The organism is Devosia sp., assembly GCF_017307495.1.
Classification (GTDB): Bacteria; Pseudomonadota; Alphaproteobacteria; order Rhizobiales; family Devosiaceae; genus Devosia_A.
The window spans coordinates 115,344-156,040 of the sequence record NZ_JAFKHE010000024.1; the positions used below are offsets into that span (position 1 = coordinate 115,344).

At 66.4% G+C, this 40,697-nt stretch carries 36 protein-coding genes (1 of these 36 only partly in view); 17 read left to right on the plus strand and 19 right to left on the minus strand.

All coding sequences use genetic code 11. The features are described 5' to 3' along the window. Positions 1-26, plus strand: partial view of a histidinol-phosphatase gene (gene hisN, locus J0I99_RS15660; protein ID WP_291398559.1) — the end only. 781 nt of this gene lie to the left of the window's left edge; the window shows 26 of its 807 coding nt (coding positions 782-807); its start codon lies off the left edge, out of view; its stop codon occupies positions 24-26. 155 nt (positions 27-181) lie between these two features. Here the strand turns inward: hisN and J0I99_RS15665 are convergent, their stop codons facing one another. Next, complete coding sequence (locus J0I99_RS15665; RefSeq protein WP_291398560.1) at positions 182-1,156, minus strand: alpha/beta fold hydrolase; 975 nt, start codon at positions 1,154-1,156, stop codon at positions 182-184. Between the two features lie 533 nt (positions 1,157-1,689). Here J0I99_RS15665 and J0I99_RS15670 point away from each other — a divergent pair. Together J0I99_RS15670 and dps are read left to right on the plus strand one after the other, a co-directional pair. Continuing rightward, the gene (locus tag J0I99_RS15670) at positions 1,690-2,145 is read left to right on the plus strand and encodes an Hsp20 family protein (RefSeq protein WP_291398561.1); all 456 of its coding nucleotides are present in this window, start codon (positions 1,690-1,692) and stop codon (positions 2,143-2,145) included. A gap of 167 nt (positions 2,146-2,312) precedes the next feature. Then, on the plus strand, positions 2,313-2,786 hold the full coding sequence (gene dps, locus J0I99_RS15675; RefSeq protein WP_291392446.1) for a DNA starvation/stationary phase protection protein Dps: 474 nt from the start codon (positions 2,313-2,315) through the stop codon (positions 2,784-2,786). A 541-nt stretch (positions 2,787-3,327) separates the two neighbouring features. Here the strand turns inward: dps and J0I99_RS15680 are convergent. After that, complete coding sequence (locus tag J0I99_RS15680) at positions 3,328-3,834, minus strand: cupin domain-containing protein (protein ID WP_291391103.1); 507 nt, start codon at positions 3,832-3,834, stop codon at positions 3,328-3,330. A gap of 628 nt (positions 3,835-4,462) precedes the next feature. Between J0I99_RS15680 and gltB the strand changes: the two genes are divergently transcribed. Beyond that, entirely contained in the window at positions 4,463-9,130 is a 4,668-nt protein-coding gene (gltB, locus tag J0I99_RS15685; protein ID WP_291398562.1) for a glutamate synthase large subunit, read from the plus strand. Between the two features lie 5 nt (positions 9,131-9,135). Next, positions 9,136-10,554 carry a glutamate synthase subunit beta gene (locus J0I99_RS15690; protein WP_291398563.1) on the plus strand — a complete coding sequence of 473 codons (1,419 nt, stop codon included), beginning with the start codon at positions 9,136-9,138 and terminating at the stop codon, positions 10,552-10,554. 137 nt (positions 10,555-10,691) lie between these two features. Here the strand turns inward: J0I99_RS15690 and J0I99_RS15695 are convergent, their stop codons facing one another. From J0I99_RS15695 to J0I99_RS15715, 5 genes are all read right to left on the minus strand, one after another. Next, positions 10,692-11,921 (minus strand): DUF459 domain-containing protein, encoded by a 1,230-nt coding sequence (locus J0I99_RS15695; RefSeq protein ID WP_291398564.1) that lies wholly within the window; start codon positions 11,919-11,921, stop codon positions 10,692-10,694. Between the two features lie 249 nt (positions 11,922-12,170). Beyond that, positions 12,171-13,376 (minus strand): lytic murein transglycosylase, encoded by a 1,206-nt coding sequence (locus J0I99_RS15700; RefSeq protein ID WP_291398565.1) that lies wholly within the window; start codon positions 13,374-13,376, stop codon positions 12,171-12,173. A 146-nt stretch (positions 13,377-13,522) separates the two neighbouring features. Beyond that, entirely contained in the window at positions 13,523-14,509 is a 987-nt protein-coding gene (galE, locus tag J0I99_RS15705) for a UDP-glucose 4-epimerase GalE (RefSeq protein WP_291389701.1), read from the minus strand. Positions 14,510-14,593: 84 nt separating this feature from the next. Next, positions 14,594-15,040, minus strand: coding sequence for an NfeD family protein (locus J0I99_RS15710; RefSeq protein WP_291389699.1), 447 nt, complete (start codon positions 15,038-15,040; stop codon positions 14,594-14,596). Between the two features lie 21 nt (positions 15,041-15,061). Next, positions 15,062-16,045, minus strand: coding sequence for an SPFH domain-containing protein (locus J0I99_RS15715; RefSeq protein WP_291389698.1), 984 nt, complete (start codon positions 16,043-16,045; stop codon positions 15,062-15,064). 91 nt (positions 16,046-16,136) lie between these two features. Here J0I99_RS15715 and ligD point away from each other — a divergent pair, with 91 nt between their 5' ends. Then, a complete protein-coding gene (gene ligD / locus J0I99_RS15720) occupies positions 16,137-17,111 on the plus strand; it encodes a non-homologous end-joining DNA ligase (protein ID WP_291398566.1) in 975 nt (324 codons plus the stop codon). A 44-nt stretch (positions 17,112-17,155) separates the two neighbouring features. Here ligD and hemH read toward each other — a convergent pair whose 3' ends face one another. From hemH to J0I99_RS15735, 3 genes are all read right to left on the minus strand, one after another. Continuing rightward, a complete protein-coding gene (gene hemH, locus J0I99_RS15725; protein ID WP_291398567.1) occupies positions 17,156-18,175 on the minus strand; it encodes a ferrochelatase in 1,020 nt (339 codons plus the stop codon). Between the two features lie 86 nt (positions 18,176-18,261). Continuing rightward, positions 18,262-20,010, minus strand: a complete 1,749-nt coding sequence (locus J0I99_RS15730) for a DUF1007 family protein (RefSeq protein ID WP_291398568.1) — start codon at positions 20,008-20,010, stop codon at positions 18,262-18,264. Between the two features lie 19 nt (positions 20,011-20,029). Then, positions 20,030-20,929 carry a LysR family transcriptional regulator gene (locus J0I99_RS15735; RefSeq protein WP_291389693.1) on the minus strand — a complete coding sequence of 300 codons (900 nt, stop codon included), beginning with the start codon at positions 20,927-20,929 and terminating at the stop codon, positions 20,030-20,032. Between the two features lie 117 nt (positions 20,930-21,046). On the opposite strand from J0I99_RS15735, the gene J0I99_RS15740 reads away from it, so the two are divergent. Beyond that, positions 21,047-21,514: a hypothetical protein gene (locus tag J0I99_RS15740; protein ID WP_291389692.1), complete on the plus strand. Its 468-nt coding sequence runs from the start codon at positions 21,047-21,049 to the stop codon at positions 21,512-21,514. Between the two features lie 216 nt (positions 21,515-21,730). On the opposite strand, the gene modB is transcribed toward J0I99_RS15740, so the two are convergent. The 4 genes from modB to eda all read right to left on the minus strand — a co-directional run bounded on the left by modB (position 21,731) and on the right by eda (position 24,483). Then, on the minus strand, positions 21,731-22,420 hold the full coding sequence (modB, locus tag J0I99_RS15745; RefSeq protein ID WP_291389691.1) for a molybdate ABC transporter permease subunit: 690 nt from the start codon (positions 22,418-22,420) through the stop codon (positions 21,731-21,733). 3 nt (positions 22,421-22,423) lie between these two features. Continuing rightward, positions 22,424-23,167: a molybdate ABC transporter substrate-binding protein gene (modA, locus tag J0I99_RS15750; protein WP_291398569.1), complete on the minus strand. Its 744-nt coding sequence runs from the start codon at positions 23,165-23,167 to the stop codon at positions 22,424-22,426. Positions 23,168-23,237: 70 nt separating this feature from the next. Then, positions 23,238-23,618, minus strand: a complete 381-nt coding sequence (locus J0I99_RS15755; protein ID WP_291398570.1) for a LysR family transcriptional regulator — start codon at positions 23,616-23,618, stop codon at positions 23,238-23,240. 181 nt (positions 23,619-23,799) lie between these two features. Then, a complete protein-coding gene (gene eda, locus J0I99_RS15760) occupies positions 23,800-24,483 on the minus strand; it encodes a bifunctional 4-hydroxy-2-oxoglutarate aldolase/2-dehydro-3-deoxy-phosphogluconate aldolase (RefSeq protein WP_367115445.1) in 684 nt (227 codons plus the stop codon). A 97-nt stretch (positions 24,484-24,580) separates the two neighbouring features. On the opposite strand from eda, the gene nadA reads away from it, so the two are divergent. Beyond that, positions 24,581-25,636, plus strand: a complete 1,056-nt coding sequence (nadA, locus tag J0I99_RS15765) for a quinolinate synthase NadA (protein ID WP_291398582.1) — start codon at positions 24,581-24,583, stop codon at positions 25,634-25,636. Between the two features lie 43 nt (positions 25,637-25,679). Here the strand turns inward: nadA and J0I99_RS15770 are convergent, their stop codons facing one another. Further along, positions 25,680-26,624, minus strand: coding sequence for a hypothetical protein (locus J0I99_RS15770; protein ID WP_291398571.1), 945 nt, complete (start codon positions 26,622-26,624; stop codon positions 25,680-25,682). A gap of 38 nt (positions 26,625-26,662) precedes the next feature. Here J0I99_RS15770 and J0I99_RS15775 point away from each other — a divergent pair, with 38 nt between their 5' ends. Then, complete coding sequence (locus J0I99_RS15775) at positions 26,663-27,031, plus strand: DUF1508 domain-containing protein (protein WP_291389686.1); 369 nt, start codon at positions 26,663-26,665, stop codon at positions 27,029-27,031. A 27-nt stretch (positions 27,032-27,058) separates the two neighbouring features. Continuing rightward, positions 27,059-28,648, plus strand: coding sequence for an L-aspartate oxidase (locus J0I99_RS15780; RefSeq protein ID WP_291398572.1), 1,590 nt, complete (start codon positions 27,059-27,061; stop codon positions 28,646-28,648). A 2-nt stretch (positions 28,649-28,650) separates the two neighbouring features. Here the strand turns inward: J0I99_RS15780 and J0I99_RS15785 are convergent, their stop codons facing one another. Together J0I99_RS15785 and J0I99_RS15790 are read right to left on the minus strand one after the other, a co-directional pair. Beyond that, on the minus strand, positions 28,651-29,643 hold the full coding sequence (locus J0I99_RS15785; protein WP_291398573.1) for a PfkB family carbohydrate kinase: 993 nt from the start codon (positions 29,641-29,643) through the stop codon (positions 28,651-28,653). Between the two features lie 59 nt (positions 29,644-29,702). Further along, a complete protein-coding gene (locus J0I99_RS15790) occupies positions 29,703-30,617 on the minus strand; it encodes a helix-turn-helix domain-containing protein (RefSeq protein ID WP_291389683.1) in 915 nt (304 codons plus the stop codon). Positions 30,618-30,702: 85 nt separating this feature from the next. Between J0I99_RS15790 and J0I99_RS15795 the strand changes: the two genes are divergently transcribed. The 7 genes from J0I99_RS15795 to J0I99_RS15825 all read left to right on the plus strand — a co-directional run bounded on the left by J0I99_RS15795 (position 30,703) and on the right by J0I99_RS15825 (position 37,855). Next, positions 30,703-31,977: an extracellular solute-binding protein gene (locus J0I99_RS15795; RefSeq protein WP_291398574.1), complete on the plus strand. Its 1,275-nt coding sequence runs from the start codon at positions 30,703-30,705 to the stop codon at positions 31,975-31,977. Between the two features lie 157 nt (positions 31,978-32,134). Continuing rightward, a complete protein-coding gene (locus J0I99_RS15800) occupies positions 32,135-33,025 on the plus strand; it encodes a carbohydrate ABC transporter permease (protein WP_291398575.1) in 891 nt (296 codons plus the stop codon). Continuing rightward, positions 33,022-33,897 carry a carbohydrate ABC transporter permease gene (locus J0I99_RS15805; RefSeq protein WP_291398576.1) on the plus strand — a complete coding sequence of 292 codons (876 nt, stop codon included), beginning with the start codon at positions 33,022-33,024 and terminating at the stop codon, positions 33,895-33,897. The genes J0I99_RS15800 and J0I99_RS15805 overlap by 4 nt, the downstream gene beginning before the upstream one ends. 65 nt (positions 33,898-33,962) lie before the next feature. After that, entirely contained in the window at positions 33,963-35,972 is a 2,010-nt protein-coding gene (locus tag J0I99_RS15810; protein ID WP_291398577.1) for an aldo/keto reductase, read from the plus strand. Positions 35,973-36,143: 171 nt separating this feature from the next. Next, complete coding sequence (locus J0I99_RS15815; RefSeq protein WP_291389677.1) at positions 36,144-36,536, plus strand: hypothetical protein; 393 nt, start codon at positions 36,144-36,146, stop codon at positions 36,534-36,536. A 12-nt stretch (positions 36,537-36,548) separates the two neighbouring features. Next, entirely contained in the window at positions 36,549-37,058 is a 510-nt protein-coding gene (locus J0I99_RS15820; RefSeq protein WP_291389707.1) for a sigma-70 family RNA polymerase sigma factor, read from the plus strand. Beyond that, complete coding sequence (locus J0I99_RS15825; protein ID WP_291398578.1) at positions 37,055-37,855, plus strand: anti-sigma factor; 801 nt, start codon at positions 37,055-37,057, stop codon at positions 37,853-37,855. Before J0I99_RS15820 ends, J0I99_RS15825 begins: the two co-directional genes overlap by 4 nt. An 86-nt stretch (positions 37,856-37,941) precedes the next feature. On the opposite strand, the gene J0I99_RS15830 is transcribed toward J0I99_RS15825, so the two are convergent. After that, positions 37,942-39,105, minus strand: a complete 1,164-nt coding sequence (locus J0I99_RS15830; RefSeq protein WP_291389706.1) for an alpha-hydroxy acid oxidase — start codon at positions 39,103-39,105, stop codon at positions 37,942-37,944. Positions 39,106-39,158: 53 nt separating this feature from the next. Beyond that, a complete protein-coding gene (locus J0I99_RS15835) occupies positions 39,159-40,331 on the minus strand; it encodes an alpha-hydroxy acid oxidase (RefSeq protein ID WP_291389675.1) in 1,173 nt (390 codons plus the stop codon). Positions 40,332-40,697 lie beyond the last annotated feature (366 nt).

Consider the following 40,697-nt stretch of genomic DNA (forward strand, 5'->3'; position numbering starts at 1 on the left):
CGGCGATGGCAGCGCTCAGGGGGTGACGGATCGTCCCCTCATCCGTCTCGCTTCGCTCGCCACCTTCTCCCTCGAGGGGAGAAGGAAGAAGGCGCGCCGCCTCGCCGCTGGGGCACCGTGTCCCCTCTCCCCTTGAGGGAGAGGGTGGATCGCGCGAAGGCCGGGACGGGTGAGGGGACGCCTACGTGCTCTGCTCGGTCACGAACGCATCGAAGGCGGCGAAGACCTGCGCGCGGATGGCGTCGTTTTCCATGAACATCTCGTGCCGGGCGCCGGGCACGACGACGTGCCGGCCGGTGCGCATCCTGAGGCCAAGGGTCTCGATGGCGTTGGTCGACACGATCTGGTCCTGCGCCGCCGCCAGCATCAGCACCGGGATGCGCACCGCGCCGGGGAACTGGTCGGTGGCCGCACCGGCCATGGCGGCGAAGGCGGACGCGGCCCAGCGCACGGTCGGAGCCCCGATGGTGAGGTCCGGCCGGGCCTTCAGCACCTCGCTGCTGCGATTGAAGCGGACGGGATCGGAGGTCAGCGGATTGCCGGCAAAGCTCTGCTCGGTCTGCGGCTTGTCGCCCGGCCGGCCGATCGGAAGGCGTCCGAGCCCGAGACTGGCGAGCGTGCCGGCCAGCCGCGCCATGCCGGCCATGCCGAAGGGCTGCCCGTCGAGGCCGACCATCGGCGCGGAGAGGAAGATGCGCTCGAACATCATGCGGTCGCGGATGCCGGCGTACAGGCTGACCAGCCCGCCCATCGAGTGGCCGACGAGATAGTAGGGCGCCGGGCAATCGGGCAGCAGGATCGAGCCGTGGAAGGCCTTGAGGTCCTCCCAGTAGTCGTCGAAGCGCCGGACGTAGCCCAGTCGCGGGTTACCGATCAGCCGCTGGCTGCCGCCCTGCCCGCGCCAGTCGAAGGTGGCGACGGCAAAGCCGCGCGACTGGAAATCGGCGATCGTCTCGAAATACTTCTCGATGAACTCGCAGCGGCCCTGCACAAGGCAGATGGTGCCGCGCGGCGCGCCCTGCCCCTTGGGAAAGGTGGCATAGCGCAGCCGGATCTTGTCGGCGGCCTCGAAATAGCCGACGCGGGCCCCCTCGGGCACCGGGTTGGAGGGCACCACGGCAAGTGTTGGTCCGTTGGGATCGACGATGGCGTTCATGGCGATTCCTTAGCGGATTCCGGCGCTTCGCAATATGGTGTGCATGGCACGCGGCGGCCTTCTTCACCAGCCGTCATCCCAGCGAAAGCTGGGACCCAACCATCCACCTGCGCGGGCTGAGAAATGGGTCCCCGCTTTCTGAGGGATGACAGCCTGTAGGAGTGACGATGGTACCCATGGGCAGCCAATCGCCACGCCCCAAACAGAAAAGCCAGCGCCTCGGTTGAGGCACTGGCTTTCCAGTGACGGCCGCCTTGCGGGGGGCGGGTGAAGGCGGCGCATTCGGTGTGCCCTGCAGCAGACAGTAAGCACAGTCCCGCTTATAGGGAGGGCCGCCTGAACCGGTATTGATCGGGGCATTCATCTTCGGTTCATCGAGGTGAATTGCCCTCTTGAACGCCCGTTTCCGCTTCCTAAATCAATGCTGTCCGCCGGGTGACCCCGGGGACCGGGAACCCGGGAATGAAGGCTCGCCCGCTTGGGGAGCCAGCATGGGACACCCGTACATCCACGTTGCTCAAGGAGAATGTGAAATGGCTGCGTACGATTTTTCCCCCTTCTATCGTTCGACCGTCGGTTTCGACCGCGTGTTCAACCGCCTCGACGCGCTGGTGGGCCAGGAACAGAAGACCTACCCGCCCTACAACATCGAGAAGGTCGGTGCTGACGACTACCGCATCTCGATCGCCGTCGCGGGCTTCGCCGAAGGCGACATCGCCATCGAGAGCAAGGAGAACAACCTCGTCGTGAAGGGCGCCAAGGCCCAGGAGAGCGAGGACAAGGCCCGCGAGTTCCTGCACCGCGGCATTGCCGAGCGCGCCTTCGAGCTGCGCTTCCAGCTGGCCGACTATGTCGAGGTCGCCGGCGCCAGCCTCGAGAACGGCCTGCTGCACATCGAGCTCAAGCGCGAGATTCCCGAGTCCAAGAAGGCCCGCCAGATCCCGATCGCGGCCGGCACCAAGACGATCGAGGACAAATCGGTCAACTGATCCGGTCACGAACAGCCTGGCGAGCCAGGCGGTCTGATCGCCAGGGGAACGGAACGGGGCGTGGTCCGCAAGGGCCGCGCCCTTTTTCGTTGCCCGCGCCGGTAGGCAGGAACCTCGATGCCGCTCCGCCGTTGCCTGAACGGTTCAACGCGTCACCGGAGTGTGCCATGAAATCCCCCGAGATCGGGCTCAAGTCCAACACCAAGTCCGAGATGATCGACCTGCTGAACGCCCGCCTCGCCGACGCGATCGACCTGGCGCTCGTCACCAAGCAGGCCCACTGGAACCTCAAGGGCCCGACCTTCATCGCCGTGCATGAGCTGCTCGACCAGTTGCGGGACGATATCGACGAGCACGTGGACATCATCGCCGAGCGGGTCGCGCAGCTGGACGGCATCGCCATGGGCACGCTGCAGGCCGTGAGCAAGGCCAGCAAGCTCGCCCCCTACCCCACGGACATCCGCAAGGTGCCCGACCACGTCGGCGCCCTGGTCGAGCGCTACGCGGCGCTCAGCAAGTCCACGCGCGAGAGCATCGACACCGCTGACGAAGCCGGCGACGCCGACACGGCCGATATCTTCACGGCGTTCTCGCGCGCGCTCGACAAGGACCTCTGGTTCTTGAAGAGCCACCTCGAATAGCCGGACGGCAAGCAGCCGAACCCCGGCGAGCCTCCGCTCCCGGGTCTTGGCTCAGTCTCGCCGCTTCCGAGGATGCGGCATGGGCGGGACTTCGTCCCTATTATGCCGGTCTACCGGCTCAGTAGTCGGTGGGACTGTCGCCCCGCCCATTGCGAAGGGACTTATGGCGCACGGCACCGCGAAGCGATGCAGGAACCGCAGTCACCCCAGATGCAACGGCTCTACATTGGGGCGCGAGGTGGGGGGATAAGTTTTCTACGACCTCCGCAATTCGGTGCGTGGGGCGCCCCTCCCCACGAGGGGGAGGGAGACGCGGCGGCACGGTCCGTGCCTGCCACTGGCCCTGCACAATACTCGGTGTCATCCCCGCGGAAGCGGGGATCTCCGTTGGGCCGCGCGCACCACGAACAGAGGTTCCCGCTTTCGCGGGAATGACCCGGTGGGTGGGGAGGTCTTGCTACTTCCCCCATCATCGATGTCAGCTGGCGGATGTTGTGATGGAGCCCCCCACGGGGCACGGAGCCACCGTAGTGGGGGTCTGCTACTTCCGTGTCCCGGCCCGGGCGTTGCCGTCGTGCGGGCCGAGTTCGTTGCGGGGACCGTCGTCCCAGGCGCGGCCACGCCTGCGGAACAGGTCCATGCGTTCGGGGTTGAGCGGATAGTAGAGCTGGTTGCCCTCGACCTGGTGCTCCCCGACGATGAGCAGGTGCACGTCGGCGTCGGAATTGTTGAGAAAACTGTGCGCGATGCCGGTACCGGCGGGGAAGCCGACGCCATCGCCGGGTTCGAGCGGGTACAGCTCGCCGTCGACCCACACATCGGGCGTCCCCTGCAAGATGTAGACGAACTCCTCTTCCCTGCTTTCGGCATGCGGGTGCGACGAGCGGTTGCCAGGCGGCAGCACCTCGAGATTGATGCCGATCCGACTCAACCCAAAATGCTGCCCGAAGCGGGCACCGGCACCCTGCATGCCGACGGGCTCGCGCTCATAGGGTTTCAGGAGGTCGGAATAGTGGGCGATGAACGGCGGGCGCGGGCGGACGGACATGGCGGACTCCGGCAATTTCGTGTGGCGGAACATGAGCATCTGCCGGGCGCGATGTCGACTGCCGACGCGCGAGCAAGCGTACCGGCGGGTTCTCAGCCGTGCTATTTCCTATCCCGGGTGACCGCATGAATCGGCCGGTTTCCGGCTTTCTCAGGCGCCCTGCGCCCCTCAACTCCTACAGTTTGCCTATTCGGTCCCCGTCATTTCCTACGCGCGACTGTCACAGGACGGCAAAAAAGTGATCCGGGGCGCTTGCCCACGGTTCTGAATTGTGCGAATCTAGCCTCGATAGGACAGCATGTCTGTCCAATTTCGTGAGCGGCCGGTCTCCCCGGATGCGTTTCACACGCCGATCCGGCTGGCCCGCTTGTCGATAGCGGAAACGGAGGGCGGGGCCTTATCGAGCCCGAATGAGCGGCCATTTGGATGCAGAGCCGCTCCCCACTAAAGGATTGCGCCCTCGGATTCGAGCCGTACACTGAAGTACGACTGGAGCCTGATGGCGTGCCGAAAGGAATGAACCGGCGGGGCGCGACGCCCCGACCAGATGACGACTGCAAGACAGAGGACTTTGCACATGGCTGCTGAGCGGAACGGAAGACAATCACCCCCCGTCATGGACGCCGGCATGCGCAAAGACCTCCCAGCCGGCGTCATGCGGCCCGAGGCCGGGGGGCTCTACGATCCGACGCGTGAACACGATGCCTGCGGTGTCGGCTTCATCGTCAACCTCAAGAACATCCCGAGCCAGAAGACCGTCCAGAACGGCCTGAAGATCCTCGAGAACCTCGAGCATCGTGGTGCCGTGGGCGCCGACCCGCTGATGGGCGACGGCGCCGGCATCATGGTGCAGATCCCGCACAAGTTCTTCCTCAAGGAAAGCGCCCGGCTCGGTCTCCGCCTGCCCGAGAAGGGCCGGTATGCCGTCGGCTTCATCTTCATGCCGCAGGACGCCGAACTGCGCCTGAAGATGGAACGCGTCGTCAACAAGGTGATCGAGGACGAGGGCCAGTCGGTCATCGGCTGGCGCGACGTGCCGTCCGACAACGCCTCGCTGAGCAAGGATCCCGAGATCGTGGCCACCGAGCCGTTTCACCGCCAGGTGATCATCGGCAGGGGCGACGATGTCGCCGACGAGGAGACGTTCGAGCGCAAGCTCTACATCATCCGCAAGGTGATCTCGGCCAAGATCTTCTCGGCCTTCGAAGGCAAGCCGAACGACTTCTACATCGTGTCGATGAGCTGCCGCACGCTGGTCTACAAGGGCATGTTCCTCAGCTGGCAGCTGAGCGCTTACTACAAGGACCTGCACGACCCGGATTTCGAGTCGGCGCTCGCGCTCGTCCACCAGCGCTTCTCCACCAACACCTTCCCGTCCTGGCGGCTGGCGCACCCCTATCGCTTCGTCTGCCACAACGGCGAGATCAACACCGTCCGCGGCAACGTCAACTGGATGGCGGCGCGCCAGGCCTCGGTGTCCTCGCCGCTGTTCGGCGCCGACATCAACAAGCTCTGGCCGATTTCCTACCCCGGGCAGTCGGACACCGCTTGCTTCGACAACGCGCTCGAGTTCCTGCTGCGCGGCGGCTATTCGCTACCGCACGCGGCGATGATGCTCATCCCCGAGGCTTGGGCCGGCAACCCGCTCATGGATGAGGACCGCAAGGCCTTCTACGAGTACCACGCCGCGCTGATGGAGCCGTGGGACGGCCCGGCCGCCATGTGCTTTTCGGACGGCATCCATATCGGCGCGACGCTCGACCGCAATGGCCTCAGGCCCGCGCGCTACCTGGTCACCGAGGACGACGAGGTCGTCATGTCGTCGGAAGCCGGCGTGCTGCCGATCCCGGCCGAAAAGATCAAGAAGAAGTGGCGCCTGCAGCCCGGCAAGATGCTGCTGATCGACCTGAAGCAGGGCCGCATCGTCTCCGACGAGGAGATCAAGGCCGAGCTCGCCACCGCGCTTCCCTACAAGCAGTGGCTGGGCCGCACCCAGATCGTGCTCGAGGAACTGCCGCCCGTGCATTTCGAGCCCAAGACCTCGGACATCCCGCTGCTCGATCGCCAGCAGGCCTTCGGCTACACCCAGGAGGACCTGAAGTTCATCCTGCCGCCGATGGCCGCCACCGGCCAGGAAGCGGTCGGCTCGATGGGCACGGACACCCCGATCTCGGCGCTCTCCAACAAGAGCAAGCTGCTCTACTCCTACTTCAAGCAGAACTTCGCGCAGGTGACGAACCCGCCGATCGACTCGATCCGCGAAGAGCTGGTGATGAGCCTCGTCTCGTTCATCGGGCCGCGGCCGAACGTGCTCGACCTCAACGGCGGCAACAGCCGCCAGCGCCTCGAGGTGCGCCAGCCGATCCTGACCAACGAGGATCTCGAGAAGATCCGCGCCATCGGCGGCATGGAGGACAATCCGTTCCGTTCGAAGACGCTGGACATCACCTATCCGGTGTCGGAAGGCGCCGACGGGATGAAGGCCGCGCTCGACCAGCTGTTCTCGGACGCCGAGATGGCCGTCCACTCGGGCGACAACATCATCATCCTGTCGGACCGGGCGATGAGCCGCGACCGGGTGGCGATCCCGGCGCTCCTCGCAACCGCCGGTATCCATCATCACCTGATCCGCAAGGGCCTCAGGACCTCGGTGGGTCTCGTCGTCGAGACCGGCGAAGCGCGCGAAATCCACCATTTCTGCGCTCTGGCCGGCTATGGCGCAGAAGCGATCAACCCGTACCTGGCGTTCGAGACTCTCGCCGCCATGAAGGACGACCTGCCGGGCGAACTCGACGCGGACGAGATCATCTACCGCTACATCAAGGCGATCGGTAAGGGCATCCTGAAGGTCACCGCCAAGATGGGCATCTCGACCTATCAGTCCTATTGCGGCGCCCAGATCTTCGACGCCGTCGGCCTGAGCTCGGACTTCGTCAACACCTACTTCACCGGCACCGCGACCACCATCGAGGGAGCGGGCCTGAGGGAGATCGCCGAGGAGACCGTGCTGCGGCACAAGGATGCGTTCGGCAACTCGCCGGTGCTCGAGGACGTGCTCGACGTCGGCGGCGACTACGCCTTCCGCCAGCGCGGCGAGGCGCATGTCTGGCGCTCCGAGACCGTCTCGAACCTGCAGCACGCGGCCCGCGGCAACGCCCGCGACAAGTACCGCGAGTTCGCGCGCCTGGTGAACGAGGTCGAGGACAAGTACGTCACCATCCGCTCGCTCTTCCGCATCCGGAAGGCCGACGAGGATGGCCGCCAGCCGGTGGCGCTCGACCAGGTCGAGCCGGCCGTCGAGATCGTCAAGCGCTTCTCGACTGGCGCCATGTCCTATGGCTCGATCTCGCTCGAGGCGCACACGACGCTCGCCATCGCGATGAACCGCATCGGCGGTAAGTCGAACACCGGCGAGGGCGGCGAGGAGCCCGACCGCTTCAAGCCGCTCCCCAACGGCGACAGCAAGCGCTCGGCGATCAAGCAGGTGGCCTCGGGCCGCTTCGGCGTGACCACGGAATACCTGGTCAACTCCGACATGATGCAGATCAAGATGGCCCAGGGCGCCAAGCCCGGCGAGGGCGGCCAGCTGCCCGGCGACAAGGTGAACGACACCATCGCCAAGGTGCGTCACTCGACCCCGGGTGTCGGCCTCATCTCGCCGCCGCCGCACCACGACATCTACTCGATCGAGGACCTGGCCCAGCTGATCTTCGATTTGAAGAACGTCAACCCGGACGGCGCCGTCTCGGTCAAGCTCGTCTCCGAAGTCGGCGTCGGCACGGTTGCCGCCGGCGTCGCCAAGGCGCGCGCCGACCACGTCACCATCTCGGGCTACGAGGGCGGCACGGGTGCGTCCCCGCTGACCTCGCTGAAGCATGCCGGCAGCCCTTGGGAAATCGGCCTCGCCGAGACCCAGCAGACGCTGGTGCGCAACAAGCTTCGCAGCCGCATCGCGGTGCAGGTCGACGGCGGCGTGCGTACCGGCCGTGACGTGGTGATCGGTGCCCTGCTCGGTGCCGACGAGTTCGGCCTCGCCACCGCGCCGCTGATCGCGGCCGGCTGCGTGATGATGCGCAAGTGCCACCTCAACACCTGCCCGGTCGGCGTCGCCACCCAGGACCCGGTGCTGCGCGCCCGCTTCACCGGCAAGCCCGAGCACGTCATCAACTACCTCTTCTTCGTCGCCGAGGAAGTGCGCGAGCTGATGGCCGAGATGGGTTACACCCGGTTCGAGGAAATGGTCGGGCAGATGCAGATGCTCGACAAGACCGAGGCGATCTCGCACTGGAAGGCCAAGGGGCTGGACTTCTCCAAGCTCTTCCACAAGCCGTTCGCGGCCGAGGGCGTGGGCATCACCCATACCGAGGGCCAGAACCATCCGATCGACAAGGTGCTCGACCGCAAGCTGATCGAAGCGGCCCGGCCCGCGCTCGATCACGGCACGCCGGTCAAGATCGTCGAGACGATCACCAGCGTCGATCGTTCGGCCGGCGCCATGCTCGGCGGCGAGGTGGCGAGGCGCTATGGCCATGCCGGCCTCGCCGAGGACACCATCGCGATCGCGCTGACCGGCACCGCCGGCCAGGCCTTCGGCGCCTGGGCGACGCGCGGCATCTCGATCGACCTCGTCGGCGAGGCCAACGACTACGTCGGCAAGGGCCTTTCCGGCGCGCGCCTCGTCGTCCGGCCGCCCGAGGAACGCGGCTTCGTGCCCGAGGATTCGATCATCATCGGCAACACCGCGCTCTACGGCGCCATCACCGGCGAATGCTACTTCCGCGGCGTCGCCGGCGAGCGCTTCGCCGTCCGCAACTCCGGCGCCATCGCGGTCGTCGAGGGTACGGGCGACCATGGCTGCGAGTACATGACCGGCGGCGTGGTGGTGGTGCTGGGCAAGACCGGCCGCAACTTCGCGGCGGGCATGTCGGGCGGCGTGGCCTATGTCCTCGACGAGGACGAGAGCTTCGAGAGCCGCTGCAACATGTCGATGGTCGAGCTCGAGCCGGTCGTCGAGGAGGAAAACCTCGCGGGTCGCGAGTTCGGCCACCATGGCGACCTCGAGACCATGGGCGTGGTCGAGATCCTGCACGACCTGCAGCGTCGCGACGCCGAGCGGCTCTACCAGCTGATCCTGCGGCACAAGACCTTCACCGGTTCGAGCCGCGCCAACCACATCCTGGCCAACTGGGACGACTACCTGCCCAGGTTCCGCAAGGTCATGCCGATCGAGTATCGCAAGGCCCTGCAGAAGATGGAAAAGGCCCGTGAGGCCGCTCAACAGGTCGCGGCGGAGTAAGAACAATGGGCAAGATCACAGGCTTCCTCGAGATCGATCGCGTCGAGCGGGACTATCTCCCGGTCGAAGAGCGGCTGAAGAACTACAACGAGTTCACCATCCCGCTGGGCGACAAGGGCACCCGCGACCAGGCGGCGCGCTGCATGGATTGCGGCGTTCCGTACTGCCACAACGGCTGCCCGGTGAATAACCAGATCCCGGACTGGAACGACCTCGTCTACAAGGGCGAATGGCTGAAGGCGCTGAAGAACCTTCACTCCACCAACAACTTCCCCGAGTTCACCGGCCGCATCTGCCCCGCCCCGTGCGAGGCCAGCTGCACGCTGAACATCCCGGACACCCCGGTGAACATCAAGTCGATCGAATGCGCCATCGTCGACAAGGGCTGGGAAGAAGGCTGGATCACGCCGCAGGTCAACCCGATCAAGACCGGCAGGAAGGTTGCCGTCGTCGGTTCGGGCCCGGCCGGCATGGCCGCCGCGCAGCAGCTCGCCCGCGCCGGCCACGAGGTTCATCTCTATGAGAAGGCCCAGCAGATCGGCGGCCTGATGCGCTACGGCATCCCGAACTTCAAGCTCGACAAGAAGATCATCGACCGCCGCGTCGAGCAGATGGTGGCCGAAGGCGTGGTGCTCCATACCGGCGTCAATGTCGGCAGGGACATCTCGGTCGAGGATCTCGCCAACCAGTACGACGCGATCGCCATGGCTGGCGGCGCCGAGAAGCCGCGCGACCTGCCGATCCCGGGCCGCGAGCTCGACGGCATCCACTTCGCCATGGACTTCCTCAGCCAGCAGAACCGCCGCATCACCGGCGAGCCGCTGAACAACGTCAACCCGATCCTCGCCGGCGGCAAGCACGTCGTCGTCATCGGCGGCGGCGACACCGGCTCGGACTGCATCGGCACCTCGAACCGCCAGGGCGCGCTTACGGTCACCCAGATCGAAATCATGCCCGCCCCGCCCGAGAAGGAGAACAAGGCGCTCGTCTGGCCGAACTGGCCGCTGAAGATGCGGACCTCCTCGAGCCAGGAAGAGGGCGTGGAACGCGACTTCGCCGTGGCAACGATCAAGTTCGACGGCGAGAACGGCAAGGTCACCGGCCTGCAGTGCGCGCGCGCCGACGAGAAGTTCCAACCGATCCCGGGCACCGAGTTCACCCTCAAGGCCGATCTCGTGCTGCTCGCCATGGGCTTCCTCGGCCCGGTGCAGGAGGGCCTGGTGCAGGAGGCCGGCGTCGCCACCGACAAGCGCAGCAACGTCATGGCCGACACCATCAGGTACCAGACCAGCCGGGAGAAGTTCTTCTCGTGCGGCGACATGCGTCGCGGCCAGTCGCTGGTCGTCTGGGCCATCCGCGAAGGGCGCCAGTGCGCCCGCTCGATCGACGAATGGCTGATGGGAACGACCGACCTGCCGCGCTGAGCGGACTGAATGAACAAGGGGCGCCGAGGCGCCCCTTGGCTTTTCACCGTAGAGCTAAGCCGCAGTCATCGCCGCAAGGCATTCTGCTGCTCCCCACACCGGAAAGCGGCATCGCTTCAAGCAGACAGTGACATGACCTAAGGTCCCGCCGGGTTCTCCACCTTGCCCACGCCGAAGGCATCGGCGCGTCCCACGGGCGCTTCGAGCATCTGGGTCAGGTCGAAACCGGCCGGGACGGCGTCGGCCGTGTCGGCGGTGACGAGGTCGACCGCGCGGCGCGTTGCATTGGTCAGCGGAATGACGGCCCCCGCCACCTCGAGCAGCTTCATCTGCCCCAGGCCCTGGTACGGCGGCCTGAGCATCAGCTGGGCATCGGTACCGAGCAGCGGATCGGCCACCTCGATGCCGACGGCGCCGCCGCCGCGATAGTAGTTCCTCAGGCTCTGGCTGACATAGAAGGCGAGCTTGTCGGCGCCGGCGGCAGAGAAGTGGATGCCGTCGTCCTTGCGCATGCGCACCTGGTTGCCGTTGAGGTCGGGCCCGCGCGAGGTGTAGCCGCCATCCTCGGCGGCGAACTTGTCGTAGATATCGAGGAACTCGGCACCACCCGAGAAGGCGGCGAGCCGCTGGATCTCGTTGACCTGGATCATCGCCTTGCCGAACTTGGGCGCTTCCATCGGCGGCAGCCCGATCCAGATCACCGGCTTGTTGGCCGCGCGCATTGCGCGCACCACGTTGCTGACCCGGGCCGAGTACTCGGTGGTCCATTCCGGCGTCAGCGAACCGTAGCTCTGGTCGTTGAGCCGCATCTTCTGGCGGTCGTTGATGCCGATGATGAACACGGCGATATCGAACGTGTTCGCCGCGATCTGCTGGTCGATCGTCTTGGGCCAGTCGAAGAAATCCGGACGCACGAAGCTCGACGAGCCGACGCCCTGCACGATCACGGCCAGGTTCGGGTCGTCGGCATAGAGGCGCTCCAGGGCCAGACCCACGTCGGTCGCCATCGAGTCGCCGAATACGGCGAGACGCGTGGCGCCCGCGGCCTTTTCGATCTTGGGCTTTGCCGGCGGCAGGTCGGCCTTCTTGGGCTTGACCACCGGCTTTTCGACGACGGGCGCCTGTTGCTGTTGTTCCTGCGGGTCGCCGAACAGCAGATCCATCAGCGTGCGCCGCTTCTTGCGCGGGGGCGCCTGGTCGGCCTGTGCGACAAGCATGGGGCCACTCTCGGCCTGCGCGGTGATTGCCGCAGGCGGCGTTACCATCTCGCGCGCTTCGGCAAACATCGTCAGCACGTCGGTGAGCACGAGCGCCAGCACCGCAAGGCCTGCAAGCCAGATCACCAGCCGGTTGGGTTTTCTCTGCATGGGTGCATTTAGCCGATGCGACGGGGCGAATAGAACCCTGCTCGCAACAAATCTACCGCTGTTCTGCTTCCCCCGGAGGGCAGTGCGCATCCGTCCAGCTTTCGATCGATTTCCGAGTCATTCCCGCGAAGGCGGGAACCTCTGTTGGCAGAGCGCGCGGCCAAACGGAGATCCCCGCTTTCGCGGGGATGACCCGGTGGAGGTACGGGGATGACCCGGTGGAGGTGGATTCAAGGGAGGAGGGTTCGGTCACCGTGTCGCCGCGGCCAGCTCCTCATAGCTGCGGAGCGTGATGAAGCCGTCCGCTACCTCGCCCTGCGCCGCCTGGAAGCGTGCATAGGCCGCCTGGCTGACCGGTCCGATGCGCCCGTCGACGACGCCATCGTAGAGCCCGAGGTCAATCAGGGCCTGCTGGATCGCCTTGCGCTGGTTCAGGTTGGGAAACTTGGTGCCGCGCGGCCATGGATGCACGAAGCCGCCCGAGCCCTTCAGCCGGTCGGCCAGGTGGGCGACCGACAGCGCGTAACTGTCGGAGAAGTTGTAACCCTTGAGCACGAGGTAGTTGGCCGTCATCAGAAACTTGGGCCCGCCCTGCCCGGCCGGCGCATAAAGGAACACCGGGGTCGCGAGGTCGGCGAACTGCCGCCCCTTCACCCGCCGCACGCCGCGATCGGCGAAGAACGACGCCGGCCGCAGCTCGTCGCGCGTCGCCAGCAGGTAGTCGAAGCCCGCCGGCACATCGACCTCGAAGCCCCAGTCGAGCCCGGGGCGATAGCCCAGGTCGAGCAGGAACTTGGCGCTCGTCGCCAGCGCGTCGGCGAGCGAATGGTGCAGGTCGATGCGACCGTCGCCATCGCCATCGGAGCCATGCGCGATGACGTTGGACGGGTTGACCTGCAGGTGTCCGATGGCGCCGGCCCAGGAGCCGACCAGTTCGCTCGCCTGCATGTGATTGATCTGCAGCAGCTGCAGTGCGGCGATGAAATCGGCTTCGTCCTGCTTCAGCCGGCCGCGCCGCTGGTGCACCAGCGTGGCCAGCGAGCGGATGATCGGCCGGATCAGCCTGGCGTTGCCGAGCACCGCGCCATAGTCGGTCTCGATGCCCCAGATGGCACCCAGGACATAGGGATCGACGCCGGTGCGCGTGCCGACATCGGCAAACAGCGCGCGGTTGCGCTCGATCGCCGCCTGTCCGCGTTCGATCCGGCCGGTGGTGACGCGCTTGTCGAGATAGTCCCACACCGCGGTGGTGAACTCGGGCTGCGTCTCGACGAGGTCGGGGATGTCCGGATCCGGCGTCAGGCCCGCGGTCGCGGCGCGGTACGTCTCGGCGCTGACGCCGGCCGCTATCGCCCTGGCCTCGAAGTTGCGGAGGAACGACGCGAAGGACTCGACCGGGGCGGCGAGAGCCGGCGTGGCAAGCAGGAGCGCAAACACGATAGCAATGCGAAGCATGCTGGACTTCCCCTCACCCGGCCGCTGACGCGGCCACCCTCTCCCTCAAGGGGAGAGGGTATTGTGGCACGATCTTGCTCCCCTTCCCCCTCCCCTGCGGGAGAGGGTGCCTCGCCAAGCGAGGCGGGTGGGGAAGACTCAAGCTGCTACCGATTCCTCGTGGCCAAATAGCGTTCCCAGGTCAGCGCCGCCTCGACGATCTCGGTTAGGTCGTCATGCGCCGGCGTCCAGCCCAGGACCTCGCGGATCTTTTCGGCCCGGGCCACGATCGAAGCCGGATCGCCCGGGCGGCGCGGCTGCTCCACCACTTCGAAGTCGACACCGGACACATCCTTCACCGCGCGGATCACCTCGCGCACCGAGTAGCCGCGACCGTAGCCGCAGTTCATGGTGATGGACGCTCCGCCCTCGCGCAGGTAGTCGAGCAGCAGGGCATGCGCTTCGACGAGGTCGGTGACGTGGATGTAGTCGCGCACCCCGGTGCCGTCGGGCGTGGGAAAGTCCGTGCCGAAAATGCCCATCTGCGGGCGCTGCCCCAGCGCGGCCTGCGCGGCCACCTTGATCAGGTGTGTCGCCGTCGGCGAGGACTGCCCGCTGCGCCGCCCGGGGTCGGCGCCGGATACGTTGAAGTAGCGCAGCACGCCATAGGCCAGAGGATGCGCGGCGGCCACGTCGGCCAGCATCAGCTCGGTCATCAGCTTGCTGCGCCCGTAGGGCGATTCCGGCATCAGCTGGCTCGTCTCGGCCACCGGCTCGAGCCCGGCATTGCCGTAGACCGCGGCGGTCGAGGAGAAGATGAAGTGCCGCACCCCGCTCCTGACCGCCGCCTCGATCAGGTTGCGCGAGGTCGCGGTATTGTTGGCGTAGTACTTCAGGGGATCGGTGACCGATTCCGGCACCACGATGGAGCCGGCGAAGTGGATGATCGCATCGACCTCGCGCTCGGCAATGATCCCGCCGACGAGGGCCATGTCGCCGGCATTGCCGGCAACGAAGCTGGCGCGATGGTCGATGGCCCAGTCGAAACCGGTGCTGAGGTTGTCGAGCACGACGACGGTCTCGCCGGCGTCGGCCAGGCGCAACACCATATGGCTGCCGATATAGCCGGCGCCGCCGGTGACCAGAACCGCCATCGGGTACCTCACGTGCAAAGGACGCGCTGACGCTAGCGCCCAGGTGCTAAGAACGGCTTACCCGCCCGACGGCAGCGGCTTGCCTCAGGCCGCCTCGACGGTCAGTTCCGCCCCCTGGGCGCTTACGATCCGCACCCGAACGCCGGCGGCGAGGTCCGGGCCGGTGACGCGCCAGGTGGTATCGTCGAGGCTCAACCGGCCCACGCCATCGAGGATCGGCTGGTCCAGCACCACCTCGCGGCCGACATAGCGCTGCGCCCGCTGGTTGAGGAACGGCCGGTCGGACACCGGACCCGGGCCGCGCACGCGCAGCCACAGCCAGATCGCAACCAGCGCCAACGCCCCGAAGATGACGAACTGCAGCGGCCAGAACACGGCAATGGACAGGGACAGCACGCCGGTCACAAGCGCAGCCGCCCCGAGCCAGACCAGCACCCCGCCCGGCAGAACCAGTTCGAGCCCGAGCAGCAACAGCCCGGCCACGATCCAGGACCAGGCGCCGTACTGGGCGATGAAATCGACGACCTGCACTTGCTGTTCCTCGCTGCTGGATCAGGTGGTCGACGGCGGCCGGCTGGTCGGCACGCGCGGCGCCGGCTTGCCGTCACCGCCGCCGAACGTCTCCCGGGCGATCTCGGCGATACCGCCGATGGCGCCGATCACGCTCGACGCCTCGACCGGAAGCATGAGCACCTTCTGGTTGGGCGACTTGGCCAGCGCTTCCAGCGCCTTGATGTAATTGTTGGCCACGAAGTAGTTGATCGCCTGCACGTTGCCCGAGGCGATGGCGTTCGACACCATCTCGGTCGCCTTGGCCTCGGCCTCGGCCGAACGCTCGCGCGCCTCGGCATCGCGGAACGCCGCCTCGCGCCGGCCCTCGGCCTCAAGCACCTGGCTCTGCTTCTGGCCCTCGGCCTGCAGGATCGCCGCCTGCCGCTTGCCTTCGGCCTCGAGGATCAGCGCGCGCTTCTCGCGCTCGGCCTTCATCTGTCGGCCCATCGACTCGATGAGGTCCTTGGGCGGGTCGATATCCTTGATCTCGATGCGGGTGATCTTGAGGCCCCACGGGCTCACCGCGGTATCGACGACGCGCAGCAGGCGGCTGTTGATCTCGTCGCGATGGCTGAGCAACTCGTCGAGGTCCATCGAGCCCATCACCGTGCGGATATTGGTCATCGTCAGGTTGAGGATGGCGATCTCGAGCTGGGCCACTTCGTAGGCGGCCGCCGCGGCATCGAGGATCTGGTAGAAGGTGACGCCGTTGGCGGTCACCGTGGCGTTGTCGCGCGTGATCACCTCCTGATGCGGCACGTCCAGCACCTGCTCCATCATGTTGATCTTCTTGCCGACGCTGTCGACGAACGGGATGATCAGGCTGAGCCCGGGCTTCAGCGTGCGGATGTAGCGACCGAAGCGCTCGACCGTGTAGTTGTAGCCCTGCGGCACCACCTTGGCGCCGGCGAACAGCACCAGCACCGCCAGCACGCCCAGTGCGATGAGCGCCACGCTCAATCCATCGAGTTGCAGAAAGCCCATCCCCAAAACCTCTCCTGACGCCCAGCCCTGTTGAAGATGTAGGGGCGACGGGGAGTCGGCGCAACATTGCCGGCAGGCTATCCGCAGCCGCGTGACGGCGACAAAGCCCGAATGTCGCGCTACTCTCGTCTGCATGCAGCTGACCAACGACATGGGTGTAGCGATCGCCGAACGCCGCGGCGTGCGGTTGACGAGCCCCGACCGGCCGGTGCTTGCCGGCGAGACGGTCACCAAGGCCCAGCTCATCGCCTACTACGATGCCGTTGCCGAGCGCATGCTGCCGCATGTCGCCAACCGGGCCCTCGCCCTCGTGCGCGTCCCCAATGGCTCGCGGCCCTTCTTCCAGAAGCACGACACCGGGGGGTTCCCCGACACGATGAGGCGTGTCGCCATCGAACTGAAGGAGAGCGAGCGCGAAGATCATTTCTATGTCACCGACATCGCGGGCGTGATGGCTGGCGTGCAAATGTCGACGCTCGAGTTCCATATCTGGGGCAGCCATATCGACACGCTCGAAAAGCCCGATCGCATCATCTTCGACATCGACCCCGACGCTGGGCTCGACTTCGGGCGCGTGCGCGCCGCCGCCTGCCGAATCCGCGACGTGCTGAAGGAATGGGGGCTGCAGAGCTATCCCATGGTCACCGGCGGCAAGGGCGTCCACGTCATTGCGCCGCTGAGGCCGGTAACCGAGTGGCCGCTGGTCAAGCTCTTCTGCCGCACCTTCGCGCAGCGCCTCGAGGACAACGAGCCCGACAGCTTCACCGCCAATATCAGGAAGGTCCAGCGCCAGGGCCGGATGTTCGTCGACTACCTGCGTAATGAACGCGGCGCGACCGCGGTCACGCCGTTCTCCACCCGCGCCCGGCCGGGCGTGCCGTGCGCCGTACCGGTCGGCTGGGACGAACTCGATAGGCTGAAGGCCGCCAACCAGTTCGACATCGAAGCGGCGGCCGAGCGGGCCGGGCAGCCCGACCCGTGGCCTGACTATTTCGAGCTCACCCAGTCGATCACCAAGGGCATGGTCGAGGCGGTCGCAGGACCGCTGAAGGATCTGGAGCAGTAGGGCGCCTCGCCCGAAGCCACTCCGTGAGGGCGCGGTCGAGCCCCCTAGATCCAGCCAGCCAGTTCCTTCCGGATCACCGTTTCCAGCATCGCCATGCCCGGTTCGCTGTCGTTGAGGCAGGGAATGTAGGCGTAGCGCTCGCCGCCGGCGTGCTCGAACTGTTCGCGCCCGGTGATGGCCAGTTCCTCGAGCGTCTCGATGCAATCGACCGAGAAGGCCGGAGCCACCACGGCCACACGCTTCTTGCCCTCGGCGGGCAACGCTTCCAGCGTCGTATCGGTATAGGGCTGCAGCCACTGCGCCGTTCCGAACCGGCTCTGGAACGTGACCTTCAGCTTGTCCGCCGGCCAGCCGAGATACTCGCGTACCAGCCGCGTCGTCTTGAGGCACTGGCAATGGTACGGGTCGCCGTTCTCGAGGTACTCGATCGGCATGCCGTGGTAGGAGGTGAGGATGACGTCGGGCGTGAAATCCAGCTTGGCGACGCCCTCGGCGATGCTCTGCGCCAGCGTCTCGACATAGGTCGGGGTGTCGAAATAGGGCGGCAGCGTGCGGATCGCCGGCTGCCAGCGCAGCGTCTTCAGCACATCGAACGCCTTGTCATTGGCCGTGCCCACCGTCGTCGCCGAGTATTGCGGGTAGAGCGGCGCGAGCAGGATCTTCTGGCACCCCGCATCCTGCAGCGCCTTGATCCCGGCCTCGGTCGACGGGTTGCCGTAGCGCATCCCGATCTCGACCACGACATTGCTCCCCAGCCGCTCCTGCAGCTTGCTTGCCTGCCGCCGGCTGATCACCCGCAACGGGCTGTCGCCCGCCTCGTTGTCCCAGATACGCTTGTAGTTCGCGCCGCTCTTTTGCGGTCGGACCGACAGGATGACGCCCTGCAGCAGCGGCTGCCAGAACAGCGGGTTGACCTCGATGACACGCCGGTCGGACAGGAACTCGCTGAGGAAGCGGCGCATCGACCAGTAGTCGGTCGCGTCGGGCGTGCCGAGGTTGAGCAGTAGGACCCCGACTTTCGGCGTCCTGATGGGGGGGTGGCCGGGAGGGAGTTCGGGTGCCATGGGTGGCCTGTCTGCTGGTGGCGTTCTTGCTGGCGCACCATAGTCGGGGAGGCCCCGAACACAAGTGCAAGTGTGTCGCGCCGGTTCTACAGGCTCGACAGCAGCAGCAGTGCGCCGAACAGGAACACCACCACCGCTCCGGCCAGTTCGGCCCACCAGACGAGTTGCCCCGCGCGGCTGCCGCTGCGGCCGAGGTAGCGCGCCGCAAGGCCCTTCGCGCCCACGGCGAGGATCGCAAGGGTGGCTACCGTGATCGCGGTCCCCAGACCCATCAGGAACACCGCCGCTATGCCCGCGGCAAGGATGCCCTGGCTGAGCGCGAAGACCAGAATGATGAGGGCACCCGAGCACGGCCTGAGACCCACCCCGAGCACGACGCCCAGTTGCTCGCGCCAGTCGCCGCCGGTCTGGTCGGCGGTGACGACGTGCGCGTGATCATGCCCGTCATGGTCGGTGTCACCATGATCGTGGCCATAGTGCGCGTCGCCCGGCACCCGACCATGGCCGTCGAGCGCCGGGCCACCGGCCGGCTGCGTTGCCGTGCGAAAGGTGAAGGCGGGCGTCTGACCGGCGAGCACCGCGTGACCGGCCGGTTCGTCGGCATGCAGGTGCTGGTGCGCCTTGGCGGTGAGGTCGGCGTCGTGGCGATGGTCGTGTCCCCAGCCGAACAGCTTGCGCGCGATCAGCCAGACACCGAGCAGGGCGATGAGGCCATAGGACGCCTTCTCGACCCACAGCACGGCATTGTCCATCACCGCACTGGAGAGGCCCAGGATCGCCGCGGCGACGCCCACGAATACCACTGCCACCAGCGACTGCATCATCGCCGCGGCAAAGCTCAGGGCTACCCCGCGCTTGAGCTGCCGCTCATTGGCGAGCATGTAGCTGCCGATCACCACCTTGCCGTGGCCGGGCCCGGCGGCATGGAAGACGCCATAGAGAAAGCTCAGCCCGCCAAGGATCCAGAAGGCGTTCCAGTCCGTCCTGAGCTTGCCGAGCGCCGCGGTGAGCGCCCTGTAGAAATCCTCCTGCGCCACCTGGACCCAGCCGAGCAGCCCGGTACGCGGCAACCTGAACCCCGGCTCGGGCGGCGGGCCGCCGAACGGCATGGAGGGCCTGGCCTCGGCCACCTGATTGACCGCCTCGAGCGCGGTCGCGGCAGTATTGGCCGGCGCCGTGGTCGGACACTCGACGACGATCTCGCCCTGCGAGCCGCGCACCGCCGCCTCGAGATCGGCCGGCAACGTGGTGACGTCGGGGGGCAGTTCACCCAACCGCGCCTGCAGCTCGGGTGACAGCTCGCGCGGCGGCTGAAGGCGCACCATACACCCGACGGGTGCATTCTGCAGCGTCACGTCCTCCGGCCCGGCAAAGGCGATGGCGACATAGTATTCGGGGTCGGCGATGGCGAGCTCGAGCCGGCGCTCGATGCGATGCGGCTCGGACAGCGCGACACCGAAGGTCAGCGTCGAGCGATTGTTCCCGAACACGAACCTGCCGTCGTTCATCGACGAGAGCGCGATGGGCGCCCCACCCTCGACCAGCGAGGTGTAGAAACCGTACTCGGCCAAGCCCTTTAGGTTCTCGTCGGCCAGTTCCTGCATTTCCCCGGACGAGGTGATGCCGTCGTTGTCGGTATCGAGGCCCTGGATCTGCCAGACCGAAAACGCCTCGTCGAACGTCCAGCTGTTGTGAATGGCAGCAAGCTCGCCCTGGTCGTTGAAAACCAGCGTGGCCTTGGCATCGATCCAGATGTGGGGATGCGCCTGGGCCGCGCCGGCCCATGCAAGGGCGGCGACCGCCGCCAGCACCAGCTTGCGCAATCCCATGACCATCAGTGCCTGCCCTCTCCCCTCAGGTGACCGGATTGTCCGCGAACCAGGCGACCAGATGGTCGATCAGCGCGCGGACTTTGCCAGCCAGATGCCGCCGGTGCGGGTACACCGCCTGCAGGCTCGGGCCTTCCGGCATCCGGTCCTCGAGCACGCGCACCAGCCGCCCCGCGGCGATCTGCGGGTCGGCGAGGTAGGTTGGCAATACGGCAAAGCCGAGGCCGGCCAGCGCCGCCTGCATCGCGGCCACCGGGGAATTGACGCGGGCCGGCCCGGAGACGTGCACGGTCAACGGCTTGCCGTCTTCGATGAACCGCCAGGAACTGTGCGAGGGCATGTTGGTATCGAGGATGCATGGCATGGTGCGCAGCGCCTCGCCCGAGGCCGGCAGGCCGACGCGCTGCACCAGATCGGGCGAGCCGCAGATCGCGTGCCGCATGTCCGAGATCTTGCGCGCGATCAGCGAGGAATCGGCCAGCGTCGAGATGCGCAGCGCGACGTCCACCCCCTCCTCGACGAGGTCGACATAGCGGTCCTCGAGCCTGAGGTCGACCGAGACCAGCGGGTTCTTGACCATGAAGGCGAAGATCGCCGGCGCCAGCGTCGTCTCGCCGAGGTTGCGCGGCGCCGAGATGCGCAGCATGCCACGCGGTTCCGAGGTCTGGTCGGAGATGGTGGCATCGAGCTCGTCGAGCTGCTGCAGCAGCTGGCTCGCCTCGCGATAGTAGGCCTCGCCCGCCTCGGTAAGGCTGAGTTTTCGCGTCGTGCGGTTCATCAACCGCACTCCGAGATAGTCCTCGAGGTCGGTGACGTACTTGCTGAGAAGCGCCTTGGACCGACCGTGCTGGCGGGCCGCGGAAGAGAAGCCGCCAGCGTCGAAGACCTGGACAAAGGCGCGGATACGGGCAAGGTCCTGGCTCATGCGACGGGCAAAACCGTGTAGATTGATCGGAGCGTCCACCCGCACGAATAAGTCATCCGCACGGGGTGAACAATGCCGCCCCTTGGTCGTTCGGTGATTAACGATAGGATGGGAGCCATGTCGCTCGAACCGATCCTGCAGTCTATCTATCCACCCATGACCGAACCCGAAGCCCGCTCAACGCTTTACAGGCTGATCGAAGCCGGCCAGCTGGCGCACAAGGCGCTGCTGGTGCCGCTGCTCGACCGCGGGCTCGAGCCGGGCGACGACGCCGTGATCTTCGCTCTGCATGCCGAACCGGGCGCCAGCGAGGAGCGTCTGGCCGCCGAATTGGGCCTAGGCGCCGAACAGTTGCAGCCGCGCCTCGAGCGGCTGATCGAGCGCGATGTCGTCCTGCACCGGGCTACCGGCCCCGAGCTTGCGCCCGGACTTGCCCTCAGCGAACGCGGCGAGCGCATCCGCGAAGTCCTCGCCGCCAACTGGGAACAGCTCGAGGAAGCGCTGTTCGCCGAGTTGACCGACAAGAAGCGCAAGGGCCTGGGCAAGGCGCTGAAGCGCTTCGTGGAACTGCTGCGCCTGGCTTAAGGCAGGAAGCTTACCACAATCTCGGTGTCATCCCCGCGAAAGCGGGGACCTCCGTTTGCCGGGCCATCCCAAAACAGAGGTTCCCGCTTTCGCGGGAATGACCCGGTGGCTGGGCGAGTGTCCTACCTACAGTATGCACCGGTACGGGAAACGCTCCCCCCGGTCCCCTCCCCGCAAGAGGGAAGGATCAAGGGGGTCGGCAAGCATCAGGTATCGTCAGTTGACCCCCGCAATCCGCCCCACCCGCCGGTCGATCAGCATGACCGTGGTGATGACGACGAAGGCGAACAGAACCATGCCGCCGGCGAGGAGATGCGCCTTGTCCCACTCCAGCCGCTCGACAAAATCGTAGATCGCCATCGACACCAGCTTGGTCTTGCCGGGGATGTTGCCGCCGATCATCAGCACCACGCCGAACTCGCCCACCGTATGCGCGAAGGTGAGGATGGCGCCGGTGAGGTAGCCCGAGCGGGCCAGCGGGATGACGAGGCGGAAGAACGTGCTCCGGCGTCCGGCGCCGAGCGTCGCCGCCGCCTCGAGCGGCTCGTCGCCGATGGCCTCGAAGGCGGTGCGCAGCGGTTGCGTCATGAACGGCAGCGAGTAGAGTACCGAGGCGATCACCAGCCCCTCGAACGAGAAGGCCAGCGTGCGGGCGCCCCACAGCGGGGCGATCAGTCCACCCGGACCGTTCGGTCCGAACGCAAGCAGCAGGTAGAAGCCGAGCACGGTCGGCGGCAGCACCAGCGGCAGCGAGACCACGGCCGCCACAGGGGCCTTCCAGGCCGATTGCGAGCGGGTGAGCCACCAAGCGATAGGGGTCGCAACGAAGAGCAGGATGGCAGTGACGATGAGCGCCAGCGTCAGCGTCAGCCCGACCGGCTGCGCAATCTCGGTGACGCTTGGCATCGTTCACCTCACCTCGTAGCCATATTTCTCGATGATGGCCCTGCCTTCATCGCCCTGCAAGAACTGCAGGAACGCCTTGGCCGCTGGATCGCCCGCCCCGGCCGTGGTCAGCACCGCGTCCTGCCGGATCGGCGCATAGTCCTCGGCCGGCACCCGCCAGACCTGCGTTGCCGGCTTGTCGACCACCTGGCTCAGGGCCACGAAGCCCAACTCGGCATTGCCGGATTCGATGAACTGCAGCGCCTGCGAGATGTTCTCGCCGGTGACGATCCTGGCTGCGACCGTCTCGGTGAGCCCGAGCCTGTCCAGCACCTGCATGCCGGCGGCGCCGTAGGGCGCAGTCCTGGGGTCGGCGACCGCAAGATGCTGGAAGGCGTTGGCCTTCAGCACGGCCGCCCCATCGGTCACGTCGATGGTCGGGGAATAGAGCACCACCTTGCCCACGGCATAGGTGAACACTGTACCCGCGACGCCGAAGCCTTCCTGCACCGCAAGCGCCGGCCGCTTGTCGTCGGCCGCAAGGAACACCTCGAACGGCGCGCCCTGGCTGAGCTGGGTATAGAGCTGGCCGGTCGCGCCGAAGCTGAAGGCCACCGTATCGCCGGTCCTCGCGGTGAACGCCTTGCCGAGTTCTTCGGCCGGCTTGGTGAAGTTCGCAGCTACTGCCGCGCTGATCTCGGCAGCCGGCGCGGAGACCGTCATCAGCACGGCCAGAGCGAGGCCCGGCAGGAGGAACGTGCGGCGCATGGGGCCTCCATCGATATGTCCCGAAAGAAATATCGATTGTTGTGGCAAAGCAGCTTGCCAGCAGCAAGCGTTATTTTCGATCAGACATATCAGTGTGGAGCGCCGACAGTGCGTCGACATCCCGCGCGATCGCCCTGCGTGTCGCTTCCTGCATGCCGCGATAGCGCTCGAGCACTTCGCGGCCGGCCGCGCTGAGGCTGGCGCCCTGCTCCTTGCCGCCGCGCGAGGCATCGACCAGCGGCGCCCCGAACCCCTCGTTGAGCGCCTGCACCAGGCTCCAGGCTCGCTTGTACGACATGCCCATCCGCTTGGCCGCCTCGGAGATCGACCCGGTCTCGGCGATCAGTTCCATCAGGTCGGCGCGGCCGGGACCGATGTAGAAGGTCTCGGAGAGGGTGATGCGCAGGTGGGAGAGGCCGATAGTGACGTTCTTCGCTGACTTCGCAGTCATCGCCTTCTCCCCTTGCGGGAGAAGGTGCCCGAAGGGCGGATGAGGGGTAACTCTCCGCGAACTCCGTCGCCCGTCGCTCCCGCTCCCGTCGCGCAACCGCTGGCTGCGGACCCCTCATCCGGCGCTGCGCGCCACCTTCTCCCGCAAGGGGAGAAGGGAGTCCCGACTGCCAAATCGATCACTAGTGATTCAGCTGCGACGCTTCCCGCGCCAGCGTCTCGATGCGCTTCCAGTCCCTGGCGGCAATGGCATCGGCCGGCATGACCCACGAGCCGCCGACGCAGATCACGTTGGGCAGCGCCAGGTATTCCCGGGCCTTGACCATGTCGATGCCGCCGGTGGGGCAGAAGGTGATGTCGGCGAGCGGGCTGGCATAGGCCTTCAGCACCTTGACCCCGCCCAGCGCCTCTGCCGGGAAGAACTTCAGGAACGAGTAGCCGTGTTCGGACGCCGTCATGGCTTCGGTGGGCGTGCCGATTCCGGGCAGCAGCGGAATCCTGTGCTCTTCGGCCGCCTCGAGCAGGCGCGGCGACGCGCCCGGCGACACCATGAACTGGCAGCCGGCATCGACCGAATGGCCCATCTGCAGCGGCGAGCGCACCGTGCCGGAGCCGACAACGGCGCCCTTCACCTTGGCCATCTCCTCGATGACCTGCAGCGCATGCGGCGTCCGCAGCGTCACCTCGAGCACCGGCAACCCGCCGGCGACGAGCGCTTCGGCGAGATCGCGGGCGGTCGACACGTCGTCGTGCACGATCACCGGGATCACCGGGGCGAGCGAGAGCGTCTGGCGGAGGGCGGCGGCATCTTGCGGCATGGTGGTCCTCGGTGGCTTCAGCTTTTCGTCGGCGTGAGCGTTAGGCAAGAGCCGCGCCCCGATCAAGCCAAATGATCAGATTGAAATGCGCCCGGTTCGACCTTAAGTCTGCCCGGTTCTTGGAGGGACGAACGCGGTGCAGCAGATCAACGCTCTCACTCCGCTGGAGGAGGCCCGCGCCATCCTCGCGGACAAGTTCGACCTGAAGTTCACCAAGGCGGTCGAGCGGGTCACGGCACGCACCTATGACAAGCTCAAGGATCGCATCCCCGAGATCGAATGGCCCTTCTATGCGCCGCTGATCCTGCAGATCAACCGGCTCAAGAAGGAGAAGGACGCCGTCATCCTGGCGCATAACTACCAGGCGCCGCAGATCTATCATGGCGTCGCCGATATCGTCGGCGACAGCCTGCAGCTCGCCATTGAGGCGACCAAGGTCAAGCAGTCGATCATCGTGCAGTGCGGCGTGCACTTCATGGCCGAGACGAGCAAGCTGCTCAATCCCAGGAAGACCGTACTGATCCCCGACAGCCGCGCCGGCTGCTCGCTGGCCAGCTCGATCACGCCCGAAGACGTCATCGCCATGCGCGCCCAGTATCCGGGCGTACCGGTGGTCACCTATGTCAACACCTCGGCCGCCGTGAAGGCGGTGAGCGATGTATGCTGCACGTCGTCGAACGCCGCCGATATCGTCAACGGCATCCCCGGCGACACCGTGATCATGATCCCCGACCAGTATCTGGCGCGGAACACGGCCAAGAAGACCAGCAAGAAGGTCATCACCTGGGCTGGGTCGTGCGAGGTGCACGAGACCTTCACCGCCGCCGATATCGCCGAACTGCGCCACGCCTATCCGACCGCCAAGATCATTGCCCACCCCGAGTGCCCGCCGGAGGTGATTGACGCCGTCGATTTCGCCGGCTCGACCGCTGCGATGATCGACTACGTCAAGACCGAGAAGCCGCCGCGCGTGGTGATGGTCACCGAGTGCTCGATGTCGGACAACGTCGCGTCGGAAACGACCGGCGTCGATTTCCTGCGCGGCTGCAACATCTGCCCGCACATGAAGCGCATCAACCTCGAGAACATCCTGTGGTCGTTGCACACCATGACCGAAGAAGTGACGGTGGCTGATGAACTGATGGCCCCCGCCCGCGCCGCCGTGCAGCGCATGATCGATTTTTCGAAGAAGCGGGACTGAGCTGGCCGGCCCGGCGCCTTCCGGCAGCGCAGCGGTGAGGTGGCTAGGAGCGGGGCCAGTCCCGATCGAAGATATTGGCCCGGTGGTAGGCAACGGATGCCGCATCGGGCCACAGGGCAGGCGATTCCGGTAGCTCCAGCCGGCCCAGCGGCAGCAGCTTCTCATGCAGTTCGGGATCGATTAGCCGTTCCGCAACGACGAAACCGAACTCGCTCCCCAGCGTCAGGTGCCCGGACAGCCAGGCCTCCTCGGCCTCCGCCACCATCGGCAGGTAGTTGCGCACATGCAGCTGCCCGCCCAGTTCGCGCGGCCGTATGGCGACCACCTTCAGGTCGGGATGCGGGCGCGTCGCGCTCGGCGGGAATTGCGCGCCGGTGAAGACGCAACGATGCTGCCACCGCTGCAGCACCCGGTCGTGCAGCTTCAGATAGGCATCCAGCCCGGATTGCCGGTCGTGCGCGAACAGCGTCTGTGTCTCTTCAAGCGCCGGCACGCCGGCATCCATCGCTGTGGCCTGGTGCAGGATATCGTCGAAGCGTCCGTCCTCAAGCGACAGGCTGCGCCGCACACCCGGATCGCGCACCTCGTCGTCGCGCCCGCTTGGCACCCCGCGGTCGAAGGCGCGATACCCGTCGAGGCGGACAAGCTCGAATCCCGGCACATCGACATCGAGGCCGACGACGCGGCCGGTCCCGACAAACAGCAGTGCCTTGGGCACGCGCCGATACACCAGGATCGGGACATCGAACGCCCGGTGCGCCAACTGGGCGGCTCGCGTCGAGATACGAAATGCCGCCCGGTCCGGGCCGAGCGGCCTCACCTCCTCGACGGCCAGAGCAAGTTTTGCCACCGACACCCCCGTAGTGGGGATACCGTACAGACAACTCCGTAGTGGAGTCCACGGATGCGCGATCTGGAAATAGTGGCGCACCGACATTTGTATGTTGCCACAACGGAATGGCGCGCTAACCTTCGTGATACGGGCCATGACTTATCACCCGGCTCGCAAACGAGGGGTCAAGCGTCGTGCCGCACAGCTTCAAGATCACATCCGCCAAGGGCGGCCAGTTCGTTGCCAAGTACGTTTACAACGCCGAGACCATCTTCTGGTCCGAGAACTACGCCAGTAAGGACAGCGCCAAGAACGCGATAGCCTCGCTGAAGAAGAACGCTCCGGGCGCCGCCGTGGTGGATACGGCCAAGGGTGAGGAGGGCAAGGGCTATCGCTTCGAGCTCGCCGCCTCAAAGGATGGCCAGACCTTCGTCCGCTTCGTCGCCTCGAACGGCGAGACGATGGTTCGCACCGAGACCTACAAGTCCAGGTCGAGCGCCAAGAACGCCATCGACTCGCTCAAGAAGCGGGCCGCAGAGACTCCCGTCGTGGATGAGGCCTGACCCGGGCGTCTCGCCCCGGGGAGGACCATGACGATCTCCGACAACGTCCTCAACGCCGACGGTGCCCTCATCGTCGGTGCCGGGCTCGCTGGCCTGTTCTGTGCACTGAAACTGGCGCCGAGGCCCGTCACCGTCATCTCCCCCAAGCCCCTCGGCTACGGCGCCTCCTCGGCCTGGGCGCAGGGTGGCGTTGCGGCGGCGGTGGGCGAAGGCGACACGCCGCACGCGCATGCCGTCGATACCGAGATCGCCGGCGCCGGCATCGTTGACGGAGACGAAGCCGAGTCGGTTGCCGCCGAGGCCGCAGCCCGCATCGAGGACCTTGCCCGTTGGGGCACGCCGTTCGACCGCGATGGGCTCGGGCACTACGTGCTGAGCAAGGAAGCCGCCCATTCGCGCAACCGCGTCGTGCGCGTCCAAGGCGATCGCGCCGGCCACGCCATCATGCAGGCGATGATCGCGCAGGTGCGCCAAACCCCGTCGATCCGGATCGTCGAAGGCCTCACGGTCGTCGATCTTGCCCGCGCCGACGGTCGCATCATCGGCGTCTTCGCGCGCAAGCTCGGCGACCGCTATGCCGAACCGATCCTGGTGCGCGCCCGCGCCACGGTACTGGCCGCGGGCGGCCTCGGCGGCCTTTACGCCGTCACCACCAACCCGCCCGGGGTGCGTGGCCACGCCATGGGCATGGCGGCTCGCGCCGGCGCGCTAATCGCCGACCCGGAGTTCGTCCAGTTCCATCCCACGGCCATCGCCACCGGCGCCGACCCCGCCCCACTCGCCACCGAAGCGCTGCGCGGCGAGGGCGCCATCCTCGTCAACGAGCTGGGCGAGCGCTTCATGCCCGCCGTGCACAAGGACGCCGAACTGGCGCCGCGCGACATCGTCGCCCGCGCCAACTACCGCCAGATCAGGGCCGGGCACCGAGTCTTTATCGATACACGACAGGCCCTCGGCGCCCGCATCCTCACCACCTTCCCGACGGTCGCCAAGTACTGCACGGATTTCGGCATCGATCCGGTGACCCAGCCGATCCCGGTGACCCCGGCGGCGCACTACCACATGGGCGGCGTCAAGGTGGACGAACGCGGGCGCACCTCGCTGCCCGGCCTGTGGGCCGCCGGAGAGTGTTCCTCCACCGGCCTGCACGGCGCCAACCGCCTCGCGTCCAACTCGCTCCTGGAAGCCGTCGTCTACGGCGCGCGTATCGCTGCCGATATCTCGGGCCTCGAGCCGCTGCGCGCCCCGCTTCCGCCCTTCGCCGGCATCGAATGGAACGAGGCCGAGGGCGAAGCGGTGGAGGAGCGGCTGCGTAACCTGCAGGCGGTGCAGGAGCTGCGCCGCGTCATGACCGATCTCGTCGGCGTCGAGCGCAACGCAACCGACCTTCGCGTGGCGCTGCGCTCGATCGCCGAGCTCGAAACGACTGCAGCGGGCGTCACCCGCTCGTTCCTCAACATGACCACCTCGGCAACGCTCGTCGCGGCCGGCGCCTTGGCGCGCGAGGAAAGCCGCGGCGGCCACTTCCGCACCGATTTTCCGGAGCCCAGGCCGGAATGGGCCCACCACACCGAGATGACGCTTGAGACTGCCCTCGAAATCCGGGCCGCGGCCTAGTCTCAGCCGGCGAGTACGGCCTCGACCTCGCGGCGGGTCGGCGGCACGCAGCCGAAATGCCGGCAGTTCAGCCCCGCCACCACTGCACCGAAGCGCAGCACCTCGCCGAGCGCGGCGGAATCGAGCCCGCGCAACCCGTCCCGGTTCAGCGCGCCGCGTTCGCTGAGAATGGTGAGGATCCCGGCCATCAGCGTGTCGCCGGCACCCACGGTATCGCCGAATGGCACGGCCGGGAAGATTTCCGCGGCGGCCGATCCGGACCGGGTGAAGGCGCGGCTGCCCTCTTCGCCGAATGTGACGACCACCAGCCCCATATTCGGCCTATCGAGGAAATCGGCCACGTATTTCCGGACGATGGCCTCGGTCTCGGCGGCGCTGAAGTCCGAGGCCTTCACCGCCTTGTTGCGCTCGAGCGCGCCAAGATCCTCGATCGAAACCTTCACGAGGTTGACGACATCGAGGAACTGGCTGAGCCGCGCCTTGTAGCCAGTGAAATCCGGCACCAGTGACGGACGCACATTGGGATCCATGGACAGCGTCGCGCCGCGTCGCGCCGCCTCGTTGGCCACGTCCAGCCACACCGCCGCGTCTTCCGGCTCGATCGGGCAGAAGCCGCCGACCTGGAACACCTCCAGCGCCCGGGGCAGCCCGGCGATCAGCCCCTCGCGCGTGAAGGCCCGGTCGGCATTGCGATAGAACCCGTACTGCGCACTCTTTTTGGCATCGAAGGTCACCACCGCCAGCGTCGTGTACGCCTCGACGCGATCCTTCAGCAGCGGCTTCACCCCCGCCTCGGCCAGCGGCCCGAGCAGGTAGGTGCCCAGCCCGTCCGTGCTGATCGGGCACAGGAACCCGGTGTCGTTGCCCAGCTTCGACAGGGCAATGGCACAGTTGTAGGGCGAACCGCCCTGGTGCGCGACGAGCCGGATCGTGCCATCTGGCCCCACCGGCTCGGAAATGAGGTCGATCAGGCTCTCGCCGCCCACCACGAACATGACGCTTCCCCCGCCCTTGATCGGGCATGGTTACAATGCCCGCGCGCGCCAGTTCAAGCTCAGGACGCCAGGGCGTCGGAGGAGAGCAGCGGCATGTCGCGCGCATCGCGCCGGAAGTCCGAGGGCGACATGCCGGCGATCTTGCGGAACGACTTGTTGAAGGCGCTGAGCGAACCGAAGCCCGACTCCATCGCCACGCGCAGCACGTTCGCATCCTCGCGCAGCAACAGCGCCTGGGCGTAGCTGAGGCGGAGCAGGCTCACATATTCGTTGAGCGTCATCCCCGTCGAGCGCTTGAAGATGCTCATGGCGTATTTCGGGTGCAGGTCCGCCGCCGCGGCGATGTCGACGGAGTCGATGTCGCTGAGGAAGTTCTCGGCGATGAAATCGCACATCCGTCCGACGTTGCGGGACGACTGCAATTCAATCGACTCGTGCTGCGGGTCCAGCCGTGGCGAGTTGCCGACCAGCTCGTAGGCCTCGAACCGCACGCGCTCGAGCCGCAGCAACAACTCGTTCACGGCGTGCTGCGACTTCACCGGGTCGCCGGAGCGCGCATAGTCGTTCCAGCGCGCGAAGCTGACCGGATCGGATTCGTCGGTGGCATTGCTGAGCAGCGTTGCGCCCTGCATCAGCCGGTGCGGAATATCCTCGGGCAGCCGCAGGCGGAAGAAGTGCATCAGCGGCAGATGGCCCCCGGCATAGATGGCGTCGTCGGAAAGGTCGTCCATCTGGTGCGGCAGCCCGCCCCAGAACAGCACCAGCTGCCCGGCCTTGAGCGTCAGCTCGTGCGTGTGCATGCGGTAGTGCACGCTGCCCGCGACGATGTAGTTGACCTCCACTTGCGCATGCCAGTGCGGCTTCAGCATCAGCAATGGCGCGGCGTGGAACGTCAACAGGTTGGTCGGCCGGCTCTCCACGCCCGAGCCGTTGGGCTCATAGACGGCACGTACCTTACTTTCCGCCAAGTCCATGTTCCCTTTGTCGCGGACATACCCCTTTGGTCGCATATTCTAACCACGCTTGCCCAAGGTGAGCCAAATGAAAAGGGAGGACTTCATGACTACCACCGCATCGCGTTGGCGCCGCTCGCTCGGCCTGGCCATCGCCGGCGTCTCCATGCTCGCCGTTTCGGCCGCCGCGGCCGCCGAAGTCACCGTCTGGTGCTGGGATCCGAATTTCAACGGCGCCACGATGAAGGAAGCCGCGGCCCGCTACACCGCGGCGCATCCGGACGTGACCTTCAACATCGTCGACTTCGCCAAGGCCGATCTCGAGCAGAAGCTACAGGCGCAGCTCGCCTCGGGCACCACCGAGGGCCTGCCCGATATCGTGCTGATCGAGGACTACGGCGCGCAGAAGTACCTGCAGTCCTTCCCCGGCGCCTTCGAGCCGCTGACCGGCAAGGTCGATTACACCGGCTTCGCGCCCTACAAGGTCGAACTCGCCACGCTCAACGGCCAGACCTACTCGCTGCCCTTCGACTCCGGCGTCACCGGCTTCTTCTACCGCAGCGACTACCTCAAGGATGCCGGCTATGACGACGCCGCCCTGCAGGACATCACCTGGGACAAGTTCATCGAGATCGGCAAGGACGTCGAAGCCAAGACCGGCCACAAGCTGATCAGCCTCGACCTCAACGACGCGGGCCTGCTGCGCATCATGCTGCAGTCCGCGGGCGCCTGGTACTTCACGCCTGATGGCCAGTCGGCCATCGCCGGCAATGCCAAGTTCAAGGCTGCGCTGACCAATTTCGCCCACGTGCTGCAGTCGGGCGTCTACAAGCAGGTGGCGGGCTGGAACGACTACACCGGCGCCTTCACTTCGGGCGAAGTGTCGGGCACCGTCACCGGCGTTTGGATGACCGGCACGATCAAGGCCCAGCCCGACCAGTCGGGCAAGTGGGGCGTCGCGCCCATCCCGAAGCTTGACGGCGTCGAAGGCGCCACCCATGCCTCGAACCTCGGCGGCTCGAGCTGGTACGTCATCGCTTCGTCGGCCGAGAAGGCCGAGGCCACCGACTTCCTCGCCACCGTCTGGGGCAAGGATGTCGACTTCTACCAGAAGATCCTCATCAACCAGGGCGCCCTGGGTTCGCTCCTTGCCGCCCGCGAGGGTGAGGCGTTCAAGGCCAGCGACGCGTTCTTCGGCGGCCAGGCCGTGTGGCAGAACTTCTCCGATTGGCTCGCTGCCATTCCGGGCGTGAACTACGGCATCTTCACCAACGAAGCCGACGCGGCCGTGATCGCGCAGATCCCGGCGCTGAAGGATGGTGGCGACATCGACGCGGCGATCGCGGCGATCGACGCCCAGGTGAAGCAGCAGACCCAGTAAGGTCAGCCAACGGACTGTCGGTCGCCGCGACTCCATTGGGCCAGTGGCGGCCGGCTTCCCTGCCGCAGGGGCAACAGATCCCCGATATCATACCGGCGAAGGCCGGGATGATATCGGGGATCAAAGTCCCTTCGACGATGGCCGCCAGTCGTGAGGAATGACATTGGCACAGGCAAAACTCGCACGCGACGAGCAGTTGAACGGCTGGCTGTTCATCATGCCGGCACTCGTTCTGGTCGGCATCTTCATGATCTATCCGATCCTGTGGTCGCTCTGGATGAGCTTCCAGACCGGACGCGGCATGAACTTCAGCTTTGGCGGCCTGGCCAATATCGAGCGCCTGACACAGGACCCCGTGTTCCAGCGCGCGCTCACCAACACGCTGATCTTCCTCGTCATCCAAGTGCCGATCATGCTGGTCCTGGCGCTGCTGTTCGCGACGGCGCTGAACGACAGCAAGCTCTGGGGCCGCAGCTTCTTCCGCACCGCCATCTTCCTGCCCTGCGTGACCTCGCTGGTCGCCTACTCGATCCTGTTCAAGTCGATGTTCGCCGTCGACGGCGTCATCAACGACTTCCTGATGACCACCGGCCTCGTCGGCTCGCCGATCCCGTGGCTGAGCGACCCCTTCTGGGCCAAGGTCGTGGTCATCTCGGCCATCACCTGGCGCTGGACGGGCTACAACATGATCTTTTACCTCGCCGCCATGCAGAACATCGACCGCTCGATCTACGAGGCGGCCAAGATCGACGGCATCCCGGCCTGGGCCCGCTTCTGGTACATCACCGTGCCGATGCTGAAGCCGGTGATCCTGTTCACCTCGGTGATTTCCACCATCGGCACGCTGCAGCTGTTCGATGAGGTCAACACCATCACGCTGGGCGGCCCGTCGGACTCGACGCTCACCCTCTCGCTCTACATCTACAACCTGACCTTCAAGTTCATGCCCAGCTTCGGCTACGCCGCCACCGTCAGCTACGTGATCGTGGTGCTGGTCGGCATCCTGAGCTTCTTCCAGTTCGTCGTCGCACGGGATCGCAGCAAATGACCGACCAGGCCCTCCCCCTGAGCACGACGCGGACCGAGCGCCGGACCACACGCGCCTTCAACTTTCCGCATCTCGCCGGGCGCACCGCCCTCTACCTGCTGCTTTCGATTGCGGCCTTCGTCTCGATCTTCCCGTTCTTCTGGATGATCGTTTCGGCCACCAATACCGCCGCCGACATCAACACCGGCAAGGCCACGTTCGGAACCGCGCTCTGGGACAACACGGTCGCCTTCTTCACCCAGGTGGATGCGCCGCGCATCTTCTGGAACTCGGCCTTCCTCGCCATCGTCGGCACGGTGCTGACGCTCGCTGTCTCCTCGCTCGCCGGCTACGGCTTCGAGATGTTCAAGAACCGCTTTCGCGAGCGCATCTTCGGGCTGCTGCTGCTGATGCTGTCGATCCCGTTTGCCGCGCTGATGGTGCCGCTCTTCATCATGATGGCGAACTTCAAGCTCATCAACACCTACGCGGCCATCCTGCTGCCGGCGATCGCCTCGATCTTCATCATCTTCTATTTCCGCCAGGCGACGAAGGCCTTCCCCTCGGAACTGCGCGAAGCGGCCAAGATCGACGGGCTCAACGAGTGGCAGATCTTCCTGTTCATCTACCTGCCGGTGATGCGCTCGACCTATGCGGCCGCGATCATCATCGTGTTCATGGCCAACTGGAACAACTACCTGTGGCCGCTGATCGTGCTGCAGACCAACGAGCAGAAGACGATCACCCTAGTCATCCAGTCGCTGAGCTCGGCCTACTACCCGGACTACGGCGTGGTCATGGTCGGCACCGTGTTGGCGACGCTCCCCACCCTCATCATCTTCTTCCTGCTCCAGCGCCGCTTCGTCGAAGGCATGCTGGGCGCGGTGAAATAGCCAATCCCACCTTGCCATGAGCGGCGGACCGTCGCCGCTGCGCCCGACCAATCGAGGAGACTACCATGACTATCACGGCCCCAATCCGCTGGGGGATCATTGGCCCGGGCGCCATTGCCAAGGATTTCCGCCGCGGCGTGCTCGACTCAAAGCTCGGCAAGCTCGAGGCCATCGCCACGCGCAACCCGGGCAAGGAGAGCCTCAGGACCGACTTTCCCGAGGCCCGTATCCTCGACGGCTACGACGCGATCCTCAAGGATCCGAACGTCGACGCGATCTACATCGCCACGCCGCATACCGGCCACGCCGAATGGGCCATCAAGGCCGCCGAGGCCGGCAAGCACGTCCTGATCGAAAAGCCGATGGCGCTCTCGGCCTTCGAGGTCGACGCCATCATCCATGCCGCAAAGAAGGCCGGCACCTTCGCGGGTGAAGCCTTCATGTACCGCCTGCACCCGCAGACGCAGAAGCTGTGGGAGCTGATCAACTCGGGCACCATCGGCGAAGTCCGCTTCGTTTCGGCCAGCTTCGGCTTCCAGATGGGGCGCTTCATCCCCGAGCACCGGATCTTCGCCTCCGACCTCGCCGGCGGCGGCATTCTCGATGTCGGCGGCTACCCGGTCTCGTTCGCCCGCTTCGTCGCGGGCGCCGCTTCAGGCAAGCCCTTTCTCGACCCGATCAAGGTCGTCGGCTCGGCGACGCTCAACGCCGAAGGCACCGACAACCTCGCCGCCGCCGTCCTGCTGTTCGACAACGGCATCACCGCCCAGGTGAGCTGCGCCATCATGGCCAACCTCGAGAATGTCGGTCGCATCATCGGCTCGGAAGGCACGATCGAGGTGCCGGCCTTCTGGTTCGCCAATGGCGACCGCGCCGGCGGCGACGGCAAGATCGACATCATCCGGAAGGACGGCAGCCGCGAGACGGTCAGCGTCGGCAAGCAGCGCCACCTCTATTCGTTCGAGGCGGATGCTGTCGCCGAGGCCATCCTCGCGGGCCGCCAGGAATTCGCCGCCCCCGGCATGACCTGGGCCGACAGCCTCGGTAACGCCCGCGTGCTCGACAAGTGGCGCTCCGACGCCGGCATCGAGTACTCGGTCGAAAAATCGGTGAAGCGCATCAACACCATCTCCGGCCGGCCGTTGCAGGCTGGCGGCTCGGTGATCCCCAAGCGCACCATTCCCGGCGTGCAGAAGCCGGCCTCGGCCGTGGCGCTAGGCTTTGAGGACTTCCGTACCTTCGCCTCCGGCGCCATCCTGCTCGACGCCTTCTTCGAGCGTGGCGGCAACATCTTCGACACCGCCTTCATCTATGCCGGCGGCTACACCGAGAAGCTGTTCGGCGAGTGGCAGAAGTCGCGCGGCGTGCGCGAGCAGGCCGTGGTCATCGGCAAGGGTGCGCATAGCCCGCTGGTCTACCCCGACGTCATCGCCAAGCAGCTGACCCAGTCGCTCGACCGGCTGCAGACCGACTATGTCGACGTCTATTTCATGCACCGCGACAATCTCGACGTGCCGGTCGGCGAGTTCGTCGACGCCATGGATGCCGAGGTCAGGAAGGGCCGCATCCGCGGGCCGTTCGGCGGCTCGAACTGGACCCGCGAGCGCTTCGACGAGGCCATCGCCTACGCCGACAAGCACGGCAAGCAGCGCCCGGGTGCGCTCAGCAACAACTTCGCCCTCGCCGAAATGCTCGACCCGATCTGGGCCGGTTGCGTCACCGCGTCGACCGACGAGTGGAAGCAGTGGCTGAAAGCCCGCCAGATCCCGAACTTCTCGTGGTCCAGCCAGGCCCGTGGCTTCTTCACCGACCGCGCCGGCCGCGACAAGCGCGACAACGAGGAAATGGTCCGCGTCTGGTACAACGACCGCAACTTCACCCGCCGCGACCGGGCGATCGAGCTGGCCGAAAAGCTCGGCAAGAGCCCGATCCACGTCGCCCTCGCCTATGTGCTGGCCCAGGACTTCCCGTCCATCCCGCTCATCGGCCCACGCACCCTGCACGAACTCGACGACAGCCTGCATGCCTTCGACATCAAGCTGACGCCGGAACAGGTGCAGTGGCTGGAGGGCTAGGCTGGGCGCTGGAACTGGCAGCTCCGACGGGCGTCTCCGTTGACGCCCGTCGGGCTGCAACGAGTTCCGTCGGAAAACACTGCCCTCGAGGGAATAACTGCCGCGCCGCGGTGTTGACACCTGTACCGGCCGGGTAAGCCACCCGAGCCGGTCACAATGGAGGACGACACCATGAAGCTCGCACTCGCGCTTGGTACCGCGGCGTTCGCGCTGCTTGCCACCGTGGCCTTCGCCGACGATTACGCCGGCGGCGCCATCAAGACCTCTGACATCGGCGGCAAGCAGGTGCTGACCGACGCCAAGGGCATGACGCTCTACACCTTCGACAACGACAAGGCGGGCGTCTCGAACTGCTACGACAAATGCGCCGCCGCCTGGCCGCCGCTGCTCGCCACCGCCGCAGCTGCGGCCGAAGGCGATTTCACGCTCGTCGACCGCAAGGACGGCAGCAAGATGTGGGCCTACAAGGGGGCGCCGCTCTACCTGTGGGTCAAGGACACCGCGCCCGGCCAGACCACCGGCGACGGGGTCGGCGGCGTCTGGCATACTGCCGTCGAGAAGTAGGCGCGAGCCCGTCTGATGGACTTCCTGGACGAGATCGAAGCGACGGTGCCGGCCTTGCGGCGCTATGCGCGCGCATTGACGCGCAATGCCGATCGCGCCGACGACCTCGTCCAGGACTGTCTCGAGCGCGCCATCCGCAAGCGGAACCTGTTCACGCCCACGGGACCCGTACAGGCCTGGCTGTTCCGCATCCTCATCAACATCTGGCGCAACGACCTGAGGTTCGAGCGCCGCCGTGGAGACCAGATCCCCATCGACAGCCTGATTGCAGAACCGTCCGTCGCCCCGGCCCAGCCCGGACGCATCGCCCTTTCCGAGATGTCGCGCGCCATCGACCGGCTGCCCGACGACCAGCGCGAGGCGCTGCTGCTCGTCGTGCTCGAGGGGCTGAGCTACCACGAGGCCGCCAGCGCGCTTGGCATCCCCGACGGGACGCTGATGTCGCGCCTGGGCCGGGCGCGCGCCACGCTGCGCATGTCGACCGGCACGGCCGACGAGCCGAGACTGAGGTCGATCAAATGACCAACGCCGCACCGATCTCCGAAACCGATCTGCACGCCCTTGTCGACGACCAGCTGACGCCGGAGCGCGCAGCCGAGGTCGAAGCCTGGCTGGCCGGACGCCCCGACAAGGCCGCCGAGATCGCCAACTGGCGCCGCCAGAACGAGGCGCTCGATGCCCTGTTCGGCCCCGTCGCCAGCGAAGCCGTCCCCACTCGGCTCGATCCTCACCTCATGGCCCGCTCGCCGGCCCGCCCGCGCATTGCCTGGACCCGGCTGGCAGCTGCCGCGGTCGTGCTGCTTGCCATCGGCGGCGGTATCGGCTGGTTCGGCCGTTCGTACACCCTCCCCTCCAGCAGCGATGAGCTCATCACCGCCGCGATCGAGGCGCATGCGCTCTACGTCAGGGAGAAGCGCCACGCCGTCGAGGTGGCGGCCTCGGATCGCGACCATCTGGTGTCGTGGCTGTCGAACCGCGTGGAACGGCCGATCACGCCGCCGGACCTTGCCGCCGATGGCTTCAATCTCGTGGGCGGCCGGCTGCTGCCCGGCTACGAGGACGCAACCAACGGCCCGGCCGCCCAACTGATGTACGAGAATGCCGCCGCCGAGCGCGTCACCGTGTTCATCACGGCGGCGCTGGACGACCGCAGTTCCACCTACGAGTTCCTGACCCGCAAGGCGCTCGATGCCTTCTACTGGGCCAACGACAGGATCACCTGCACCGTGGTCGGCGACCTGCCCGAGGATCAGATGAAGGCGGTGGCGAGGAAGGTGTACCAGCAGCTCACCTGGCGTCCCGACGGCGGCGGGGCCTAGCTCGCACCTCGCTCGCGCGTTCTCCGCCTTCGCGAAGCGGCAGCGGCGTGACGTGATGAGGCGAGGGAGCGATCCCCGCCCTTCCCTCAGTGCCCCTGCTGGCGCACCAGGTCGTTCGAATAGATGTTGTGCGGGCCGATATTCCGTACGTCCCGCTCGCCGAGCAGTGCCATGGTGACGTCGGCCTCCTTGCGGATGATTTCGAAGGCCCGCGTCACCCCCGCCTCGCCGCCGGCTCCCAGGCCATAGAGCACCGGTCGCCCGAGCAGAACGCCCTTGGCACCGAGCGCCAGCGCCTTGAGCATGTGCTGCCCCGACCGAATGCCGCCATCCATCAGGATCTCCGTCTTGTGCCCCACGGCATCGACGATCTCGGGCAGCACGCGGATCGAAGACGGCGCCCCGTCAAGCTGACGCCCGCCATGGTTGGAGACGACGATCGCGTCCGCGCCGTGCGAGACCGCCAGTTGCGCGTCCTGCGTATCGAGGATGCCCTTGACGATCACCGGTCCACCGAACCGGTCCTTCACCCAGCCGACTTCCTTCCAGGTGAGACTCTGGTCGAACTGCCCGGCAATCCAACTGGCGAGCGAACCGAGGTCTTCGACATTCTGCGCGTGGCCTACGACATTGCTGAACGTACGACGCTTGGCCCCCAGCATGCCGAAGGCCCAGCCCGGCCGCGTGACGATCTGCGAAATCGAGTTGAGGTTGAACTTAGGCGGCGCCGACAGCCCGTTGCGCACGTCGGCATGCCGGTCGCCAAGGATCTGCAGGTCCATCGTCATGATCAGCGCCGAACACCTCGCCGCCTTGGCCCGATCGATCAGCCGCTCCATGAACGGCTTGTCACGCATCATGTAGAGCTGGAACCAGAACGGCTTGCTGGTCGCCTCGGCGACATCCTCGATCGAGCCAATGCTCATCGTCGAGAGCGAGAATGGGATGCCGAACTTCTCTGCTGCCCGCGCCGCCTTGATCTCGCCGTCGGCCACCTGCAGCCCGCAGATCGCAGCGGGCCCGACGGCCAGCGGCATCGCCGCGGGCTGCCCCACCAGCGTCGTCGCCAACGACCGGTCGCGCATGTCGACGGCGACTCGCTGTCGGAACCTGATCTCGTCGAATTCGGATTCGTTGGCCCGGAACGTGCTCTCCGTCCACGAGCCGCTGTCGGAATACTGAAAGAACATGCGGGGCACGCGACCGCGCGCCCGCTGCCTGAGATCGTTGATCGTCAGTGCTGCACTCAATCCGCTCATCCTACCCTCCTCTTCGGGGCTGAGCGGCGGAGGCTGCCGTAACTCTAGTAGCCCTGCCGCTTCAGCAGATCGTTCGAGTAGATATTGTGGGGGCCGACATTCCTGACGTCGCGCTCGCCCATCAGCGCCATGGTCACATCCATTTCCTTGTTGATGATCTGCAGCGCCCGCGTCACGCCCGCCTCGCCGCCGGCGCCCAGCCCGAAGGCCATGGCGCGACCGACGAACGTGCCCTTGGCGCCCAGCGCCAGTGCCTTGAGCACATCCTGCCCGGAACGGATGCCCGAATCCATCAGCACTTCTGTCCGATTACCCACGGCGTCGACGATCTCGGGCAGCACCCGGATCGAGGACGGGGCGCCATCGAGCTGGCGGCCGCCGTGGTTGGAGACGATGATGCCGTCGGCGCCGTTCTCGACCGCGAGCCGCGCGTCCTCGGCATCGAGGATGCCCTTGACCACGACCGGACCGCCGAAGCGCTTCTTGATCCAGCCGATGTCCTTCCAGTTGAGCGTCAGGTCGAACTGGGTCGCCGTCCACTTGCTGAGCGAAGCGAGGTCGACCGCCTCGGTGACGTGGCCGGCAATGTTGCGGAAGGTGCGGCGCTTGGTGCCGAGCATGCCGAAGGCCCAGGCCGGCTTGGTGGCGATCTCGAACAGGAACTGCGGCGTGATCGGCGGCGGCGCCCTCAGCCCGTTGCGGATGTCCTTGTGGCGCTGGCCGAGGATCTGCAGGTCCATGGTCAGCACCAGCACCGGGCACTTGGCCGCCTTGGCGCGATCGATCAGCCGCTCGATGAACGGCTTGTCGCGCATCACGTAGAGCTGGAACCAGAAGGGCTTGCTGGTGTTCTCGGCCACGTCCTCGATCGAGCAGATCGCCATGGTCGAGAGCGTGAACGGGATGCCGAACTTCTCGGCCGCCCGCGCCGCCTTGATCTCCCCGTCCGCCGACTGCATGCCGGTCGAGCCGACCGGCGCAATGGCGACCGGCATGGAGACCGGCTGGCCCATCATCGTGGTCGAAAGGTTCCGGTCCTCGAGGTTCACCGCTACGCGCTGGCGCAGCAGGATCTTTTCGAAATCGGTGGTGTTGTGCCGGTAGGTCTGCTCGGTCCAGGCGCCGGAATCGGCATAGTCGAAGAACATCTTCGGCACCCGGCGCCGGGCCGCCTTCATCAGGTCTTCGATGGTGAGATACTTGTCGAGATTTGCCATGTGCGCCCCGGGACTTCCGTGGCGGCTTTCTAGGCCGCTGACATGTCAGTGGTCAATGCGACGGAAGGCGATTGAAACCCATGACGTCGGGCCCGGCGGCCTTTCGGCTCCGGGTTATTCGGGCGGGGACCGGCGCGGCGACAGCCAACGCGGTTAGTCCGCAAACAGAACGGCCGTCGCCGCGCCGGTCCGATCGAGGTCTGAGTGAGACCGCTGCCGTGAGGGAGCGTGCGCGGCTGGTTCTCTCCACACCCCTGTTACCAGGACGGGACCTGACCAGTCGGCCGGTTGCCCACGACACCGACCCGCCATGGGACGACTCCCATGACCCTCGATATCCCCCACCGTTCGTTCGTCGCGACCGCC

What these genes read in the sequence shown, in the direction of transcription:
- J0I99_RS15795 (WP_291398574.1), top strand. Translation starts at nt 30,703, where the DNA reads ATGACTACCACCGCATCGCGTTGGCGCCGCTCGCTCGGCCTGGCCATC.
- J0I99_RS15825 (WP_291398578.1), top strand. Translation starts at nt 37,055, where the DNA reads ATGACCAACGCCGCACCGATCTCCGAAACCGATCTGCACGCCCTTGTC.
- J0I99_RS15670 (WP_291398561.1), top strand. Translation starts at nt 1,690, where the DNA reads ATGGCTGCGTACGATTTTTCCCCCTTCTATCGTTCGACCGTCGGTTTC.
- J0I99_RS15805 (WP_291398576.1), top strand. Translation starts at nt 33,022, where the DNA reads ATGACCGACCAGGCCCTCCCCCTGAGCACGACGCGGACCGAGCGCCGG.
- J0I99_RS15835 (WP_291389675.1), bottom strand. Translation starts at nt 40,331, where the DNA reads ATGGCAAATCTCGACAAGTATCTCACCATCGAAGACCTGATGAAGGCG.
- hemH (WP_291398567.1), bottom strand. Translation starts at nt 18,175, where the DNA reads ATGGCACCCGAACTCCCTCCCGGCCACCCCCCCATCAGGACGCCGAAA.
- J0I99_RS15735 (WP_291389693.1), bottom strand. Translation starts at nt 20,929, where the DNA reads ATGAGCCAGGACCTTGCCCGTATCCGCGCCTTTGTCCAGGTCTTCGAC.
- J0I99_RS15810 (WP_291398577.1), top strand. Translation starts at nt 33,963, where the DNA reads ATGACTATCACGGCCCCAATCCGCTGGGGGATCATTGGCCCGGGCGCC.
- J0I99_RS15690 (WP_291398563.1), top strand. Translation starts at nt 9,136, where the DNA reads ATGGGCAAGATCACAGGCTTCCTCGAGATCGATCGCGTCGAGCGGGAC.
- J0I99_RS15790 (WP_291389683.1), bottom strand. Translation starts at nt 30,617, where the DNA reads ATGGACTTGGCGGAAAGTAAGGTACGTGCCGTCTATGAGCCCAACGGC.
- J0I99_RS15715 (WP_291389698.1), bottom strand. Translation starts at nt 16,045, where the DNA reads ATGGGCTTTCTGCAACTCGATGGATTGAGCGTGGCGCTCATCGCACTG.
- J0I99_RS15780 (WP_291398572.1), top strand. Translation starts at nt 27,059, where the DNA reads ATGACGATCTCCGACAACGTCCTCAACGCCGACGGTGCCCTCATCGTC.
- J0I99_RS15665 (WP_291398560.1), bottom strand. Translation starts at nt 1,156, where the DNA reads ATGAACGCCATCGTCGATCCCAACGGACCAACACTTGCCGTGGTGCCC.
- J0I99_RS15800 (WP_291398575.1), top strand. Translation starts at nt 32,135, where the DNA reads ATGACATTGGCACAGGCAAAACTCGCACGCGACGAGCAGTTGAACGGC.
- J0I99_RS15755 (WP_291398570.1), bottom strand. Translation starts at nt 23,618, where the DNA reads ATGACTGCGAAGTCAGCGAAGAACGTCACTATCGGCCTCTCCCACCTG.
- J0I99_RS15700 (WP_291398565.1), bottom strand. Translation starts at nt 13,376, where the DNA reads ATGCTTCGCATTGCTATCGTGTTTGCGCTCCTGCTTGCCACGCCGGCT.
- J0I99_RS15740 (WP_291389692.1), top strand. Translation starts at nt 21,047, where the DNA reads ATGTCGCTCGAACCGATCCTGCAGTCTATCTATCCACCCATGACCGAA.
- dps (WP_291392446.1), top strand. Translation starts at nt 2,313, where the DNA reads ATGAAATCCCCCGAGATCGGGCTCAAGTCCAACACCAAGTCCGAGATG.
- J0I99_RS15730 (WP_291398568.1), bottom strand. Translation starts at nt 20,010, where the DNA reads ATGGTCATGGGATTGCGCAAGCTGGTGCTGGCGGCGGTCGCCGCCCTT.
- J0I99_RS15770 (WP_291398571.1), bottom strand. Translation starts at nt 26,624, where the DNA reads ATGGCCCGTATCACGAAGGTTAGCGCGCCATTCCGTTGTGGCAACATA.
- galE (WP_291389701.1), bottom strand. Translation starts at nt 14,509, where the DNA reads ATGGCGGTTCTGGTCACCGGCGGCGCCGGCTATATCGGCAGCCATATG.
- modB (WP_291389691.1), bottom strand. Translation starts at nt 22,420, where the DNA reads ATGCCAAGCGTCACCGAGATTGCGCAGCCGGTCGGGCTGACGCTGACG.
- J0I99_RS15785 (WP_291398573.1), bottom strand. Translation starts at nt 29,643, where the DNA reads ATGTTCGTGGTGGGCGGCGAGAGCCTGATCGACCTCATTTCCGAGCCG.
- J0I99_RS15815 (WP_291389677.1), top strand. Translation starts at nt 36,144, where the DNA reads ATGAAGCTCGCACTCGCGCTTGGTACCGCGGCGTTCGCGCTGCTTGCC.
- gltB (WP_291398562.1), top strand. Translation starts at nt 4,463, where the DNA reads ATGCGCAAAGACCTCCCAGCCGGCGTCATGCGGCCCGAGGCCGGGGGG.
- J0I99_RS15680 (WP_291391103.1), bottom strand. Translation starts at nt 3,834, where the DNA reads ATGTCCGTCCGCCCGCGCCCGCCGTTCATCGCCCACTATTCCGACCTC.
- J0I99_RS15695 (WP_291398564.1), bottom strand. Translation starts at nt 11,921, where the DNA reads ATGCAGAGAAAACCCAACCGGCTGGTGATCTGGCTTGCAGGCCTTGCG.
- modA (WP_291398569.1), bottom strand. Translation starts at nt 23,167, where the DNA reads ATGCGCCGCACGTTCCTCCTGCCGGGCCTCGCTCTGGCCGTGCTGATG.